At 68.1% G+C, this 54,607-nt stretch carries 61 protein-coding genes (1 of these 61 cut by a window edge); 47 read left to right on the top strand and 14 right to left on the bottom strand.

Going from position 1 to position 54,607, the window contains the following annotated elements:
- The 8 genes from sufB to V7Q42_RS07780 all read left to right on the top strand — a co-directional run.
- Window positions 1-770, top strand: partial view of a Fe-S cluster assembly protein SufB gene (gene sufB / locus V7Q42_RS07815; protein ID WP_333823377.1) — the 3' portion only. 700 nt of this gene lie to the left of the window's left edge; the window shows 770 of its 1,470 coding nt (coding positions 701-1,470); the start codon falls outside the window, past its left edge; the stop codon is at window positions 768-770.
- Between the two features lie 288 nt (window positions 771-1,058).
- Window positions 1,059-1,817, top strand: coding sequence for a Fe-S cluster assembly ATPase SufC (gene sufC, locus V7Q42_RS07810; protein ID WP_333823376.1), 759 nt, complete (start codon window positions 1,059-1,061; stop codon window positions 1,815-1,817).
- Between the two features lie 10 nt (window positions 1,818-1,827).
- On the top strand, window positions 1,828-3,159 hold the full coding sequence (gene sufD, locus V7Q42_RS07805) for a Fe-S cluster assembly protein SufD (RefSeq protein WP_333823375.1): 1,332 nt from the start codon (window positions 1,828-1,830) through the stop codon (window positions 3,157-3,159).
- A complete protein-coding gene (locus V7Q42_RS07800; protein ID WP_333823374.1) occupies window positions 3,156-4,397 on the top strand; it encodes a cysteine desulfurase in 1,242 nt (413 codons plus the stop codon). Before sufD ends, V7Q42_RS07800 begins: the two co-directional genes overlap by 4 nt.
- Before the next feature lie 23 nt (window positions 4,398-4,420).
- Entirely contained in the window at window positions 4,421-4,807 is a 387-nt protein-coding gene (locus tag V7Q42_RS07795) for an SUF system Fe-S cluster assembly protein (RefSeq protein ID WP_333823373.1), read from the top strand.
- Window positions 4,808-4,819: 12 nt separating this feature from the next.
- The gene (locus V7Q42_RS07790; RefSeq protein WP_333823372.1) at window positions 4,820-5,182 is read left to right on the top strand and encodes a HesB/IscA family protein; all 363 of its coding nucleotides are present in this window, start codon (window positions 4,820-4,822) and stop codon (window positions 5,180-5,182) included.
- Between the two features lie 153 nt (window positions 5,183-5,335).
- Entirely contained in the window at window positions 5,336-5,671 is a 336-nt protein-coding gene (locus V7Q42_RS07785; protein ID WP_333823371.1) for a DUF4258 domain-containing protein, read from the top strand.
- 18 nt (window positions 5,672-5,689) lie between these two features.
- Window positions 5,690-6,139, top strand: coding sequence for a transcriptional regulator (locus tag V7Q42_RS07780; RefSeq protein WP_333823370.1), 450 nt, complete (start codon window positions 5,690-5,692; stop codon window positions 6,137-6,139).
- A gap of 143 nt (window positions 6,140-6,282) precedes the next feature.
- On the opposite strand, the gene V7Q42_RS07775 is transcribed toward V7Q42_RS07780, so the two are convergent.
- Window positions 6,283-7,458, bottom strand: a complete 1,176-nt coding sequence (locus tag V7Q42_RS07775) for a GNAT family N-acetyltransferase (protein ID WP_333823369.1) — start codon at window positions 7,456-7,458, stop codon at window positions 6,283-6,285.
- A 149-nt stretch (window positions 7,459-7,607) separates the two neighbouring features.
- Here V7Q42_RS07775 and V7Q42_RS07770 point away from each other — a divergent pair, with 149 nt between their 5' ends.
- The 9 genes from V7Q42_RS07770 (at window position 7,608) to V7Q42_RS07730 (ending at window position 14,344) form a co-directional block, all read left to right on the top strand.
- The gene (locus V7Q42_RS07770; RefSeq protein WP_333823367.1) at window positions 7,608-7,988 is read left to right on the top strand and encodes a TfoX/Sxy family protein; all 381 of its coding nucleotides are present in this window, start codon (window positions 7,608-7,610) and stop codon (window positions 7,986-7,988) included.
- A gap of 103 nt (window positions 7,989-8,091) precedes the next feature.
- The gene (locus V7Q42_RS07765) at window positions 8,092-8,568 is read left to right on the top strand and encodes a peptidylprolyl isomerase (RefSeq protein WP_333823366.1); all 477 of its coding nucleotides are present in this window, start codon (window positions 8,092-8,094) and stop codon (window positions 8,566-8,568) included.
- Window positions 8,569-8,954: 386 nt separating this feature from the next.
- Window positions 8,955-9,239, top strand: a complete 285-nt coding sequence (locus tag V7Q42_RS07760; RefSeq protein ID WP_333823365.1) for a BrnT family toxin — start codon at window positions 8,955-8,957, stop codon at window positions 9,237-9,239.
- Complete coding sequence (locus tag V7Q42_RS07755; protein WP_333823364.1) at window positions 9,181-9,462, top strand: BrnA antitoxin family protein; 282 nt, start codon at window positions 9,181-9,183, stop codon at window positions 9,460-9,462. The genes V7Q42_RS07760 and V7Q42_RS07755 overlap by 59 nt, the downstream gene beginning before the upstream one ends.
- A 573-nt stretch (window positions 9,463-10,035) precedes the next feature.
- A complete protein-coding gene (gene queA, locus V7Q42_RS07750; RefSeq protein ID WP_333823363.1) occupies window positions 10,036-11,118 on the top strand; it encodes a tRNA preQ1(34) S-adenosylmethionine ribosyltransferase-isomerase QueA in 1,083 nt (360 codons plus the stop codon).
- Complete coding sequence (gene tgt, locus V7Q42_RS07745; protein WP_333823362.1) at window positions 11,115-12,263, top strand: tRNA guanosine(34) transglycosylase Tgt; 1,149 nt, start codon at window positions 11,115-11,117, stop codon at window positions 12,261-12,263. The genes queA and tgt overlap by 4 nt, the downstream gene beginning before the upstream one ends.
- 319 nt (window positions 12,264-12,582) lie before the next feature.
- The gene (locus V7Q42_RS07740; RefSeq protein ID WP_333823360.1) at window positions 12,583-12,969 is read left to right on the top strand and encodes a VOC family protein; all 387 of its coding nucleotides are present in this window, start codon (window positions 12,583-12,585) and stop codon (window positions 12,967-12,969) included.
- A gap of 218 nt (window positions 12,970-13,187) precedes the next feature.
- Window positions 13,188-13,988 (top strand): AzlC family ABC transporter permease, encoded by an 801-nt coding sequence (locus V7Q42_RS07735; protein WP_333823359.1) that lies wholly within the window; start codon window positions 13,188-13,190, stop codon window positions 13,986-13,988.
- Window positions 13,985-14,344, top strand: a complete 360-nt coding sequence (locus V7Q42_RS07730) for an AzlD domain-containing protein (protein ID WP_333823357.1) — start codon at window positions 13,985-13,987, stop codon at window positions 14,342-14,344. Before V7Q42_RS07735 ends, V7Q42_RS07730 begins: the two co-directional genes overlap by 4 nt.
- 20 nt (window positions 14,345-14,364) lie before the next feature.
- On the opposite strand, the gene V7Q42_RS07725 is transcribed toward V7Q42_RS07730, so the two are convergent.
- From V7Q42_RS07725 to V7Q42_RS07700, 6 genes are all read right to left on the bottom strand, one after another.
- Complete coding sequence (locus V7Q42_RS07725) at window positions 14,365-14,616, bottom strand: GlsB/YeaQ/YmgE family stress response membrane protein (protein ID WP_333823418.1); 252 nt, start codon at window positions 14,614-14,616, stop codon at window positions 14,365-14,367.
- Window positions 14,617-14,650: 34 nt separating this feature from the next.
- The gene (locus V7Q42_RS07720; RefSeq protein WP_333823356.1) at window positions 14,651-15,076 is read right to left on the bottom strand and encodes an HIT family protein; all 426 of its coding nucleotides are present in this window, start codon (window positions 15,074-15,076) and stop codon (window positions 14,651-14,653) included.
- Between the two features lie 89 nt (window positions 15,077-15,165).
- The gene (locus V7Q42_RS07715) at window positions 15,166-16,359 is read right to left on the bottom strand and encodes a GNAT family N-acetyltransferase (protein WP_333823355.1); all 1,194 of its coding nucleotides are present in this window, start codon (window positions 16,357-16,359) and stop codon (window positions 15,166-15,168) included.
- Window positions 16,360-16,522: 163 nt separating this feature from the next.
- Window positions 16,523-16,831 carry a hypothetical protein gene (locus tag V7Q42_RS07710; RefSeq protein WP_333823354.1) on the bottom strand — a complete coding sequence of 103 codons (309 nt, stop codon included), beginning with the start codon at window positions 16,829-16,831 and terminating at the stop codon, window positions 16,523-16,525.
- Between the two features lie 225 nt (window positions 16,832-17,056).
- On the bottom strand, window positions 17,057-17,827 hold the full coding sequence (locus V7Q42_RS07705) for a glycerophosphodiester phosphodiesterase family protein (RefSeq protein WP_333823353.1): 771 nt from the start codon (window positions 17,825-17,827) through the stop codon (window positions 17,057-17,059).
- 15 nt (window positions 17,828-17,842) lie between these two features.
- Entirely contained in the window at window positions 17,843-18,304 is a 462-nt protein-coding gene (locus V7Q42_RS07700; protein WP_333823352.1) for a RidA family protein, read from the bottom strand.
- Window positions 18,305-18,534: 230 nt separating this feature from the next.
- On the opposite strand from V7Q42_RS07700, the gene V7Q42_RS07695 reads away from it, so the two are divergent.
- A complete protein-coding gene (locus V7Q42_RS07695) occupies window positions 18,535-19,440 on the top strand; it encodes a cell envelope integrity EipB family protein (protein ID WP_333823351.1) in 906 nt (301 codons plus the stop codon).
- Between the two features lie 85 nt (window positions 19,441-19,525).
- Entirely contained in the window at window positions 19,526-19,843 is a 318-nt protein-coding gene (locus tag V7Q42_RS07690) for a hypothetical protein (protein WP_333823350.1), read from the top strand.
- Window positions 19,844-19,853: 10 nt separating this feature from the next.
- Here the strand turns inward: V7Q42_RS07690 and V7Q42_RS07685 are convergent, their stop codons facing one another.
- On the bottom strand, window positions 19,854-20,123 hold the full coding sequence (locus V7Q42_RS07685) for a 4a-hydroxytetrahydrobiopterin dehydratase (protein WP_333823349.1): 270 nt from the start codon (window positions 20,121-20,123) through the stop codon (window positions 19,854-19,856).
- Between the two features lie 38 nt (window positions 20,124-20,161).
- On the bottom strand, window positions 20,162-21,043 hold the full coding sequence (gene panC / locus V7Q42_RS07680; protein ID WP_333823348.1) for a pantoate--beta-alanine ligase: 882 nt from the start codon (window positions 21,041-21,043) through the stop codon (window positions 20,162-20,164).
- A 252-nt stretch (window positions 21,044-21,295) separates the two neighbouring features.
- Here panC and V7Q42_RS07675 point away from each other — a divergent pair, with 252 nt between their 5' ends.
- Together V7Q42_RS07675 and V7Q42_RS07670 are read left to right on the top strand one after the other, a co-directional pair.
- Window positions 21,296-22,036 (top strand): VWA domain-containing protein, encoded by a 741-nt coding sequence (locus tag V7Q42_RS07675; RefSeq protein ID WP_333823347.1) that lies wholly within the window; start codon window positions 21,296-21,298, stop codon window positions 22,034-22,036.
- Window positions 22,037-22,046: 10 nt separating this feature from the next.
- Window positions 22,047-22,817 (top strand): DnaJ domain-containing protein, encoded by a 771-nt coding sequence (locus V7Q42_RS07670; RefSeq protein ID WP_333823346.1) that lies wholly within the window; start codon window positions 22,047-22,049, stop codon window positions 22,815-22,817.
- Here the strand turns inward: V7Q42_RS07670 and V7Q42_RS07665 are convergent.
- Window positions 22,811-24,553: a D-alanyl-D-alanine carboxypeptidase gene (locus V7Q42_RS07665; protein WP_333823345.1), complete on the bottom strand. Its 1,743-nt coding sequence runs from the start codon at window positions 24,551-24,553 to the stop codon at window positions 22,811-22,813. The genes V7Q42_RS07670 and V7Q42_RS07665 overlap by 7 nt on opposite strands.
- A 353-nt stretch (window positions 24,554-24,906) precedes the next feature.
- On the opposite strand from V7Q42_RS07665, the gene V7Q42_RS07660 reads away from it, so the two are divergent.
- The 3 genes from V7Q42_RS07660 (at window position 24,907) to clpA (ending at window position 28,359) form a co-directional block, all read left to right on the top strand.
- A complete protein-coding gene (locus V7Q42_RS07660; protein WP_333823344.1) occupies window positions 24,907-25,236 on the top strand; it encodes a phasin family protein in 330 nt (109 codons plus the stop codon).
- A 344-nt stretch (window positions 25,237-25,580) separates the two neighbouring features.
- Entirely contained in the window at window positions 25,581-25,910 is a 330-nt protein-coding gene (gene clpS, locus V7Q42_RS07655; protein WP_333823417.1) for an ATP-dependent Clp protease adapter ClpS, read from the top strand.
- 10 nt (window positions 25,911-25,920) lie between these two features.
- Window positions 25,921-28,359, top strand: coding sequence for an ATP-dependent Clp protease ATP-binding subunit ClpA (gene clpA / locus V7Q42_RS07650; protein ID WP_333823343.1), 2,439 nt, complete (start codon window positions 25,921-25,923; stop codon window positions 28,357-28,359).
- A 626-nt stretch (window positions 28,360-28,985) separates the two neighbouring features.
- Here the strand turns inward: clpA and ruvX are convergent.
- Complete coding sequence (gene ruvX / locus V7Q42_RS07645; protein WP_333823342.1) at window positions 28,986-29,516, bottom strand: Holliday junction resolvase RuvX; 531 nt, start codon at window positions 29,514-29,516, stop codon at window positions 28,986-28,988.
- A gap of 201 nt (window positions 29,517-29,717) precedes the next feature.
- Between ruvX and V7Q42_RS07640 the strand changes: the two genes are divergently transcribed.
- From V7Q42_RS07640 to V7Q42_RS07620, 5 genes are all read left to right on the top strand, one after another.
- Window positions 29,718-30,464 (top strand): SAM-dependent methyltransferase, encoded by a 747-nt coding sequence (locus V7Q42_RS07640; RefSeq protein ID WP_333823341.1) that lies wholly within the window; start codon window positions 29,718-29,720, stop codon window positions 30,462-30,464.
- 247 nt (window positions 30,465-30,711) lie between these two features.
- Entirely contained in the window at window positions 30,712-30,999 is a 288-nt protein-coding gene (gene gatC, locus V7Q42_RS07635; RefSeq protein WP_333823340.1) for an Asp-tRNA(Asn)/Glu-tRNA(Gln) amidotransferase subunit GatC, read from the top strand.
- A 55-nt stretch (window positions 31,000-31,054) separates the two neighbouring features.
- Window positions 31,055-32,545 (top strand): Asp-tRNA(Asn)/Glu-tRNA(Gln) amidotransferase subunit GatA, encoded by a 1,491-nt coding sequence (gene gatA / locus V7Q42_RS07630; protein WP_333823339.1) that lies wholly within the window; start codon window positions 31,055-31,057, stop codon window positions 32,543-32,545.
- 122 nt (window positions 32,546-32,667) lie between these two features.
- The gene (locus tag V7Q42_RS07625) at window positions 32,668-33,636 is read left to right on the top strand and encodes a hypothetical protein (RefSeq protein WP_333823337.1); all 969 of its coding nucleotides are present in this window, start codon (window positions 32,668-32,670) and stop codon (window positions 33,634-33,636) included.
- Window positions 33,637-34,074: 438 nt separating this feature from the next.
- Window positions 34,075-35,280 carry an MFS transporter gene (locus V7Q42_RS07620; RefSeq protein WP_333823336.1) on the top strand — a complete coding sequence of 402 codons (1,206 nt, stop codon included), beginning with the start codon at window positions 34,075-34,077 and terminating at the stop codon, window positions 35,278-35,280.
- Between the two features lie 133 nt (window positions 35,281-35,413).
- Here the strand turns inward: V7Q42_RS07620 and V7Q42_RS07615 are convergent, their stop codons facing one another.
- On the bottom strand, window positions 35,414-36,976 hold the full coding sequence (locus V7Q42_RS07615) for a hypothetical protein (RefSeq protein WP_333823334.1): 1,563 nt from the start codon (window positions 36,974-36,976) through the stop codon (window positions 35,414-35,416).
- A gap of 340 nt (window positions 36,977-37,316) precedes the next feature.
- On the opposite strand from V7Q42_RS07615, the gene gatB reads away from it, so the two are divergent.
- The 12 genes from gatB (at window position 37,317) to V7Q42_RS07555 (ending at window position 47,664) form a co-directional block, all read left to right on the top strand.
- Window positions 37,317-38,798 carry an Asp-tRNA(Asn)/Glu-tRNA(Gln) amidotransferase subunit GatB gene (gene gatB, locus V7Q42_RS07610; RefSeq protein WP_333823333.1) on the top strand — a complete coding sequence of 494 codons (1,482 nt, stop codon included), beginning with the start codon at window positions 37,317-37,319 and terminating at the stop codon, window positions 38,796-38,798.
- Window positions 38,799-38,849: 51 nt separating this feature from the next.
- Entirely contained in the window at window positions 38,850-39,287 is a 438-nt protein-coding gene (locus V7Q42_RS07605) for an antitoxin Xre/MbcA/ParS toxin-binding domain-containing protein (RefSeq protein ID WP_333823332.1), read from the top strand.
- 334 nt (window positions 39,288-39,621) lie between these two features.
- On the top strand, window positions 39,622-40,074 hold the full coding sequence (locus V7Q42_RS07600; RefSeq protein ID WP_333823331.1) for an RES family NAD+ phosphorylase: 453 nt from the start codon (window positions 39,622-39,624) through the stop codon (window positions 40,072-40,074).
- 154 nt (window positions 40,075-40,228) lie between these two features.
- Window positions 40,229-40,999 carry a motility protein A gene (locus V7Q42_RS07595; RefSeq protein WP_333823330.1) on the top strand — a complete coding sequence of 257 codons (771 nt, stop codon included), beginning with the start codon at window positions 40,229-40,231 and terminating at the stop codon, window positions 40,997-40,999.
- Window positions 41,000-41,017: 18 nt separating this feature from the next.
- Window positions 41,018-41,878 (top strand): OmpA/MotB family protein, encoded by an 861-nt coding sequence (locus V7Q42_RS07590; protein ID WP_333823329.1) that lies wholly within the window; start codon window positions 41,018-41,020, stop codon window positions 41,876-41,878.
- 16 nt (window positions 41,879-41,894) lie between these two features.
- Window positions 41,895-42,368: a GNAT family N-acetyltransferase gene (locus tag V7Q42_RS07585; RefSeq protein ID WP_333823327.1), complete on the top strand. Its 474-nt coding sequence runs from the start codon at window positions 41,895-41,897 to the stop codon at window positions 42,366-42,368.
- A 136-nt stretch (window positions 42,369-42,504) separates the two neighbouring features.
- Window positions 42,505-43,197 carry a glutathione S-transferase N-terminal domain-containing protein gene (locus V7Q42_RS07580; RefSeq protein WP_333823325.1) on the top strand — a complete coding sequence of 231 codons (693 nt, stop codon included), beginning with the start codon at window positions 42,505-42,507 and terminating at the stop codon, window positions 43,195-43,197.
- Window positions 43,198-43,489: 292 nt separating this feature from the next.
- A complete protein-coding gene (locus V7Q42_RS07575; protein ID WP_333823324.1) occupies window positions 43,490-43,759 on the top strand; it encodes a hypothetical protein in 270 nt (89 codons plus the stop codon).
- A gap of 78 nt (window positions 43,760-43,837) precedes the next feature.
- Window positions 43,838-44,104, top strand: a complete 267-nt coding sequence (locus V7Q42_RS07570; protein ID WP_333823322.1) for a hypothetical protein — start codon at window positions 43,838-43,840, stop codon at window positions 44,102-44,104.
- Window positions 44,105-44,180: 76 nt separating this feature from the next.
- Complete coding sequence (gene surE, locus V7Q42_RS07565) at window positions 44,181-44,939, top strand: 5'/3'-nucleotidase SurE (protein WP_333823320.1); 759 nt, start codon at window positions 44,181-44,183, stop codon at window positions 44,937-44,939.
- A gap of 142 nt (window positions 44,940-45,081) precedes the next feature.
- The gene (locus tag V7Q42_RS07560; protein ID WP_333823318.1) at window positions 45,082-45,774 is read left to right on the top strand and encodes a protein-L-isoaspartate(D-aspartate) O-methyltransferase; all 693 of its coding nucleotides are present in this window, start codon (window positions 45,082-45,084) and stop codon (window positions 45,772-45,774) included.
- Window positions 45,775-46,122: 348 nt separating this feature from the next.
- Window positions 46,123-47,664 (top strand): LysM peptidoglycan-binding domain-containing M23 family metallopeptidase, encoded by a 1,542-nt coding sequence (locus V7Q42_RS07555; RefSeq protein ID WP_333823317.1) that lies wholly within the window; start codon window positions 46,123-46,125, stop codon window positions 47,662-47,664.
- Between the two features lie 124 nt (window positions 47,665-47,788).
- Here V7Q42_RS07555 and V7Q42_RS07550 read toward each other — a convergent pair whose 3' ends face one another.
- Window positions 47,789-48,322: a DinB family protein gene (locus V7Q42_RS07550; RefSeq protein WP_333823315.1), complete on the bottom strand. Its 534-nt coding sequence runs from the start codon at window positions 48,320-48,322 to the stop codon at window positions 47,789-47,791.
- A gap of 48 nt (window positions 48,323-48,370) precedes the next feature.
- Entirely contained in the window at window positions 48,371-49,258 is an 888-nt protein-coding gene (locus V7Q42_RS07545; protein WP_333823314.1) for an ATP-binding protein, read from the bottom strand.
- A gap of 80 nt (window positions 49,259-49,338) precedes the next feature.
- Here V7Q42_RS07545 and arsN2 point away from each other — a divergent pair, with 80 nt between their 5' ends.
- The 6 genes from arsN2 to V7Q42_RS07515 all read left to right on the top strand — a co-directional run bounded on the left by arsN2 (window position 49,339) and on the right by V7Q42_RS07515 (window position 54,536).
- Window positions 49,339-49,770, top strand: a complete 432-nt coding sequence (arsN2, locus tag V7Q42_RS07540; RefSeq protein WP_333823313.1) for an arsenic resistance N-acetyltransferase ArsN2 — start codon at window positions 49,339-49,341, stop codon at window positions 49,768-49,770.
- A 200-nt stretch (window positions 49,771-49,970) separates the two neighbouring features.
- Window positions 49,971-50,327: a preprotein translocase subunit YajC gene (gene yajC / locus V7Q42_RS07535; RefSeq protein WP_333823312.1), complete on the top strand. Its 357-nt coding sequence runs from the start codon at window positions 49,971-49,973 to the stop codon at window positions 50,325-50,327.
- Between the two features lie 168 nt (window positions 50,328-50,495).
- Window positions 50,496-52,100 carry a protein translocase subunit SecD gene (gene secD / locus V7Q42_RS07530; RefSeq protein ID WP_333823311.1) on the top strand — a complete coding sequence of 535 codons (1,605 nt, stop codon included), beginning with the start codon at window positions 50,496-50,498 and terminating at the stop codon, window positions 52,098-52,100.
- A gap of 65 nt (window positions 52,101-52,165) precedes the next feature.
- Window positions 52,166-53,107: a protein translocase subunit SecF gene (gene secF, locus V7Q42_RS07525; protein WP_333823310.1), complete on the top strand. Its 942-nt coding sequence runs from the start codon at window positions 52,166-52,168 to the stop codon at window positions 53,105-53,107.
- A gap of 17 nt (window positions 53,108-53,124) precedes the next feature.
- Complete coding sequence (locus V7Q42_RS07520; RefSeq protein ID WP_333823309.1) at window positions 53,125-53,517, top strand: Mth938-like domain-containing protein; 393 nt, start codon at window positions 53,125-53,127, stop codon at window positions 53,515-53,517.
- A 101-nt stretch (window positions 53,518-53,618) separates the two neighbouring features.
- Complete coding sequence (locus V7Q42_RS07515; protein ID WP_333823308.1) at window positions 53,619-54,536, top strand: phytoene/squalene synthase family protein; 918 nt, start codon at window positions 53,619-53,621, stop codon at window positions 54,534-54,536.
- Window positions 54,537-54,607 lie beyond the last annotated feature (71 nt).

The following is a 54,607-nucleotide window of genomic DNA, read 5'->3' as shown; positions in this document are numbered from 1 at the left end:
TCGCCGAGAAGGGCTCCTACGTGAGCTATCTCGAGGGCTGCACCGCGCCGCAGCGCGACGAGAACCAGCTCCATGCCGCGGTGGTCGAACTCGTCGCCATGGAAGACGCCGAGATCAAGTACTCGACCGTCCAGAACTGGTATCCCGGCGACAAGGACGGCAAGGGCGGCATCTACAACTTCGTCACCAAGCGTGGCGATTGCCGGGGTGATCGCTCGAAGATCTCGTGGACGCAGGTGGAGACCGGCTCGGCCATCACCTGGAAGTACCCGAGCTGCATCCTGCGCGGCGACGACTCGAAGGGCGAGTTCTACTCGATCGCGGTGTCGAACGGCCGTCAGCAGGTCGACAGCGGCACCAAGATGATCCACCTCGGCAAGCGCACCTCGAGCCGGATCATCTCCAAGGGCATCTCGGCCGGCCACTCGCAGAACACCTACCGCGGTCAGGTGAAGGTCAATCGCAAGGCCGACGGGGCGCGCTCCTTCACCAACTGCGACAGCCTGCTCATCGGCCACGACTGCGGCGCCCACACGGTGCCCTATCTCGAGAGCGGCAATCCCCGCGCCAAGGTCGAGCACGAGGCGACCACGTCGAAGATCTCCGACGACCAGCTGTTCTACTGCATCTCCCGCGGGCTCGACCCGGAGGAGGCGGTGGCGCTGATCGTCAACGGCTTCGTCCGCGACGTGCTGCAGCAGCTGCCGATGGAATTCGCGGTGGAAGCGCAGAAGCTGATCGGCGTGAGCCTCGAAGGCTCGGTGGGGTAGGAGCCCGGGGAGGGATGCCTCTCCGGCGACCGGCGCCTCCCTTCTCCCCGCGCGGGAGAAGGTGCCCCGAAGGGGCGGATGAGGGGGCGCCGCGAAGCGGCAGGAAGCGTTTCCCGGATGCCGAGGTTCGCGGAGAGGTCCAGACCCCTCATCCGGCCTTCGGCCACCTTCTCCCGCAAGGGGAGAAGGATTTGCAGTTCGCGGCCCGCTCGATCCGCCACATCGGCGTGAGCGCGGGCGATGAAGTGAGATCGAAGGCCGAAAGGCCGTACGAAACGGAACGATACGATGCTCGAGATCAAGAACCTGCATGCCGAGATCGAGAATGAAGGGCGCGAGATCCTGCGCGGGCTCGACCTCGTGGTGAAGTCCGGCGAGGTCCACGCCATCATGGGGCCGAACGGGGCGGGCAAGTCGACCCTCTCCCACGTGCTCGCCGGCAAGCCCGGCTACCGCGTCACCGACGGCGCGGCGATGCTCGACGGCGTCGACATCCTCGACATGGATCCGTCGCTGCGTGCGGCCAACGGCGTCTTCCTCGCCTTCCAGTATCCGGTGGAGATCCCCGGCGTCGCCAACATGACCTTCCTCAAGGCGGCGCTCAACGCCCAGCGCAAGGCGCGTGGGCAAGACGAGATCTCGACCCCGGACTTCATGCGTCTCGTCCGCACCGAGGCCGGCAAGCTCAAGATCACCCAGGACATGCTCAAGCGCCCGGTCAACGTCGGCTTCTCCGGCGGTGAGAAGAAGCGCAACGAGATCCTGCAGATGGCGATCCTGCAGCCGAAGCTGTGCATCCTCGACGAGACCGACTCGGGCCTCGACATCGACGCGCTGAAGGTCGTCTCCGACGGCGTCAACGCGCTCAGGGCGCCGAACCGCTCGTTCATCGTCATCACCCATTATCAGCGCCTCCTCGACCACATCCGCCCGGACGTCGTCCACGTCCTCTCCAAGGGGCGGATCGTGAAGACCGGCGGGCCGGAACTGGCGCTCGAACTCGAGGCGAAGGGCTATGCCGACTACGCTTCGGAAGAAGCGGCGTGAGGGGGCGGCGATGAACCTGGTACTCGCTCCCGATCGACGGCGGACGAAGGCCGAGGAGGCGCTGGAAGCGGCCTTCCGGCGGATCGACGCCGAATTGCCGGATCTCGACCGCGAGACGGCCTTCGCACGGTTCGCCGCGCAGGGCCTGCCGCATCGTCGCGTCGAGGCCTATCACTTCACCGACCTGCGCTCGATGTTGGCGAGCGCCCCGGAGCCGGCCGCTCGGCCGTCGCTCGACGCGGCTCGGGCAGCGCTCGGCGCCGACGTCTTCGCCGCCGTGAAACCGGCGCGGGCGGTGTTCGTCGACGGCTGGTTCGTCGCCGATCTCTCCGATCTCGCCGGGCTGGGTGACGGCGTGAGCGTTGCGACGCTCGCCGCGACGATGGCGTCGGACGGGGCGGTCCGCGGTCTCGGGGCCCGGGTGGCGCCGGGGACGGCGGCGGAGACCGATCCGCTTGTCAGCCTCGTCTCAGCCTTCTTCTCCGACGGTCTGGTGCTGCGCGTCGCCGACGGGGCGACGATGGCGCGGCCGCTGGAGATCCGTCACGTGTCGACCGGGGTCTCGGCCTCGGCCTTCGTGCGTCATCTCGTCGAGGTGGGCGAGGGGGCGTCGGCGACGGTGCTCGAGAGCCACGAGAGCCCGGAAGGCTCGGTCGTTCACGCCCATACGCTGGTCGAGATGACCGTCGCCGCGAAGGCGAAGGTCACCTGGGTCGATCGGCAGCGCGAGAGCCACGACGGCGCGCGCTTCTCGACCCTGGCGGTGGCGATCGGCGATCACGCCGCGCTCGATCACACGGTGGCGACTCTCGGGGCGAAGATCGCCCGTACCCAGGTCTTCGCGACGCTCGGCGCCCACGCCGACTTGCAGACGCGCGGTGCGACGCTCGCCAAGGGTCGGACCCATGCCGATGCGACGCTGGTGGTCGAACACGTCGGTCCCGGTGCGACCAGCCGCGAACTCTACAAGTCGGCGGTCGACGACGAGGCGACCTCGGTCTTCCAGGGCCGCATCACCGTGCAGCCGGCGGCGCAGCAGACCGACGGACGGATGGGGGCGCACGCGGTGCTGCTCTCCGACCGGGCCGAGGCCAAGGCCAAGCCGGAGCTCGAGATCTTCGCCGACGACGTCGCCTGCGCCCACGGTGCGACGGTGGCCGAGATCGACGAGACGCTGAAGTTCTATCTGATGAGCCGCGGCATCCCGGCCGACGAGACCGAGCGGCTGCTCATCCACGCCTTCCTCGGCGAGGTCACCGACGCCATCTCGGACGAGGGCGTGCGCACCGCGATCGAGGGCGAGATCGACGGCTGGATCGACGCGCGGGGGAATCGGCCATGAACGCTCCGACCACCGACCTCGGCACCTACGATGTCGAGAAGATCCGGGCGGATTTCCCGATCCTTTCGACCACGGTCCACGGCAAGCCGCTCGTCTACCTCGACAACGGCGCTTCGGCCCAGAAGCCGCGAGCCGTCATCGACGAGATGGTCGACGTGATGGAGCACCGCTACGCCAACGTCCATCGCGGCCTGCACCATCTCGCCAATGCGGCGACCGAGGCCTACGAGGGGGCGCGCGAGATCGTCCGCCGCTTCCTCGGCGCGGCGTCGTCCGACGAGATCATCTTCACCAAGTCGACCACCGAAGGCATCAACCTCGTCGCCAATTCGCTGGGTCAGTCGATCCAGCCGGGCGACGAGATCGTGCTGTCGATCCTCGAGCACCACTCCAACATCGTGCCCTGGCATTTCCTCAGGGAACGGCGCGGCGCGGTGATCAAGTGGGCGCCGGTGGCCGAGGACGGCTCCTTCCTGATGGAGGAGTTCGAGAAGCTGCTCGGGCCCAGGACCAAGATCGTGGCGATGACGCAGATGTCGAACGTCACCGGCACGGTCGTGCCGGTGAAGGCGGTCTGCGAGAAGGCCCACGCCGTCGGCGCCAAGGTGCTGATCGACGGCTCCCAGGCCGCCGTCCATCTGCCGGTCGACGTCAAGGACATCGGCTGCGATTTCTACGTCATCACCGGCCACAAGCTCTACGGGCCGACCGGCATCGGCGCGGTCTATGGGCGTTACGATCTCCTCGCCTCGATGCCGCCGTTCCTCGGTGGCGGCGAGATGATCAAGGACGTGACCGAGGAGATGGTGACCTACGGCGAACCGCCGCATCGTTTCGAGGCCGGTACGCCGCCGATCATCGAGGCGGCCGGGCTCGGCGCGGCGCTCGCCTACATGGAGAGCGTCGGGCGCGAGCGGATCGCGGCGCACGAGGCGAAGCTCGCGGCCTATGCCCACGAGCGGCTCGGCTCGCTCAACTCGGTCAAGATCTTCGGTACCGCGCCGGGCAAGGGGGCGATCGTCGCCTTCGAAATGGCCGGAGCGCACGCCCATGATGTCGCGACGATCCTCGATCGCTACGGAATCGCGGTGCGCGCCGGCACGCATTGCGCCCAGCCGCTCCTGAAGCGCTATGGCGTCAGTTCGACGTGCCGGGCGTCCTTCGCCATGTACAACCGCCTCGACGAGGTCGACCGTCTGGTCGAAGGCCTCGCCAAGGCCCAGGACTTCTTCGCCTGACCCGCTCCCCGAGGATCGAACCCATGGAAGCCTACGATACTCATTTCACCGAAGGTCCGGCGAAGGTGGCGACGTCCGGCGGCTCGGCGATCCCGCCGGAGGAGCTGGAGCGGCTGACCCAGGACATCGTCGGGGCGCTGAAGACGGTCTACGACCCGGAGATCCCGGCCGACATCTACGAGCTCGGCCTGATCTACAAGGTCGACATCGACGACGATCGCAACGTCGCGGTGGAGATGACGCTGACGGCGCCGGGTTGTCCGGTCGCCGGCGAGATGCCCGACTGGGTGCAGAACGCCATTCGCGCGGTCCACGGCATCAACGAAGTGACGGTGAACCTCGTCTTCGATCCGCCGTGGACGCAGGATCGTATGTCCGACGAAGCGCGCATCGCGCTCGACATGTACTGAGAGGAGAGTGCCATGGGTCTCTTCGGTGGAATGCCGGTGGTGAAGCTCACCGACGCGGCGGTCGCCCGTCTGAGGTCGATCGTCGCCGGCTCGGCGACGCCGATCGCCGGTCTGCGCCTCGGCCTCGACAAGGGCGGCTGCGCCGGCATGACCTACAAGATCGAGATGGTGACCGACCCCGACCCGAAGGACGACGTGGTCGAGCAGGACGGCGTCAAGGTCTACATCGCACCGGAGGCGACGCTCTATCTCCTCGGCACCACGGTCGATTTCAAGACCGACAAGATGCAGTCCACCTTCACCTTCGAGAACCCCAACCAGGTCTCCGCCTGCGGCTGCGGTGAATCGGTGTCGCTGGAAGCGGCGAAAGTGTGAGGGTAGGGGATAATCGCCAACGCAATCTGCGCGGGCATATTCCGTATATAAAATCTGTGGCAATATCGCCGCATCGAACCTTGATTTCACCATGTTCGACTCCGATATCTGGTGTCGGACTTATCATGGTGATAAGTTCATGCGGACGGAATGATGCCGAACCCGACGAAACAGCCATGGAGCCGAGCCGAGGCGACACGCAACATCCAAGTTTTGGCTCGTTCGCCGGAACTGCGTCTCGCCTATACGGATCATGCGAAGATGCGCATGGCCGATAGAGACATGGTGATCGGCGACGTGCTTTGGGTCCTGAAAGAAGGATTCGTCCACCGAGATCCCGAACCTTCGACGCAGCCCGGGTTGTTCAAGTACCACCCGGAAAACAGGTCGCCGAATTCGGGAAATCGAATGGTTCGTGTCGTCGTGATCCCTGATCCGGCGAAGTCGTGGATGAAAATCGTCACGGTGATGTGGGTCGACGAGACCTGACATCATTGGGAGAAGGGAATGAGCGTTTACCGTTACACGGAATCCGGCCTCGACAACGTGTTCATCGAGGGCGTCAGCTTCGTCACCGACGATGCGGGAGAAACCTGCATCACCGTGCCGAACATCAACGGCCTGCACAAGGCGATCGCTACCGGAATCGTCCGCCAGAAGGCGGGTATGACCGGTCGCGAAATGCGATTCCTGCGCACCGAGATCGGCCTGACCCAGGCCGAACTGGCGGTCATCGTACATCGTGAAGCCCTCGCGATCAGTCGTTGGGAACGTGGAGAGTTCCCGATCGACAGCAACGCGGAGGCGCTGATCCGGCTGTTCGCTGCCCAGAGGCTCGAACTCGAATCGATCGATGTGAAGGATGTGACCGGCTGGTGTATTCCGAGCGCCGAAACGCCGCCGATCGTCATCGACGGTTCCGACCCGAGCAATTACGTGCTGAAGGCGGCTGCCTGAAGCGACCATCGAATGGTCGGATCGGAAGATCCATATCTGAAACGCTGGCTTCGAGACTTGCGGGCGCAAGCCCCCCCTCGTCGTCCCATGCACGGCAACAGGCTCGTCGGCAACGACGGGCCTGTTCCTTTTCGCGACCCGCCTCACCCCCGCCCGAGCAGGCGATAGAGGCGGGCTCGAAATTCGGGGTGGCGGCGCAGCCGGGCGCGGAGGGCGCGGCGGGTGGCGCGGTCGATGACTGCGGCGAGGCCGAAGGGGGTGGCGGCGCGGTCGTATTCGTAGAGCGGCGAGGGCTCGCCGCCGAAGCGACGCTTGTAGGGATGTTCGCCGGGCCCGAGGTCGAAGAGGCCGCTGCGGCTGGCGACGTGATCCTCGAGCACCGAGGCGACGGCGATCATGCCGGGCGAGTAGGCTTGGAGACCGGTGCCGTCGTCGCTCGCCATCAAGGTGCCGTGGAAGTGTCCGGCGCGGGCGAGGCCGTGGACCATGGCGACGGTGCGCTCGCCGAGGACCACCTCCCAGACCACCGCGCTGCCGTCCGCCAGACCGCCGGCGACGATCGTCCGGTAGAAGGCGCGCACGTCGGGCTGGTCCAGACTCTCGCGGCGACCGTCGCGACCGGCCTTGGCCGCCCTCAGCGTGAAGGCGAAATCGAGCAGATCCGCGGCGCGGACCGGATCGTCGACGCGACGGATGGCGCCGCCCTCGCGGTCGAGTTTGCGGCGTTTGCGGCCGCTCTCCTTCATCGCCGGGAGATCGGTCGCCGGCCGCCTCGCCGGGTCGTAGACCATGGTGACGACGTTCATCTCCCTCACGCCCGGCCAATCGGCGAGGGGATTGGGGTGGCCCTCGACCGTCTTCGGCATCTTGGCGAGGAGGAGGGCGTCGTGGCCGGGCAGGGCGGCGAGGATCGCCCGGCGCAACGCTTCGGCGCGTCCGCCCGAGAGATCGAGCTCGCGATGCCAGATCGGGGCGTTGTGGTCGATCAGGCCGAAGTCGGGGAAACCGACGCGGCGGGCCAGGAGCGAGCGGGTGCGGGTGAGCCCGAGCGACAGCACGTGGCGGCCGTCGGCGGCGTAGACCTCGACGACGAAGGGGCGGGCGCCGAAGGCCGGAGCGAGATCGCACAGGAGCGGGCGGGCGACCGTCGCCGCCTGGAAGGCGGTGGCGATACCGTCTCGCTCCAGGGTTCGCCAGCGGCTCCACAGCGCCGCGTCGGCTACGTTGAAGGTGGCGACGGCGCGGAAGGCACCATCGGCGACATTCGCGGGGCCGTTCTCTTTCGGAGCGGGACGATCGCTCGTCGAAGTCATGGGCATCGGGTGTCGTCGGTGATTCTGGAGCCTCAGTTTCGCCTCTCGGAGCGCGGGAGACAAATCGGCCCCGTGACGGTTGCCGGCGCGAGCCGGTCGGATCACCATGGCGGTGCGCAGCGGTGGGGGCCCGTGCCGATCGCGCCGGAGGGGACATGGCCGACATCGAATTCCTGAAGGAGCTGTGCGCGCCGCTCGGCCCCGTCGTCTTCAAGAAGATGTTCGGCGGTTGGGGGGTGATGTACGAGGACCGAATGTTCGGCCTCGTCGCCTACGACACCCTCTATTTCAAAGTGGACGACGAGACCTCGCCGCGCTTCGAGGAACGGGGGCTCGAGCGCTTCACCTACGTCACCAAGGACGGGCGGCGCACGGTGATGAGCTACGCGCGGGCGCCGGAGGAGGTGTTCGACGACCCGGATGCCTTCGTCGACTGGGGGCGGGCGGCGATCGGCGCGGCGATGCGCTCGGCGGTGGCGGCGAAAGCGCCGAAGCGGCGGGCGGCGAAAGGGCGGAAGCCGCCGGAGGCGACGTGATCGGCGGTTGCCCTCGCGGCGGTTTCGGTCGATAAGGGGCGACTTTCCGGGGTCGACGGCCCCGGGTTTTCGACCACGATCTCATTCCCAAGGACACGCGCCGATGGCCGATCTCGATCCGGAAAACACCCTCGTCATCGAAACCACCCAGGGCAAGGTGGTCATCGCCATGCGCCCCGATCTGGCGCCGGGCCACGTCGCCCACATCAAGAAGCTGGCGCGCGAGGGGTTCTACGACGGCATCGTCTTCCATCGCGTCATCGAGGGCTTCATGGCACAGACCGGCTGCCCGCGCGGCACCGGCACCGGCGGCTCGAAGTATCCGGACCTGAAGGCGGAGTTCAACGCCGAGCCGCACGTCCGCGGCACCGCCTCGATGGCCCGCGCCCAGAACCCCAACTCGGCCAACTCGCAGTTCTTCATCTGCTTCGACGACGCCCGCTTCCTCGACCGCCAGTACACGGTGTGGGGCAAGGTCGTGGAAGGCATGGAGAACGTCGACAAGATCAAGCGCGGCGAGCCGGTGATGAACCCCGACAAGATGCTGTCGGTGAAGGTCATGGCCGACATCCAGGGCTGATCCACCCATCCACGACGATGTTCCACGGCCGGGCCTCGCGCCCGGCCGTTTTCGTTCGTCCGTCCGATTGTACCAGAAGCCGGAGGTGTCGAAGCACCCGGCCTTCGACGACACGCGAATTACTCATCTGTATCAGCGGCATGAGAAATTCGCGTCAGGAATACCATCGGTCATTTTCGATGGCCGACGGTATGACGCTTCGACCGAGGGATGCGGCGCGGAGCGGTTGTTGCTACCGACGTGCCCAAAAATAGCGGTGGTTGCAAACTGCAATCTTGCGGTGAATTGTTCCGCACGAGTCACGGGGCGTTCGCAGGCGGGCGGACGATCGGTCTCGACGCTCGGTCGCCGCGGCGGCGCCGAGGCTCGTGAGCGGGGCAGGGGAGATGCGGTTCGAATGGGACGAGGCCAAGCGCGGGCGGGTGCTGGCGGAGCGAGGGATCGACTTCGCCGCGGCGGGAGAGGTCTTCGACGGGCTCCACTTCGATCTCGCCGGAGAGGGCAGGCAGGCGGAGCGCATGACGACTTTCGGCTTCCTCGGCGATCGGCTGGTGGCGCTCACCTGGGTGGCGCGACCCGGTATCCGCCGGATTCTCGCGATGAGATACGCCCATGAACGTGAACCGCGACGCTTCGAAGACGCCTTCCGGCGCATGGACCGACCCCGATGATCCGCCGGAATGGTCGGACGAGATGTTCGAGCGGGCCGAACTCTACATCGGCTCGACGCTGATCCGCCGGGGGCGAGGGGACGCGTCGCCAACCAAGGTGACGGTGGGACTGCGCCTGTCGGCCGACGTGGTGGCGCGGTTCCGGGCGACGGGTCGCGGCTGGCACGCCCGCATCGACCGGGCGCTGCGAGACTGGCTCGCGGATCACCCCGACGCCGTCTGATACCGAACCGACGAAATCCCGTCTCGTACCGACGTGGACTCTGCGAAGGCGCTCGCATCCGGTCCTCTCCCCCCTTGTGGGGGAGAGACGGAGAGAGGGGTCACGAAGTCTCCTCGGATGCCGAGTCGGCGGATCGGCTGCGCACCCCTCTCCCTGTCCCTCCCCCACAAGGAGGGAGGGGACGGCGGAGCACCGACCTTCGAAACAGAAACGCCTCCCAGAGGGGCGGAACTTCGTACGACGGGTATGGCGCGCGACCGCAGGGGTTCCCGGTCGGTTCGACGGACGTCGGGACGCTCCGCCGCGGTTCGTCGATCTTTCGTGCGAGACCTTCAGACCCGGTTCGGTTGTTTCCGTGCGCGATGCTTCGAGACGACGCCCTTCGGGAGTCTCCTCGGCATGAGGCGCCGTATTTCTCCATGGCAATCTCGGACGTCTCGTCCCGAGGAGCGCCGAAGGCGCGTCTCGAAGCATCGCGCAGGGTGGGCCGCGAAAGTTCCGTTTCGTGCTTCGGGTCGGTTCTTTTCGCGCCGACCGGTTCAGTCCGGCCTGAACTTGCTCTATGAGACGCGCATGCGCGTCGACCTCTTCGATTTCGATCTTCCCCCCGAACGTATCGCCCTGCGCCCCGCGAGCCCGCGTGAGAGCGCCCGGCTGCTCGTGGTGCGGCCGGGGGGGGCGCCGGAGCTGACGGATGCCACCGTCGGCGATCTGCCGAGCTTGCTGCGGCCCGGCGATGCGCTGGTGTTCAACGACACGCGCGTCATCCCGGCCGAACTCGCCGGCACCCGCATCCGCGGCGAGAACCGCGTCGCCGTCGCCTTCAATCTGGTCGAACGCGCCGGCGCGAACCGGTGGCGGGCCTTCGCCCGGCCGGGCAAGCGGCTGAAGGCCGGCGACCGGGTGCTGTTCGGCGAAGAGGGCCGCGCCTGCCTCCTCGGCGAGGTGTGGGCGACGGTCACGGCGAAGGGGGAGGACGGCGTCGTCGATCTCGCCTTCGATCTCTCCGGCCCCGATCTCGATTCCGCGATCCATGACGTCGGCCACATGCCGCTGCCGCCCTACATCTCGGCCAAGCGGGCGGCGGACGCGCGCGACGACACCGACTATCAGACGATCTTCGCCCGCGAGGAGGGCGCGGTGGCGGCGCCGACGGCGGGACTGCACTTCACGCCGGAGATGATGGCGCGGCTCGACGCGATGGGCATCGAACGCCATTTCGTGACGCTGCACGTCGGGGCGGGGACGTTCCTGCCGGTGAAGGTCGACGACACGGCCGACCACGTCATGCACTACGAGAGCGGCCATCTCTCGGCCGAGACGGCCGAGCGACTGAACGCGGTGCGCGCCCGCGGCGGGCGGATCGTCGCGGTCGGCACCACGTCGCTCCGCATCCTCGAGAGTGCCTGCGACGAGGCCGGGCGGCTCGCCGCCTTCGCCGGGGCGACGAACATCTTCATCACGCCGGGCCGCCGCGTCCGCTCGATCGATGCCTTGATGACCAACTTCCATCTGCCGCGATCGACGCTGTTCATGCTGGTCGCCGCCTTCTCCGGGCTCGAGCGGATGAAACGGGCCTATGCCCATGCGATCGAGACCGGCTATCGCTTCTATTCCTACGGCGACGCGTCGCTCATCTTCCCCGAGGCGCCATGAGCGAGACCCCCACCGACACCCCCGAATTCGGCTTCACCCTGCACACCACCGACGGGGTGGCCCGGCGCGGCACGGTGACGACGGCGCACGGCGAGATCCGCACCCCGGCCTTCATGCCGGTCGGCACCCAGGCGACGGTCAAGTGCATGTATCCCGCCCAGGTGCGCGAGCTCGGGGCGGACATCATCCTCGGCAACACCTATCACCTGATGCTGCGCCCCGGCGCGGAGCGGGTGGCGAAGCTCGGCGGGCTCCACCGCTTCATGAACTGGCCGCATCCGATCCTGACCGATTCCGGCGGCTTCCAGGTGATGTCGCTGGCGCAGCTGAGGAAGATCACCGAAAAGGGCGTCACCTTCCGCTCCCACATCGACGGCTCGAAACACGAGCTGACGCCGGAGCGCTCGATCGAGATCCAGGGCCTGCTCGGCTCGAACATCCAGATGCAGCTCGACGAATGCGTCGCGCTTCCCGCTCCCGCCAAGGAAATGGAGCGGGCGATGGAGCTGTCGCTGCGTTGGGCCGAGCGCTCCAGGTCGGCGTTCTTCGGCAAGCGTGGCCACGGCATCTTCGGCATCGTCCAGGGGGGCGACGACGAGGGCCTGCGGCTCAGGTCGGCGAAGGGCCTCGTCGACATCGGCTTCCACGGCTACGCCCTCGGCGGCCTCGCCGTCGGCGAGCCGCAGGAGGTGATGCTCCGGGTGATCCGGGCGACCACCCCGGCGTTGCCTGCGGACAAGCCACGCTACCTCATGGGGGTCGGCACGCCGCACGACATCCTCGAGGCGGTGGCGCGCGGCATCGACATGTTCGACTGCGTCATGCCGACCCGCGCCGGACGTCACGGTCAGGTCTTCACCCGCCATGGCCGGGTGAACCTCAAGAACGCCCGCCACGCCGACGATCCGCGTCCGCTCGATGAACTCTCCGACTGCCCGGCGGCGCGCGACTGGTCGCGGGCCTATCTGCATCACCTCGTCCGCACCGGCGAGGCGCTCGGCGCCATGCTGCTGACCTGGGTGAACCTCGCCTACTACCAGTCGCTGATGGCCGGCGCCCGGGCGGCGATCGAGGCGGGGCGCTACACCGACTACAAGGCCGAGGTCGAAGAGGGCTGGGCGAAGGGCGACATCGAGGCGGTTTGAGGGGTGCGGTTCGGTCGTCGGCAGGTGGTGCGCGATGGTTCGAGGCCCCGCTCGCGCGGGGCACCTCACCATGAAGCGCCTCGATCGTCGTGCAATTCGGGAGGCGCTTCATGGTGAGGTGCGAGCGTAGCGAGCCTCGAACCATCGCGCACCGACCTCGTCGACGCGCCGCCGTCGCTCCGCGATCGGCCGCCCCCGGGACATGGACCGAGAGGCGGCGTCTCGTGCCGCGACGGTGCTCTGCGTCGGCGGCGCTGGTGGGCGCGGGCGACCGTGCTAGGCTCGCCGCTTCCGTTCCCGTCCTGCGGAGGATGTCCTCGTGCTCGACCACATCGGCGTTCCGGTTCGCGATCTCGCCCGTTCGAAGGCCTTCTACGAGACGGTGCTCGCATCGCTCGGCTACGGCCCCGTCATGGAACTCGATCCGTCGGTGACCGGCGGCGCCGGTTTCGTCGGCTTCGGCCGGCCGGGCAAGCCGCAGTTCTGGATCTCCAACGGTGAGCCGCTCACCGGCGTCCTCCACGTCGCCTTCATGGCCGAGAACCGCGCCGCGGTCGCCGCCTTCCATGCGGCGGCGCTCGCCGCAGGCGCGCGCGACAACGGCGGACCGGGGCTGCGCCCGCACTATCATCCGAACTACTACGGCGCCTTCGTCTTCGATCCCGACGGTCACAACATCGAGGCGGTCTGCCACCGGCCCGAATGACGGGCGACGTCATGCCGTCGGCCGCGGACGCCGACGCATCCGGCCGACGAAGATGTGCGAATTTCTCATATGCATCGGCGGTATGAGAAATTCGCGCCAGGAATGCCATCGGATCGATTCCGGTGGCCGATGATCTCGCGCCGCGCTCCGGCGACGCTCCGGCATCCTCGAGGGGGAGGGTGAGGGGGCGGCTCTCTTCCCGTCCCCGCGCGCTCGTCATGACCGCTTCGCCGGCCACTCCTCCCGAACGCTCCGCCGCCCGCTGGTTCGCCGCCGGCATGGCCGATTTCGTGTCGCTGCCGGCCTTCATCCTGATGGCGGCCTTCACCGGCTTCGGCGGCCTCGCCCATGCGAGCGGCGTGACGCTCGCTCAGGCGGTGGCGATGTCGGGGCTGATCTGGGCGCTACCGTCGATGGTGGTGCTGGTCGGGGCGATCAAGGCGGGGACGCCGATCCTGGCGACGGCGATCGCGGTGTCGCTCTCGGCGGTGCGGCTGATGCCGATGGCGATGTCGTTGATGCCGATCGTGCGCGACGAGAAGACGCCGAAGTGGCTGCTCTACTGGATCTCGCATTTCATCGCGGTGACCGCCTGGGTCTTCGGCATGACCAAGCTGCCGGGCCTGCCGCGGCCGGCGCGGGCGCCCTATTTCCTCGGCTTCTGCATGACGCTGACCGGCGTCAACATGGGGGTGACGGCGGTCTCCTGGCTCGCCGCCGCGTCGCTGCCGCCGGTGGCCGCCGCAGCACTGGTGCTGCTGACGCCGCTCTACTTCATCCTGTCCTTGTGGCGGGCGGCGGAGCGGGCGCCGACCGACCGGATGGCGCTGGTGATCGGCATGGCGGTGACGCCGGTCGCCCATCACCTGTCGCCGGAATTCACCCTGCTGATCACCGGTCTCGTCGGCGGAACGATCGCCTTCTTCCTCGGACGCGCCCTCGAGCGGCGGCGCGCGCCGAGCCGGGAGGCGACCGCGGCGAGCGACCTTCCCGCCGATCTCGGAGGCGACGAACGATGAGCGGCCTCTCTTTCGACGCCCTGGACAGCTGGTGGTGGCCGTGGGTGTTCATCCTCGCCGCCGGCTGGCTCGCCAACGACATGTGGCGCTTCCTCGGCGTCGCCTTCTCGGGCCGGCTCACCGAGGAGAGCCCGGTCTTCGCCTATGTGCGGGCGGTGGCGACGGCGCTTGTCGCCGGGGTGATCGGCACGCTGGTGCTGTTCCCGACCGGCGATCTGGCGGCGACCGGCGTCGGGCTGCGGGTCGCGGCGGTGGCGATCGGTTTCGCCGCCTTCAAGATGGCGCGGCAGCACATCTTCGTCGGCGTCGCCGCCGGCGAGATGGCTTTCGCGGTGGGATGGTGGGCCGGGTTCTAGGGGCGCGACGCGCCGCCGGATCAGCGCTGCAGCTTGGGAATCAGCGACAGCACCACCAGGACGATGATCGCACCGATGGCGGCGCGGATGACCTCGCCGACGAGGCCGTGGCCGAGGATGAAGCCGAGGCGGGGCAGCACGTAGCCGGCGACCGCAGCGCCGACGATGCCGAGCACCGCGTTGGCGACGAAACCGAAGCCGCCGCCGCGCACCAGCAGGCCGGCGAGCCAGCCGGCGACGGCGCCGACCAGGATCCAGACGACGAAACCCATCAACATGGCGAAGCTCCTCTCGACGCGGGCGCCCTCAGGCGAGGACGGCGCGGATCTTCTCGGCGTGGGCGGCGAGCACCTTCTGGTCGGCGAAGGGCCGCGGCAGGCGGCGGACCGAATCGGCCATCTGACGCGGCATGACATGGACGTGGAGGTGGAAGACCTCCTGGCCGCCGGCCTTCTCGTTGAACTGCTGGATGGTGACGCCGTCGGCGAGGAAGGCGGTGGTCACGGCGACCGCCATCTTCTGCACCGTGGCCGCCACCGCGGCGAGATCGGCGGGGCGAACATCGAGGATGTTGCGCGCCTTGGCCTTGGGGATCACCAACACGTGGCCGTCGACCGCGGGCATGACGTCCATGAAGGCGAGCGTCGCCTCGTCCTCGTAGACCACGTGGGCGGGGATCTCGCCGCGCAGGATCTTGGCGAAGACGTTCGAGTCGTCGTAGGCGATGGTCATCGATGGGCCTCTCGTCGGTTCTGCCGATGCGCGACTGTGGGTCGGAGGCGACGGCGGGTCAAGCGGTGCGGGTCGCGGGGGAGCGATGCTCAGAATTTCGGTCGGTCGCCGTAGGGCGAACCGGCGAGGAGTTCGGCGTCGGCCTCGGCGACGGCCTCGCGTTCCTGGCCCAGATAGCGGTCGACGGCGGTGCGGAAGCCGGGATCGCGGACGAGATGGGCCGAGCGCGTCTCGACCGGGAGATAGCCGCGGGCGAGCTTGTGTTCGCCCTGGGCGCCGGCCTCGACACGGGAGAGGCCGTGGGCGATCGCCCAGTCGATGGCGCGGTGGTAGCAGACCTCGAAATGCAGGAAGGGGCGGTCCTCGACCGTGCCCCACCAGCGGCCGTAGAGGGCGTCCGCGCCGATGAAGTTGAGCGCTCCGCCGATGCGGCGGCCGTCGGCCTTGGCCATCACCAGCAGGATGCGGTCGGCCATGGTCGAGCCGATGTGGTCGAAGAAGTCGCGGGTGAGGTAGGGTCGGCCCCATTTGCGGCCGCCGGTGTCCTGGTAGAAGGCGAAGAAGGCGTCCCAGTCCGCGTCGGTGATGTCGGAGCCGGTGAGCAGGTCGATCTCGACGCCGCCGGCCATCGCCTCGCGACGCTCGCGGACGAGCTGCTTGCGTTTGCGGCCGAGCAGGGTCGAGAGGAAGTCGTCGTAGTCGCGATAGCCGCGGTTCGGCCAGTGGTACTGGCGATCGACGCGGGCCGACCAGCCGACGGCGGCGAAGGCGGTCGCGTCCGCCTCGCCGAGAAAGGTGGCGTGGGCGGAGGAGAAGCCGGCATTCTCGGTCAGCGCTTCCAGCCCGGCGATCAACATGCGGCGGCGGCCGGCGAGGGCGTCTGCCTCGCCGCGGCCGACGAGCAGGCGCGGGCCGGTCACCGGGTTGAACGGCACGGAGACCTGGAGCTTCGGATAATAGCGCCCACCGGCGTGTTCGTAGGCGCGCGCCCAGGCGTGGTCGAAGACGTATTCGCCCTGGCTGTGGGTCTTCACATAGGCCGGGACGACGGCGATCGGCCGCCCGTCGGCGCCGTCGATCGCCAGATGGCGCGGATGCCAGCCGGTCTCGGGTGCGGCGGAGCCGGAAGCTTCCAGCGCGGTGAAGAAGTCGTGGGAGAGAAGCGGATCGGGTCGGTCGGCATCGCCGGCGGCGCAGCGGTCCCAGTCGGTGCGATCGATCTCGTCGGCACCGGCGACGACGCGGATCGCCACCTCTTCGCCGTCCCCGCGCCGATCGTCCATGCCGCGTCTCTCCGTCGTTTCGTAGGGGAGGATAGGGGAGCGGGCGGTGTTCGCCAGCCCCGATGCCGCCGGCGGGCGGCGATCGGACGTGCCGGAGACGAGAAGACCGGCCGCTCGGGGGAGGGCCGGTCTCATGGGGCGATGCGAAAGGTGGTCGAGCCGCTCAGCGGCAGATACGGCGCGTGTGGCGATCGCCCCAGCTGTCGTACCAGACCTCGCGCCAGCAGCGACGCGGCACGACGACTTCTTCCTCCTCGTAGACGCGCACCGGGCGGCGGCGGACGACATAGGTCTCCTCCGGCTGCGGCTGGCTCAGCGCGTTGCCGAGGATGAGGCCCCCGACGAGGCCGGCGGCGCCGGCCGCGAATGCCGCACCCGGATCGCCGGCGCGCGCCGGAGCGGTCGTGGCGACGGTGGAGGCGGCGAGGACGGCGACCGTGGCGGCCGCGAGGGCGAACTTCCTGACGAACATGATCTTCTCACCTCTAGGTCCGGGCGCGACGCCCGGGAGCGACCCGTAGGGGAACTCGAACCGGCGATTCCTCGCCGAACATCGAGACGTCAGTTCACCCGCCGTTCGAGACGAAAACATGGCGAGCCGAACGACGTCTCCGATCGGGGTTCACGATCCCCCCGTCAGGGTGAAGAAAGAGTGACCTTTTCCGCCGCGCGACGCGGATCGCCGGGGGCGGGGCGGTCAGTTCGTGGCGCCGGTCGTGTCGGGGTCGAAGCCTTCGAAGACGATCTGATCGGCATGGGCGAGGACCCGGCGGCGGGCCTCTTCGCTCTTCACCGTCCAGCTGATGACCGGCAGGCCGAAGAGCTTGCGCGCCACCCAGGGGCCGGGGGCGGGGAGGTCCCTGACGCAATAGGAAACGAACTTCGGCCGGGTGCGCGGGGCGTGCAGCAGGTGGCGCAGGGCGAAGCGCTCGATGCGGGTGAAGCGGGCGTAGTATTCGAGATTGGTGGCGCTGTCGGCGACGATGCCGTGGGCGATCCCGGGCATGATCCGGTTCGCCGCCGCCACCACCTCCGGGTCGAAGGACTTGGTGACGACCGGGCCGCGATAGGCGGCGAGCTTCTCGGCGACGCGGGCGACCAGCCGGTCGTCGGGGCGGCGGGGGAACTCGCTCTTCAGTTCGAGGCAGAGGCCGACCCGGCCGTCGACGGTCCGCAGGAGATCGTCGAGGGTCGGGATGCGGTCGGAGGTGCCCTTGATGGGGATGTCGCGCAGCTCCGCCATGGTGCGGCGGTCGACCCTGCCGGTCGCGGTGGTCAGCCGGTCGAGGGTGTCGTCGTGGAAGACGACGATCTCCTCGTCGGCGGAGAGCAGCAGGTCGACCTCGATGTTGTAGCGCTTCTCCACCGCGCGGCTCGCCGCGCCGAGAGTGTTCTCGATGACGCCGGCGGCGGCGTCGTGCAGGCCGCGATGGGCGATCGGGCGGGCGGTGAGCCAGGAGATGTCCACGGTCGACCTCGTCCGTCAGGCGACTTCGAAGATGCCTTCGACCTCGGCGGCGACGCCGAAGGGCAGGCCGGCGGCGCCGAGCGCGGAGCGCGAATGGCGGCCGCGGTCGCCGAAGACCTCGACCATCAGATCGGAGGCGCCGTTGATCACCTTCGGGTGGTCGGTGAAGTCGCCGGTGGCGTTGACGAAGCCGGTGAGCTTGACCACCCGGACGAGCTTCTCGAGGTCGCCGATCGCCGCCTTGACCTGGGCGATCAGATTGATGGCGCAGAGGCGGGCGGCGGCGCGGCCGGTGTCGAGATCGGCATCGAGCCCGAGCTTGCCGACGTACTCGATGCCGTTCGGGCCGACCGGGATCTGGCCGGAGACGAAGACGAGGTTGCCGGAGCGGACGAAGGGGACGTAGTTGGCGAGCGGGGCGGTCGGCGTCGGCAGGGTGATGCCGAGTTCGGCGAGGCGGGCTTCGATGGTGCTCATGGGGTCGGCTCCGAAGGCGAGGTCGCCGAGCGGCGAAACGGCGCGGCGGGGTGCCCCTTCATGTCCGAAATCCGCGACGGCGGCAATCGATCGCGTCGCGGAGCAGGGCGTCGCGGGCGCGTCGTCGATTGAAATCGCCGACGAACCGGTCCAAGAGTGGGCGTGTTCGGAAGGCGTGCGGAGAAGGCGCGGTGCGCTCCCCGCGAACGAGGTTGCGAATGACGGATCGGATGTCCCTGCGGTTCCTGTTCTCGTCGACGACACCTGCCGCCCCCTTCGGGACGGCCGTGACGCAGGTCGCGCCGGTCGGCGCGGCGCTGGCGCTCGCCGCGATCCTCGCCGCAGCGGCGCCGGCCGTCGCCGGTCCGGGCGACACGCTTCGCGGCTTCGCGGCTCATCGGGCCGTCTACGAGATGACGCTCGCCCGGCGCAACGACCGAGCCGATGTGCTCGAGGTGTCGGGCCGGCTGGTCTACGAATTCTCCGGCAACACCTGCGACGGTTTCTCGTCGCGGTTCCGGCTGGTGACGCGGCTGACCAACAACGACGGGCGGGCGCGGGTCACCGACATGCGCACCACCTCCTTCGAGGACGGCGCCGGCAAGAGCTTCGACTTCGTCAATCAGAACCTCGTCGACGGCCGGACCATCGAGGACACCAAAGGGATCGCGCGTCACGACGGCGCGGCGACGCGGGTGACGCTCGCCGGCGGCGACGGCAAGCCGATCGATCTGCCGGCCGAGGTGCGGTTCCCGACCGAGCACATGGTCGACCTCCTGGAGGCGGCGAAGGCCGGGCGGTCGCTCGCCGAGATCGATCTCTTCGACGGTTCCGACGGCGGCCGCAAGGTGTTCCGCACCACGGTGGTGATCGGCCGCGAACAGAGCGGCGCCGACGACACGGCGGGCGAACCGGCGGCCGATGCGGCGCTGACCGAGGGCAAGCGGCGCTGGCCGGTCGAGATCTCCTATTTCGATCGCAGCAAGCCGCAAGGCGACGTCCTGCCGGACTATCAGCTCGGCTTCCTGCTCTACGAGAACGGCGTGTCGCGGCAGCTGCGCCTCGACTACGGCGATTTCGCCATCGGCGGACGCCTGTCGAGCCTCGAGGCGCTGCCGGCGGGCGAGTGCAAGTGAGGCGCGCGGACGTCGGGCGGCGTCCTCGAAATCGCCGGGTTCGGAGTGCAAGGGTGTCCGGTTCCATCCGGATCGGGAGAGGTCGATGAAGGTCGTATCGTTCGTCGTCGCCGGTGCCGCCGCGGCGCTCTTCGCCGCCTCGGCCCTGCCGTCGGCCGCGGCGGAGCCGTGTCCGGCGAAGCTCTCCGCCAACAATCCGGCCTTCGGCGCACCGCGCGCCTGCGCCGCCGCTCCGGCGAAGCCGGTGAAGTCGACGAAGAACGCGCCGACCAACGATCGCAAGGCGGACGAGGTGACGAGCGCCGACGGCAGGAAACTCTATCGCTACGGCGACACCACCATCGCCGTCGGCGGCTACGTCGCCGCCGACGTGACGACGGGAAAAGGCAAGATGCGCCCCTGAGGCGGGTGCCTCAGCCGTCCGCCGCGATCCGCGCGAAGACGGCGTTCATGTGGGCGGCGAGGTCGAGATCCTTCGCCGTCACGCCGCCGGCACCGTGGGTGGTGAGGTCCACCTCGACCCGGCCGTGGACGTTCTTCCATTCGGGATGATGGTTCGTCGCCTCGCAGCGGAAGGCCACCTCGACCATGAAGGCGATGGCCGCCGGGAACGAGGCGAAGCGATAGGTCCGGCGGATGCGGCTCGCGTCGCCGCTCCAGCCTTCCGGCAACGGGTCGGTCATGCGTGGACCTCCGGACGGCGGCGGCAGGACCGGAGCGATCACACCGCGATGTTGTCGATCAGCCGCGTCTTGCCGAGCCACAGGGCGGCGAGGAGGCGCAAGGGTTCGCCCGGCTCGCTCGGCGTGGCGAGCGTCACGGCGTTGCGGATCTCGAGATAGTCGACCTGACGGAAACCGGCGGCGAGGAGCGTGTCCTTCGCGGCGGCGAGTGCGGCGGCGGCGTCGCCCCCGGCGCGGACCGTGGCGGCGACCTTGCGCATCTCCTCGGCGAGACGCGGCGCGACGGCGCGCTCCTCGGGCGAGAGGTAGGCGTTGCGCGACGACATGGCGAGGCCGTCCGCCTCGCGCACCGTGGCGCCGCCGACGATCTCCACCGGGATCATCAGGTCACGCACCATCTGCCGCACCACGGCGAGCTGCTGGTAGTCCTTCTCGCCGAAGATCGCCACGTCGGGGCCGCAGGCGATCAAAAGCTTGGCGACGACGGTGGCGACGCCGGCGAAGAAATGGGGGCGGAAGTCGGTCTCGAGCCCGAGGGCGGGACCGGCGACCTCGACCCGGGTGACCGAGCCGAGCGGATACATCTCGAGCGCGTTGGGAGCGAAGACGAGATCGGTGCCGAGACCGGTGAGTTTCTCCACGTCGGAGACTTCGGTGCGCGGATAGGTCTGGAAGTCCTCGTGCGGGGCGAACTGGGTCGGATTGACGAAGATCGACACCACCACGTGGGTGGCGCGGCGGAAGCCTTCTTCGACCAGCGACAGGTGGCCGGCGTGCAGGGCGCCCATGGTCGGCACCATGGCGACGGTCTCGCCGGCCTGCCGCCATGCGGAGATGCGGGCGCGAAGATCGGCGACGGTGCGCACGATCACCGGCCGACGCCCGACTTGCGAACCGACACCACGCATCGCCTCGATCATGCCGATCTCCCGTCGTCGCGACATCACGAGATCCACAGCCCGCGTCGCGATCCATGTTGCGGTGCGGGACAATGCCAGAAACGGCCCTTCCGCGCCAGTCCATTCTGATCGATTTAGAGCCATGAGAAAGGCGAAGCGAGGGCGAACCGGGACCGGCAGCGTCGCCGTCGCGGGCGAGGGATGGGCGGGCCCGCGACGAAATGCTATCGGGAGACGGGGGCGTCACGGGCGCTCCGAACGGACGGAAGGGCCATGATCGCGGACGAACCGAAGGACCGAGGCGAACTCGATCGCGCCGGCGCGACGGCGCCGGCCGACCGGTCGAGCGGCGACGAGATCGCGCGGTTTCTCGCCGAGACGAAGCGCAAGGCGCGGCGGACCGCCGGCGGCCGGCTGATCTTCGCCCTCGACGCCACCATGAGCCGCCGGCCGACCTGGGAGCGGGCGGCGGTGTTGCAGGCGGCGATGTTCGACGAGGCGGCGCGGATCGGCGGGCTCGAGGTGCAACTCGTCTATTATCGCGGGCACGACGAATGCCGCGCCAGCCGCTGGTTCGCCGACGCCGCCGATCTCTCCCGCGTCATGGGCGGTATCGACTGCCGGGCCGGGTCGACGCAGATCGGCCGGGTGCTCGCCCACGTCGCGGCGGAGGCGCGCGAGCGGCCGGTCGCGGCGCTCGCCTTCGTCGGCGACGCCTGCGAGGAGGAGGCCGGCGATCTCGCCGACCTCGCGGCGCGTGCCGCCATGACCGGCATCGCCTGTTTCATGTTCCAGGAGGGGCACGATCACCGGGTGGCCCCGGTCTTCGCCGAGATTGCCAGATTGACCAAGGGCGCCCATGTTCCCTTCGACGAGGGCTCGGCCGACCGGCTCGGCGATCTGCTGAGGGCGGTCGCGGCCTATGCCGCGGGCGGGCGCGATGCGCTGTTGCGCCTCTCGGAGCGGCCGGACGGCGAGGGCGCGCGCCTGCTCCTCGGGCGCATGGGAGGGTGAGAGGCGAGCGATGAATTCGGTGTTTCTCGGCATCGCCGTGATGGTCGGCGTGCTGGTCCTGATGCAGGGCTTCGTCTCGGCCAATCCGGCGAAACTGGCGGTGACGGTGAAGCGGGCCGGGGCGGCGGCGCTGATGGCGCTGGCGGTCGCCATGGCGGCGACCGGGCGATTCGTCGTGGCGGCGCCGCTCTTCGTCTTCGCGCTGATGCTCGCCGGTCCGACCGCCGGTAACTACGCCCGTCTCGTCAAGCCGTTCCTCGGGCCCTGGGGCGCGATCCTCTCCGCCTTCGGCGGGTCGGGCGCCTCGGCCAAGGGGCGGCGCTCGACGGTGCGTTCGGCGGCGCTCGAAATGGAACTCGATCACGATACCGGAACGCTCTCCGGCCGCGTCCTGGCCGGGCGGTACGAGGGTCACGATCTGGCGCGATTGTCGGTGGACGACCTCTTGGCGCTGTGGCGGGAGATCGGAGCGGATCCGGAGAGCCGCTCACTGCTGGAGGCGTACCTCGACCGCCGGGCGCCCGTCTGGCGCCAGCACGCTCAGGAAGACCCTGCAGCGCGGCAACGCGGCGCGGCGCGCCCGGGCGCGATGACCGACGAGGAGGCCTACCAGATTCTCGGCCTTCGCCCAGGCGCGTCCGAGGCCGACGTCCGAGAAGCGCATCGACGACTCGTGAAGGCGGTGCATCCCGACATGGGGGGCTCGACCTTCCTCACCGCGAAGATCAACGAAGCCAAGGACAGACTCGTCGGCAAACATGGGACGCGCTCCAATCACTGACGCAGAGCCAAACAGGCGAAGTCTTTGCGCTTGAGGGCCTTGCAGGCGGTCTCGGCGCGCTTCTGGTCGGCGAAACCGGCGAACCGGGCACGCCACACTCGTCCCGAGCCCGTATGGGTCGGCTCGGTGAAGGCTTCGGTGCGGGCGAGGGCGGATCCACCCTTGCCTCTGGCCTTGTCGAGGGCGGCGCGGGCCGCCTTCTCGTTGTCGTAGGCGCCGATCTGGACCACCCAACCCTGATGCTGGGCGATCTTCGGTGACGGCACCGGGGCCGGCTCCGCCTTGTGGCGCGGCAGGGCGCCGGTGGTCGCCGCCGCGATGTCGCGCGACGAGATCGTCGCCGCGGCGAGAGACGGTGGCGGAGGCGGGGGTGGCGCCGGCTCGGCGACCGGGGTCGACCGCGGCGCGGCGGCGGCGACGACGACCGGACGGGGCGGCGGCGTGACCGCCTCGGGGATCGGCTGGCCGGTCCTCGGCAGGAGAATGGCGCGCGCCATCGCCACGGCGGCGCCGTGATCGGCCGAAGTGCGGCCGACGTGTTCGGGCTGGGCGATCGGCACGATGTCGGAGGAGGCGATGCGCGGGCGATGTGGCGCGACGGGCGCCGGGGCGGGGGCCGGAGCCGGCGTCACGGCCATCAGCGCCATCGGAGCGGCGGTCTCTTCGGCGCTTCCCTCGTCCGACGAGTCGGTGGCGCGAGACGGAGCGGAGACGGGCAGGGCGGCGACGCGGGACGGCGCCGGCGTCGGCAGCGCCGCTTCGTCGTCATCGTCGTCGGCGGCGGAGGCGGTACGGATGCCGTTCTCGGCGAAGACCGAGGAGACCTTTCCGCCGGTCGAGGCGCGGGGCAGATAGCCGGCGAGCAGCGACGCCATGTGGTCGTCGCGCGCCCGGCCGGACGAGCCGCCCATGACGGCGGCGACGAGATGGCGACCGTCGCGGCGGATCGACGAGACGAGATTGAAGCCGGAGGCGTTGGTGTAGCCGGTCTTGATGCCGTCGATACCGTCGAGGCGATAAAGCAGCTTGTTGTGGTTGCCGTGGACCGAGCTGCCCCAGGTGAAGCTGCGGGTGGCGAAATAGCGATACTGGACCGGGAAGCGCTCCTGGAGGGCGCGGCCGAGGATCACCATGTCGCGGGCGGTGGTGTACTGGGCGTCGTTGGGCAGGCCCGAGGCGTTGTAGAAGGTGGTGCCGCGCATGCCGATGCGGCGCGCCGTGGCGGTCATGCGGCGGGCGAAGGCCTGTTCGGTGCCGCCGAGGTTCTCGGCGACGGTGACGGCGACGTCGTTGGCCGACTTGGTGACCAGCGCGCGGATGGCGTCTTCCACGGCGATCGTCTGGCCGGGGCGCAGGCCGAGCTTGGACGGCGCCTGGGCGGAGGCCTTGGCCGAGGCGGTGAAACGGGTGGACAGGCTCACCTTGCGCTTCTGCATGTCCTCGAACAGCAGGTAGAGCGTCATCATCTTGGTGAGCGAAGCGGGATGGCGCGGCGCGTCGGCGTTCTTGGCGTAGAGGATCCGGCCGGTCTTGTCGTCGATGACGATGGCGGCATAGCGCGACGAGCCGGTGAGGTCCTCGGAGCGGACGACCCGATGCACCTTCACGCGGTTGTGGACACCGCGCTTCTTGCGCTTGCCGGCCTCGGCGCTCGTCACACCGACGACGCAGACGACCAGAGCCACCAGAACCGACCAGATCAGGCGGCCCCGACCAGAGGTACGCGAATACTGCACTGTCACATCCTCGACGCCGCCGTTCGCCATCATGGGCGAACAACTCGATGTCCCGACGGCTCGCCACTGCCCCTCGAGGCGCTTCTCCCTCCGTTTCCGCCACCTCGGGTGGCGGGAGGCGGAAAGAGGGAGTGTGGCGTGCCGTCCACAACGATCAGAATGCGACCGACGAGGTTGAGGATCGGTAAATCCCGAGGGATGAATCGTGATGATGTTGCACTGCAAAAAAATTCTTGACGGCAGTGCGGGAGATTGACATATTGCAGCGCAGCATCAGCCGGACACGCAATCCGGCGCGAGATCCACAGCCGGCGTTCGGCGGCGAACGCCACGACAACGAGGATGGCCCCGAGATGATCGCTTCCGTCGAAGACTTCCAGAAGTTCGCCAAGGACAACGCCGACAACGCTCAGAAGGTGTTCGGCACCCTGTCGAAGGGTCTGCAGACCATCGCCGCGGAGATCGGCGACTATTCCAAGAAGTCCTTCGAGGAAGGCTCGGCCGCGCTCGAGCAGCTCGCCGGCGCCAAGTCGCTCGACAAGGTCGTCGAGATCCAGTCCGACTACGCCAAGAAGTCCTACGAGGGCTTCGTCGCTCAGTCGACCAAGGTCGGCGAGCTCTACGTCGACCTCGCCAAGGAGATGGCCAAGCCGTTCGAGGCTCTGGTTCCCAAGGCGAAGTGATCCGACGACGGGTGCGGGGTCCTCGACCCCGGCGCCCGTGACGTCCGTTTCTGCGAAGGCCCGGTCGGCGACGACCGGGCCTTTCGTCGTTCACGATCCGGCGAGACGGGCGAGCAGGGGAACGACGGACGGCCGTGATCGGCGGGGGGACGCCGTTGCGGGCGGCCGGCGATGCCCTACAATGTTCGGCGAAGCACCCCATATGCTTCGGGTGTGGGCGACGGTCGAAGCGCGAGCTGCGGCCTCGTCGGACCCGCCGTCGGCTCTCGGGCCGGAACGTCAACGAGCCGTGCGCCTCGTGCGGCTGGATCCAGCGAAGCGAAATGCGCGTATTCGTCACGACCATGAGCCAGGAACCGCCGAAGAACGGCGACGACGATCTCGATCACGGGGTGGTCACCAAGGTTCGCCCCAAGGTCAAGCGCCCGAGCATGTATCGGGTCCTGCTGCTCAACGACGACTACACGCCGATGGAATTCGTCGTCCACGTGCTCGAGCGCTTCTTCAACAAGGGGCGCGACGAGGCCACGCGGATCATGCTGCACGTCCACCACCACGGCGTGGGAGAATGCGGCATCTTCACCTACGAGGTGGCGGAGACCAAGGTCACCCAGGTGATGGATTTCGCCCGCCGCAACCAGCATCCGTTGCAATGCGTCATGGAAAAGAAGTGAGGTCCGACCCGTGCCGTCCTTCTCCCGCAGCCTCGAGAAGGCGCTCCATCAGGCTCTGCATCTGGCCAACGAGCGCCGCCAGGAATACGCCACCCTCGAACACCTGCTGCTGGCGCTGATCGACGATCAGGACGCCGCCGCGGTGATGCGGGCCTGCAACGTCGACATGGACGTGCTGAAGCGCAACCTGATCGAATACGTCGACACCGAACTCGAGAACCTCGTCTCCGACGACGAGGACGACGCCAAGCCCACCGCCGGCTTCCAGCGGGTGATCCAGCGCGCCGTCATCCATGTCCAATCCTCGGGACGCGAGGAGGTGACCGGCGCCAACGTGCTCGTCGCCATCTTCGCCGAGCGCGAGAGCCATGCGGCCTATTTCCTGCAAGAGCAGGACATGACCCGCTACGACGCGGTCAACTACATCAGCCACGGCATCGCCAAACGGGCGGGGATGACCGAGGCGCGGCCCCCTCGCGGTGCGGAGGAAGAGATGTCGACGACCGAGACCTCCGCCGAGACCAAGAAGAAGACCGAGGCCCTCGAGGCCTATTGCGTCAACCTCAACGACAAAGCGGAGAAGGGCAAGATCGATCCGCTGATCGGCCGCGAGGCCGAGATCGCCCGCACCATCCAGGTTCTCTGCCGCCGCTCGAAGAACAATCCGCTCTACGTCGGTGATCCCGGCGTCGGCAAGACGGCGATCGCCGAGGGCCTCGCCCGCCGCATCGTCAAGGGCGAGGTGCCCGAGGTGCTCCTCGGTTCGACCGTCTTCGCCCTCGACATGGGGGCGCTGCTCGCGGGAACGCGCTATCGCGGCGACTTCGAGGAGCGGCTGAAGCAGGTGGTCAAGGAGATCGAGGAATATCCCAAGGCGATCATGTTCATCGACGAGATCCACACCGTGATCGGTGCGGGGGCGACGTCGGGCGGCGCCATGGATGCCTCGAATCTGCTCAAGCCTGCCCTCGCATCGGGCAACGTCCGCTGCATCGGCTCGACCACCTACAAGGAATATCGCCAGTTCTTCGAGAAGGACCGGGCGCTGGTGCGTCGCTTCCAGAAGATCGACGTCAACGAGCCGTCGGTGCCCGACGCGATCGAGATCCTCAAGGGGCTGAAGCCCTATTTCGAGGAGCATCACAAGGTTCGCTACACCCACGACGCCATCAAGGCCGCGGTGGAACTGGCGGCGCGTTACATCAACGACCGCAAGCTGCCGGACAAGGCGATCGACGTGATCGACGAGTCCGGTGCGGCACAGATGCTGGTGGTCGAGTCGAAGCGGCGCAAGGTGATCGGCGTCAAGGAGATCGAAGAGACGATCGCCACCATGGCGCGGATCCCGCCGAAGTCGGTCTCCAAGAACGACGCCGAGGTGCTCGAGCATCTCGACACCAACCTGAAGCGCGTCGTCTACGGTCAGGACAAGGCGATCGAGACGCTGGCCGCGGCGATCAAGCTGGCGCGTGCCGGCCTGCGCGAACCGGAGAAGCCGATCGGCTCCTACCTCTTCGCGGGCCCGACCGGCGTCGGCAAAACCGAAGTCGCGAAGCAGCTCGCCAAACTCCTCGGCGTCGAGATGCTGCGCTTCGACATGTCGGAGTACATGGAGCGGCACACCGTCTCCCGCCTCATCGGTGCGCCTCCGGGTTACGTCGGCTTCGACCAGGGGGGCCTGCTCACCGACGGCGTCGACCAGCATCCGCACTGCGTGCTGCTGCTCGACGAGATCGAGAAGGCCCATCCGGACCTGTTCAACATCCTGCTGCAGGTCATGGACCACGGCAGCCTCACCGATCACAACGGCAAGAAGGTCGACTTCCGCAACGTCATCCTGATCATGACGACCAATGCCGGCGCCGCCGATCTCGCCAAGGCGCCGATCGGATTCAACCGGGTCAAGCGCGAGGGCGACGATACGGAAGCGATCAACCGGCTGTTCACGCCGGAGTTCCGCAACCGCCTCGACGCGGTGGTGGCGTTCCAGAACCTGCCGCTCGAGGTGATCCGTCAGGTCGTCACCAAATTCGTGATGCAGCTCGAGGCGCAACTCGCCGACCGCAACGTCACCTTCGAACTCGACGAGGCGGCGACCGACTGGCTCGCCACCAACGGCTACGATCGCCAGATGGGCGCTCGGCCGCTCGGCCGGGTGATCCAGGAGCACATCAAGAAGCCGCTCGCCGACGAGGTTCTGTTCGGCAAGCTGAAGCGCGGTGGCGTGGTCAAGGTGACGGTCGGCAAGACCGAAGACGGCGAGGGGCTGGTGCTCGAGAGCATCCCGGCGGTGACCGCCGTCGCCGCGCCGGCGCCGGAGCCCGAGGTCAAGGCGAAGGCCAAGGCGCGGGCCAAGAAGCCGGTCAAGGCGAAGAAGCCGCCGAAGTCCGGCGTCCCGGCCATCTCCCGCCCCCGGGCGATCGTGCCGCATCAGCCGGGCGAGGAGTGATCGGCTCGCCGAAGTCTTCGATGAACAAAGAGGCCCCCGGACCGCGAGGTTAGGGGGCTTTCTCGTCACGACGGGCGGAGTTGATCGGAGATGCCCCCGACACCGTCATCGCCGGGCTCGACCCGGCGACCCGGCGGCATCGCCTCGAGGGGGAGAGTCCCGATGGGTCCCCAGGTCGAGCCCACGGCTGTCCGGTCCGGGTCGCGTGCGGATGCGCGCCCTCCCTTCTCCCCTTGCGGGAGAAGGTGGCCGAAGGCCGGATGAGGGGTCTGGACCTCTCGAAACGGCAGAAGCTCGCGGGATCGTCCGGTTGCGTGCTGACGCGCGCGCCCTCTCATCCGCCCCTGCGGGGCACCTTCTCCCGCGAGGGGAGAAGGGAACTCCGTGCCGTGTCCCACTCGCTGAAGACCGGGTCGAGCCTCTGTTCGATCAATGGCTCGACACCGCCCGTCGCCGCCCGAACCGGACAGCCGCGGATCAAGCCCGGGGATGACGGGGAGGGGAGGTCGTGGGGTCCAAAGAGCGCGGCGAATTGCACCGACGGCTCGTGCGGCTGGTGGCGCGGCGGCTCGTGTCGCCGCCGCCGAGAATGGACACGGTGCAAATCGCCTTCGGCTCTTTGCACTCTACGGATCATTCCCCCGCGCCGCACGCTCCTCGGCTTCCTCGCGCGCTGCCCGCGCCAACGCCTGCATACGGTCCAGCGCCCCTTGGAGAATGAAGCTCGCGGCCATCTTGTCGACGACCTCGGCACGTTTGGCGCGCGAGGTGTCGGCCTCCAGCAGGGTGCGGGTGACGGCGGTCGTCGACAGGCGCTCGTCCCACCAGGTGATGGGGATCGTCGTCAGCGGCACGAGATTGCGGACGAAGGCGCGGGTCGCCTGGGCGCGCGGGCCTTCGGAACCGTCCATGTTGAGCGGTAGGCCGATGACCATGCCGGCCACCTGCTGCTTGTCGCAGACGGCGAGCAATTCGGCGACGTCGAGCGAGAATTTCTTGCGGCGGATCGTCTCCATCGGCGTGGCGATGCGCCGGCCGAGGTCGGAGAGGGCGAGACCGATGGTCTTGGTGCCGAGATCGAGGCCGATCAGCCGGGCGGAGGCCGGCAGACGGGTGGCGAGGTCGAGGAGGGGCAGGGTCGGATCGGGTGCGGCCATGGCCGCGAGCCGTAGCACGGCGTGGCGGCGAAGGGGAGGGGGCGGGCCCCGTGCCTCCGCGCCTCTGCCCGGGCGTTCGGGGTGGACCTCGACGGCGGCTGCACTCCCGGGTCGGCGCAGATGCCGGTCCACCGGGCCGACGGATCTCGTATACTGACGTAGATCGACCCACTCCATTCCGATCCGAAGGGCGCCTCCGCCGTGGACATCCCCCGCATCTTCACCATCACCGAAAGTGCGCACCGCATCCACAACCCGTTCACGGACGAGAAGCTCGCGACGCTCGGCGCGGCCTTGCGCCTGGAACCGGAGACCCGTGTGCTGGACCTCGGCAGCGGATCGGGCGAGATGCTGTGCACCTGGGCCCGCGATCACGGGATCCGCGGCACCGGCATCGACTTGAGCCCGTTGTTCACCGAACAGGCGAAGGCGCGCGCCGTGGAACTCGGGGTCGCCGATCGCGTCGCGTTCGTCCATGGTGACGCCGCCGGCCACGTGGCCGAGGAGAAGGTCGGCGTGGCGGCCTGTCTCGGTGCCACATGGATCGGCGGGGGCGTCGCCGGCACCGTCGCACTCTTGGCCGAGAGCCTCCGCCCCGGCGGGATCGTCCTCGTCGGCGAGCCCTATTGGCGGCGGCTGCCGCCGACCGAAGAAGTCGCCGTGGGATGCCTCGCCGGTTCGATCTCCGACTTCCTCCTGCTTCCGGGGCTTCTCGCTTCCTTCGGCGAGCTCGGCTACGACGTCGTGGAGATGGTTCTGGCGGACCAGGACGGATGGGACCGATACGAGGCGGCCAAATGGCTCACCATGCGCCGGTGGCTGGAAGCCAATCCCGACGACGATTTCGCGAAGGAGGTTCGGGCCCGGTTGACGTCGGACCCCGTACGCCACGCCAGCCATACCCGTGAATATCTGGGCTGGGGGGTGTTCGCGCTGATGGCGCGATGAGGTCGCCGGCGGGCGCGGTCGGCGGCGTCGGGCGCGGGCTTCGATCGGAGCTCGGCCGACCGGGGAGTTCGTGTCGCCGCCGAGGCCCGGTACGGGCCGGACGGTGGGCGGGACCGCGGCGGGGCCGCGCCGTGTCCGAGAACGCTGCCGGCGCCGATTGCTTCGGCTTCTTTCGGGGTGTTAGAACGGTTCCGGCGCTTCGCCTTTCGCGGCGCAACACGTCCGTTCGTCCCGTCCCGAGGTACTCATGTCCGTCGATCGTTCCACCGTCGTCCGTGTCGCCCATCTGGCGCGCATCCGCGTCGCCGAGGAGGAGGTGGACAAGCTCCAGGGCGAACTCAATTCGATCCTCGGTTTCGTCGAACAACTGGCCGAACTCGACGTCTCGAACGTCGAGCCGCTGACTTCGGTCGTGCCCATCGCCATGAAGAAGCGGGTCGACGTCGTCACCGACGGCGGCATCCCCGACAAGGTGACGCGGAACGCGCCGCAGGCCGAAGACGACTTCTTCGTGGTTCCCAAGGTGGTCGAGTGAGCCCGCGCCTCTTCCCGCGCCCGTTCCTCCCCCGTTTCTCGATGGATTGCCGCCCGTGACCGATCTGACCGCACTCTCCCTCGCCGAAGCCCGCGACGCGCTGAAGGCCAAGACCTTCACCGCCACCGAGCTGACCGACGCCTATCTCGCCGCCATGGAGAAGGCGCGGGTGCTCAACGCCTATGTGCTGGAGACGCCGGAGAAGGCGCGCGAGATGGCGAAAGCCTCCGACGCGCGGATCGCCGCCGGCACCGCCGGGGCTCTCGAGGGGCTGCCGCTCGGCATCAAGGACCTCTACTGCACCGAGGGCGTGCGCACGACCGCCTGCTCGAAGATCCTCGACGGTTTCGTCCCGCCCTACGAATCGACGGTGACGACGAACCTGTGGGCCGACGGCGCGGTGCTGCTCGGCAAGCTCAACAACGACGAGTTCGCCATGGGCTCGTCGAACGAGACCTCGTGCTTCGGCGACGTCGTCAATCCGTGGCGGCGCAAGAGCCCCGACGGCTCGATCGACCCGACGCCGCTCGTCCCCGGCGGCTCCTCCGGCGGTTCGTCGGCCGCGGTCGCGGCGCGGCTGTGCGTCGGCGCCACCGGCACCGACACCGGCGGCTCGATCCGCCAGCCGGCGGCCTTCACCGGCACCGTCGGCATCAAGCCGACCTACGGCCGTTGCTCGCGCTGGGGCATCGTCGCCTTCGCCTCGTCGCTCGATCAGGCCGGTCCCTTCGCCCGCACGGTGCGCGACACGGCGATCCTCTTGAAGTCGATGGCCTCGGTCGACCCGAAGGACACGACTTCGGTCGATCTGCCGGTGCCGGACTACGAGGCGGCGGTCGGCCGCTCGATCAAGGGCAAGGTCATCGGCATCCCGAAGGAATATCGCGTCGACGGCATGCCGGCGGAGATCGAGGCGCTGTGGCAACAGGGCATCGCCTGGCTGCGCGAGGCCGGCGCGGAGATCCGCGAGATCTCGCTGCCGCACACCAAGTACGCCCTGCCGGCCTATTACATCGTCGCGCCGGCGGAGGCCTCGTCGAACCTCGCCCGTTACGACGGCATCCGCTACGGCCTGCGCGTGCCGGGCGACGACATCACCGACACCTACGAGCTGACTCGCGCCGCCGGCTTCGGCTCGGAGGTGCGCCGGCGCATCATGATCGGCACCTACGTGCTCTCCGCCGGCTACTACGACGCCTATTACGTCCGCGCCCAGAAGGTGCGCACCCTGATCAAGCGCGACTTCGACATCGCCTTCCAGGCCGGCGTCGACGCGGTGCTGACCCCGGCGACGCCGTCGTCGGCCTTCGGCATCGGCGAGAAGTCGGGCGGCGATCCGGTCGAGATGTACCTCAACGACATCTTCACCGTGACGGTGAACATGGCCGGCCTGCCGGGCATGGTCGTGCCGGGCGGCCTCGACGCCAAGGGCCTGCCGCTCGGGCTGCAGCTGATCGGCCGTCCCTTCGAGGAGGAGACGCTGTTCCAGGTCGGCGAAGTCATCGAACGCGCCGCCGGCCGCTTCACCCCCGAGGCGTGGTGGTGACGACGCCGAGCCGAGCGGCGACCGCCCCTTCGACCGGAGATCGTTCCACGAGGACGCTCTCCTCCGGTTCTCTCCCCCCTCGAGGGGGAGGGAACGATGGGGCGTCGGCTTTCTCCGAAACGTTGCGCCGAGTTCTCGGCGTCGCCGCCGCCGCCTTCGCTTTCCTGGTCACCGTCCAAGCCATGGCTCAGGGCCTTCCCGCTGGCGTGAAGACGTTTTCCGCCAAGGATGTGATCGAGGGAACGAAAGTTTCGCGTGAACAATGCGCGAAGCTGCCGAAGGCCGTCTTCGTCGAAGCTTTCGGCGACGGCATCTGCGTCCGGTACTACCTCCACGGTTCGGCGAAGGGCAGGGCGGCGGTCGTCTTCTTCACCGGCGACGTGCTCGGTCTGTCGAAGACCGGCCAGCGCGAGGTCGAGCCGGGCTATCTCACCCAGGCGCCGGAATTCATCGACATCGCCTCGCGGGTGTGGGGCGAGCGGCTGGGTACGCCGGTCATCTATTTCGGCCGCATGGGCATGACCGGGTCGTCGGGTTGGCACGGCGATCGGCGCACGGCGCTGGAGGCCGAGGTGACCAAGAAGGCCCTCGACGCCATCAAAGCACGAGAAGGGGCGATCGGCTTCCATCTCGCCGGCCAGTCGGGTGGGGCGATGTTGGTGCCGGCGCTGGTCGCCGCCCGCGACGACATCGGCTGCGCGGTGATCGCCTCCGGTCCGCTCGACTTCCGCCGCTTCACCGCCGCCTACGGCATCTCGTTCCGCACGGTCGGCAAGCGCGCCCATCTCGACCCGATGGCGCAGGTGCCGCAGGTGGCGGCGCGGACCGCGGGCGCCGATCCGACGCGGCTCTTCCTTCTCACCGACCCGGCCGACACGGCGGTGCCGGCGAAGTTCCAGACCCCTTGGGTCGGGGCGATCGAGGCCGCGGGCGGCCACGTCACGCAGATCCTCACCGGCGGGCGCGGGGTGGAGCACCATGCGCTGATCGAGAAGTCGTTGTTCGTCGCCCGCGACTGCATCGCCGGCAAGAGCGACGCGGCGATCGAGAAGGTCTGGAAGGGCCGGGGCGGCGACGACCTGCCGCGGTGAGGGGGTGATCCTCGAGGTCTTTCTCGCACTTCGTCAGATTTCCGATTTGTCGATACCGTTGCCCCGAATTCAGCCGTCATCCCCGGCGAGCGCGACGCGCGAGGGAAGGGGATCCATGGGCCCATCAGCTTTCTGAGAGGTCGATGGATCCCCTTCCCCTCCGCTTCGCTCCGGCCGGGGATGATGGGCTTTGCTTCGACATCTCTCGAGGCAATCGTGAAGCTGCGACCGCATATGTTCGATGCATGGAAACCTCCCACGCGGGGGAGGACCGTCCGATCGAGCGCCCTCCCTCCCGCGTTTTCCGCCGATCTCCCCTGCATTCCACGTAGCTTTACGTAGCCGCCGTCCGACATCACAGTGTGCGGCCCGCTTTTCCCCGGAAACTGCGGGATTCGATCGCCGTTCGGCCCCTCGGGGCCGGCCAGGAGCCCCCGCATGACCGCCGCCGCCGATGTTTCGCCGATGACCCGGGCCGCCGAGGAGGGGACGACCTGGTCGATCCTCGTCATGCTGTCGGTGGCGCACATGCTCAACGACACGATGCAGTCGGTCATCGCGGCGTCCTATCCGATCCTCAAAGAGAGCTTCGCGCTCGACTACGGCCAGATCGGCCTCGTCACCCTGTGTTTCCAGGTGACCGCCTCGGTGTTGCAGCCGCTCGTCGGCATCTTCACCGATCGCCATCCGATGCCGTTCAGCCTCGCCTTCGGCATGGGCTCGACGCTGATCGGGCTGCTGCTCCTGTCGGTGGCGCCGAGCTTCGCGATTCTGCTCGTCGCCGTCGGGCTGATCGGCACGGGATCGGCGGTGTTCCACCCCGAGTCGTCGCGCATGGCGCGGCTCGCCTCGGGCGGGCGGCACGGGCTCGCCCAGTCGCTGTTCCAGGTCGGCGGCAATTCCGGGTCGGCGCTCGGGCCGCTGCTCGCCACCTTCGTGGTGCTGCCGTTCGGGCGGGCGTCGGTGGCGTGGTTCGCCGGGCTGGCGCTGATCGGCATCACGCTGCTCACCCGCGTCGGCGTGTGGGGGCGGGAGAGGCGCAAGGCGCGGCCGGTGGGCGCGGCGCGGCCGACGAGCGGGTTGCCGCGGGCCGTGGTGGTGCGCTCGATCGTGGTGCTGATGGCGCTCGTCTTCTCGAAGAACGTCTATCTCGCCTCGATCTCCAGCTTCTACACCTTCTACCTGATCGACACGTTCCATGTGAGCGTGCGCGAGGCGCAGCTCTATCTCTTCCTCTTCCTCTTCGCCGCGGCGCTCGGCACGCTGGTCGGCGGTCCGGTCGGCGACCGCATCGGGCGCAAGGCGGTGATCTGGGTGTCGATCCTCGGCGTCCTGCCGTTCTCGCTCGCCCTGCCGCACGTCGGGCTCTTCATGACGGCGGTTCTGTCGGTGGCGATCGGGCTGATCATGTCGTCGGCCTTCTCGGCCATCCTGGTCTTCGCCCAGGAACTGGTGCCGGGACGCGTCGGTCTCATTGCCGGCCTGTTCTTCGGCATGGCCTTCGGCTTCGGCGGTCTGGGCGCGGCGGCGCTCGGCGAGATCGGTGATCGCACCTCGATCACCACCGTCTACCAGATCGCCGCCTGGCTCCCGGCGATCGGCATCCTCACGGTGTTCCTGCCGAACCTGAAGTCGGCGCGGTGAAGCTGTTCTCAGCCGCACCGCGCCGAGGTTCTCGAACGGGCCGTCGATCGATGCCGAGTCCGGCCGATTCATCGGCTCGCGGCAGCGCACCGTGCCCGGCGGACGAGCAGATCCTGCGCCGCGAAGTTCTCGGTCATGCCGGAGGAACCCGGATCACGACGTTGATGTTCGCGAGCTTGGAGATATCGTCTTCGGAGCGTTTCTGCAGGAACGCCGTCGCCGCGACCGTGAGGTCGGCGACGGCTGTGGCCGCACCGCCGGCACTCCCGGGCCCGACGTCGACGAGTGGAAGGCGAGCGAGCCGGCGGGTCTTGGGGTAGTAGACTTCGACGAGCGTCGTCAGGCCTCGCTCGGTCGCCTTCAGTATACCGTCGACATCCTTGGCCAACCCTTCGGCGATCAACCTCTCGCGGCGAAGTGAAACGCCGAAGACACTGCTGTTGGTCTGAACGAGTTTGAATGCCGGAGTTCCGGTTCCCTCGTCCATGTCGTCACCCTTCCCGAAATACGTCGCTTTTCCGGAGAACACGCCGTTGCCCTCCTGCGGCTCATCCCGATCTTCGAGGAGTTCGGCATCGGGGAGCGAGCGATCTCTCCAGCAGTAACCTTCCTGTGATACGGACGTGCTGCCGCCCCTGCGAGACCGCGCCTGTCTGGCGATGCGAGGATCGCCGAGAGATTTGCCGTCCCGTCGCGCCGACAGGGTCTCTTCGGCAACGATGTCGGAACCGTCTGCGGTCTCGGTGATCGTTCCGGTGAGTCCGGTCGTGCTCGAACCTCCCGTCCCGTCTTTGGTCTGCGACTTGGCGGGGGCGGTGCGGAACGGTTTCGTCGCCGCGTCGGTCACGTGGGCGATGAACGACAGAGGTTGCACTTCGACGACGGGCATCGAAAGCGCGACCAGATCGACGCCGAACGTCGAGAGGATTTCCTCGATCTTCGCTCCCCAGCTTTCCAGATCGAAATGCTGGGGGTCGTCGTGATCGCCGAAACCGATATCCAGAACACAATGGAAAGCCGGGATGAGCCAACTGCCTCGCCTCACCGAGGCGACGACGTAGAGGAGCGCGAGAGTTCGGTATTGCGCATCCGTGAAACCGGGGACGGGCGAGTCGATGTCGGAACTTCCCGGTCCCATACGCGGTTGGACGAGCTCATGGTGCAGGAAAAGTCCTCTGAAGAGCTTATGATTCGGCTTCGTCTCGAATTTGGTCGCCCGCCAAGGTGTCGTGTACAATCTGTCGGTCCGAGTTCCACCCAGTCGATTTATGTAGATATGGGTCAATTTGTCAGGGAAGGATGAGAGATCGTTTCCCTTCCACCCCTCGCCGTCGATGTCGACATTGTCGAAGTTCTTTCCCGGGCCGAGCTTCCAACTCGTATCGTGGATGACGAAGTAGAGCGCTTGACGGGCCGCCGGATTGTTGGTGTCGGCGCGGGACACCGGATCGAACACCGAACCTCCGACGTCGGCTTGGTCGACACTTTCGGTTTCCAGGTAAGTCGCCAATTGCTCGCGCGTCGGGAGGCCCGGCGCGGATGGGGACATGAGCCGTTCGAGAACCGTGGGCAACACGGCGGGAGCGTCATCGACATCGCCGCCGCGACGAACCGTTCTCAGGAGGCCACGGGCCTGCTCGAGCGGTGTTCCCACGAACGACAGGTTCGGTAGATCGAATGCGGTCGGCTTGTTCATGGAATTGGTCCTCCCGACATCTTTTGTATGAACAGGTCCCTCGGGACGAACGACACTCTGCACGCGAGAAATCGGGTTGCACAATCAATTTCATGTTTTCAAAGGATGTGGCTCGCGGGCCTGTCGACTCGGGCGACGGCCCCGGAGCCCGGGGAGCGGAACGGGCCTCGGACGCCACCGCGATTTCGAAGTCGGGCAGCCGTCGTCACTCGTCCACGGCATGACGAGTGCTCGACACGGGTGCATCTCAACGCGGTGGAGACGTCCGTTCCGGCTTGAACGAGCCGGCGATCCGCTCTACCCAAGGAGCAGCGTTCCGTACGTCCGTTCGAGGGAAGTCATGACCATCGCAGCTCGCACCGCCAAGCCGTCGCAGTTCGTCAAGGGCGCGACCGGCGACTGGGAAGTCGTCATCGGCATGGAGGTTCACGCCCAGGTCGCCTCGAACGCCAAGCTGTTCTCCGGCGCCTCGACCGCCTTCGGCGGCGCGCCGAACGACCACGTCTCCCTCGTCGACGCGGCGATGCCGGGCATGCTGCCGGTGATCAACGAGGAATGCGTCAAACAGGCGATCCGCACCGGCCTCGGCCTCGAGGCGCAGATCAACTTGAAGTCCGTGTTCGATCGGAAGAACTATTTCTATCCCGATCTGCCGCAGGGCTATCAGATCTCGCAGTTCAAGAGCCCGATCGTCGGCGAGGGCACCGTGCACCTCGACATGGAGGGCGGCGAGACCGTCGAGGTCGGGGTCGAGCGTCTGCACCTCGAACAGGACGCCGGCAAGTCGATCCACGACCTGTCGCCCACCTCCACTTTCGTCGACCTGAACCGCTCCGGCGTGGCGCTGATGGAGATCGTGTCGAAGCCCGACATGCGCTCGGCCGACGAGGCCAAGGCCTATCTCGGCAAGCTCCGCACCATCCTGCGCTATCTCGGCACCTGCGACGGCGACATGGACAAGGGCAACATGCGCGCCGACGTCAACGTCTCGGTGCGCAAGCCCGGCGGCGCGCTCGGCACCCGCTGCGAGATCAAGAACGTCAACTCGATCCGCTTCGTCGGTCAGGCGATCGACTACGAGGCGCGCCGCCAGATCGGCATCATCGAGGACGGCGGCTCCATCAAGCAGGAAACCCGCCTCTTCGATCCCGGCAAGGGCGAGACCCGCTCGATGCGGTCGAAGGAGGAGGCGCACGACTATCGCTATTTCCCCGATCCGGACCTGCTGCCGCTGGAGTTCGATCAGGCCTACGTCGACGCGCTGAAGTCCGGCCTGCCGGAGCTTCCCGACGCCAAGAAGGCGCGCTTCGTCGCCGACTACGGTGTCACGCCCTACGACGCCATGGTGCTGACGCTGGAGCGCGCTTCGGCCGACTTCTTCGAGGAGGTGGCCAAGGGCCGCAACGCCAAGACGGCGGCGAACTGGGTGATCAACGAGCTCTTCGGCCGCCTGAACAAGGAAGGCAAGGGCATCGATGCGAGCCCGGTCTCGGCGGCGCAGCTGGGCGCCATCATCGACCTGATCGAGGACGGCACCATCTCCGGCAAGATCGCCAAGGATCTGTTCGAGATCGTCTGGACCGAGGGCGGCGATCCCAAGCAACTCGTCGAGAGCCGCGGCCTCGAGCAGGTCACCGACACCGGCGCCATAGAAAAAGCGATCGACGCGGTGATCGCCGCGAACCCCGACAAGGTCGAGCAGGCCAAGGCCAAGCCGACGCTCGCCGGCTGGTTCGTCGGTCAGGTGATGAAGCAGACCGGCGGCAAGGCCAACCCGCAGGCGGTCAACGAGATCCTCAAGGCGAAGCTCGGGCTGGAGTGAGCTTGCGTTCACCGAGATCGTGCCGGATGATCCTGGTCGGAGGTGCGTGAGATGCTCGTCAGACCGAAAGAGATCGCCGACGTGCTCGGTGGGCCGGCCGTACTCGGGCGAACCGTGCGCGATCTCGGTGATCTAGACGACGTCGTGCGGGCCGGGTTGCCCTTCGGGGCACTCGACGCCCTCGAGACTCGCCTGCCGCCGACCGGAGGACGCAAGGCATCTCCTGTCCGTTCGGTGGTGCGCCGTCGCGCGCGGGCCGCGGGCCTCGACGTGCTGACTCCGACCGAAGGCGAAAGGGCAGGGCGTGTCGCCCGGCTCGTCGCCATGGCGACCAAGGTCTTCGGTTCACCGCAAAGGGCGACCGAGTTTCTCACCAAGGCTCACGCTCGTCTCCACGACCGTACGCCGCTCGAATGCCTCGTCACCGACATCGGTGGGCGCGAGGTCGAGGAGATCCTCAACGCGATCGCCTATGGGCTGCCGGCTTGAAATAAACATGGCGAGCCTACTCGGTGGCAAGAAAGATGCCGGGGAGTGTTCCGTAAATTGCCGGCGCTCAGAGATCGAATAGGAAACCGTTATGCGGGCGCTTAGTTATGCGGCTTGGCCGAGTGTCGTAGATGCGCTCATCTTTTAATTAAAACAAAGGCTTGTTGGGTGCGGAAAGACCTGGGTTGACGATCTTTGCTGTTGAGCGACGATAATGCCCCTCTATGGGATTCGCAGCGCCTATTCAGCTAGGATAATTGGCCATGTGCAAAGCAGTTGTTTTCGTTACTTCCAAGAGATGAGTGATCTCGCTCTTGGTTGGAGGGGAAGCTACATGCGCCTCTACCGGATCGGCTCGTCTCTCTATCCCCTGTTCGACGGCACCGGTGCCATGCTGCACGGTGGTCGGTGGAACAGCGCTGGATCTCGAGCTATCTATTGTGCCTCTTCCCTCGCAGCTGCCCAACTCGAGACGTTGGTTCACGTCGGACGTGCTTCGCCTCCGACCAACCATACCCGGATCTCGATCGAAGTTCCCGACGATATCGCCGTCACCACCATCGAGAGACACGCATTGCCGCCGGGATGGGATCATCCGACGGCCACAGACGTCTCCCAATCGATCGGTGATGATTGGTTCTCGTCCGGTCGAACCGCGATTCTCCGCGTTCCCTCAGTCGCAGCCGCCGAGGACCACGTTTGGGTGATCAACCAGGATCATCCCGATTTCGCCCGAATGACGGCCTCGCCGCCACAGCCACTCGTCTGGGACCCCCGCCTCTTCTGAGCGGTCTCCACCCGCGTCGACCGCACCGCCTCCTCGTCGAACATGGTCAACGTCGACCGCCTCGCGGTAACCCTTCCTTACCTTTGTTCGTCGACACTTCGCTGCGAGGCAGGCCCCGGTCCGTGGGGACCGGCCGTCTGTGAGCGAGTGACCCATGGACATCGCGACGTTTCTCGGCATCGGTGGCGGCTTCGGCGTTCTGGTCGTCGCCATCTTCCTGGAGGGCTCCAAGCTCTCCATGTTCATGGACCTTCTGGCCACCAACGTCGTCATCGTCGGTGCGCTCGTCACCACCATGGCGCGCTTCACCATGGGTGGCTTTCTCGCCGCCATGGGCACCGGCCTCAAGGCGGTGGCCTTCAATCACCACGTCTCGGCGCGCGACATGATCGAGAAGATCGCCGAGCTCGCCGACATCGTCCGCAAACAGGGGCCGCTCGGTCTCGAGGCGGTGGAGATCGAGGACGAGTTTCTCGCCAAGGGCATGCGGATGATCGCCGACGGCTTCGATCTCCACATCATCCGCGAGACATTGGAACGCGAGCGCGATCTGCACATCGAACGCCTGGAGGACGCCAACAAGCTCTTCAACTTCATGGGCAATGCGGCGCCGGGCATGGGCATGGTCGGCACCATCATCGGTCTCATCTCGATGTTCGCCCACATGGACGATCCCAAGAAGATCGGACCGGGTATGGCGGTGGCGCTGCTCACCACGCTCTACGGCGCGGTCATGGCCAACGTCGTCGCCCTGCCGATCGCCGACAAGCTGCAGATCAAGGCGCTGGAGGAGAACGTCAACTTCACCCTCGTCATCGACGGTGTGTTGATGATCCGGGAGAACAAGAGCCCGGCGGTGATCCGCGACATGCTGATCTCGTACCTGCCCAACAAGCATCGCGCCGCGATGGAAGAGGCCGCCTGAGGCGGGGGACCCTGAGCGATGGCGAAGAAGAAGGGACACGGCGGCGGCGGCGGACACGGTGGCGCCTGGGTCATCACCTTCGCCGACCTGATGGCGCTGCTGATGGCCTTCTTCGTCATGCTGCTCGCCTCGGCCAGTCAGGACAAGCAGAAGCTCGCCGACGCCTCCGGTTCGCTCAAGGACGCCTTCGGCGTGCAACCGATCCCGCGCACCGCCGGCATGATCGAGCGTGACGGCTTGCCGGTGCGCCGGTTCATCAAGGCCTCCGGTCCTGTCGACAAGAAGCTCGACGCCGAGACCTCGGCGACCCGGAACGACAGCCACTCCAAGCAGGGGCCCGAGGCCAACACCCACGATTTCGAGCAGGCGAACCAGGAGAAGCCGAGGCAGTTCCTCACCGCCGCCGCCTCGCTCAGGCAGGCGCTGCAGGACATGCCGGAGATCTCGGAAGTCTCCAAGCACGTGATGTTCGAGGAGACGGAAGAGGGGCTCAACGTCCGCATCGTCGACCAGGACGGTCGCTCGATGTTCCCGGAGAGCTCCAAGCAACCCTACGAGTTCACCCGAGCCATCCTGGCCAAACTCGCACCGGCGCTGGCGCGGCTGCCGCATCGGCTGCGAGTCACCGGCCACACCGCCGGCGGTACGCGCTGGGCGGGGCGGGGGCCGTCGCCCTGGGATCTGTCGTCGGGGCGTGCGGTGGCGGTCGAGGAGATCCTGGCGGGGTACGGCGTGTCGTCGGACCGGTTCGACGGGGTGGTCGGCAAGGCCGACGTCGAGCCGCTCTTCCCCAACGAGCCGATGCTCGCCGCCAACCGGCGGGTCGACATCCTGCTCGTTCACGAGGCGCCGCCGATGCCGCCCGGCGGCATCGAGTGAGGGTGCGCGACGGGTGATGGAGACGAGCGATCCGATCTTTCGCCGGGCCCGCCGCGACGATCTCGACGCGCTGATCGTCCTCTTCGCCGCCGATGCGCTCGGCGGGCACGGCGACACCACCGACCCCGACGCGCGACCGGCTTATGCGGCGGCGATGGAGACGATCCTCGCCTCGCCGTCGGATCGCCTCTTCGTCGGCGAGACCGACGGGCGGGTGGTGGCGACGGCGCAGCTCACCTTCGTCACGGCCCTGCCGCATCGCGGACGGCGGCGGGCGATCGTCGAGGCGGTGCAGGTCGTCGCCGATCGGCGCGGGCTCGGCATCGGGGCGAAGCTCATCGCCTTCCTCGTCGAAGAGGCGCGCGCCGGCGGCGCCGGTGTCGTCGAACTCACCTCGAACGCGGCGCGGCTCGATGCGCACCGCTTCTACGAACGCGTCGGCTTCACGAAAAGTCACGTCGGCTTCAAACTGCCGCTCGATCGCGGCTGACGGCGACCGGACCTCTGGACCGGGATGAGCGTCGGCCCCATCTTCGAGGAACGCTCGATGCCGCCCGCGACGGACGGCGGTTCTCGGCTTCGCCGGGAGACCGAGCGATCGCCCAGACGTCCGCGGAGACCCACCCATGCCCGCTCCCATTCGCCTCTACTACTGGCCGACCCCCAACGGCTGGAAGATCTCGATCATGCTCGAGGAACTGGGGGTGCCCTACGAGGTGATCCCGATCGACATCCGCAAGGGCGACCAGTTCGACCCGGCCTTCCTGGAGATCTCGCCCAACAACAAGATGCCGGCGATCGTCGATCCGGACGGACCGGGGGGCGAGCCGATCTCGGTGTTCGAGTCCGGCGCCATCCTGCTCTATCTCGGCCGCAAGTACGGAAAGTTCTATCCGCAGGAGGAACGCGCCCGAGTGCAGGTCGAGGAATGGCTGATGTGGCAGATGGGCGGGTTCGGGCCGATGCTCGGACAGAACCACCACTTCGCCCTCTACGCGCCGGAGAAGATCCCCTACGCCATCGACCGCTACCGCAACGAGACACATCGCCTCTACGGTGTGTTGAACAAGCGCCTCGAGGGCCGCGACTTCATCGCCGGCGACTATTCGATCGCCGACATCGCCACCATCGGCTGGTCGACCGGCTGGGAGAAGCAGGGCATCGATCGCGCCGAATTCCCGAATTTCGGCGCCTGGTTCGATCGCATGCTGGCTCGCCCGGCGGTGGCGCGGGGCTTGGCGCTGGCGGGTGAGATGCGGACCGATCTCTCCAACGACGAGGCGGCTAAGAAAGTGCTGTTCGGCCAACGGGCGCGCTGAGATCTCGTCGAGACGAATCGGCGCTTCGAAAGAGAGCCTCGGGATTCGCGGTGAATCGTTTCTTGCCGCGCATTCCGGGGCTCCCTTGCGTCATCCTTGATTTCATTGCCGGAATCGGACTGGAAAGGTGAATCGAAGATTGAATACACCATTCGTTTTCGATTCGGAGACCGTTGGTTAAGCATCATATTTTACTCGAGTTTTAATGATCGGCGGCAGTATTTCCACATGGAGGCCGGACGAATACGCTGATCCGGCGGGACGAAAAGTCTACAGGATGTGGGAGAGTTCGATGGCCCGTTTCGAGATCAACAGCGCCGAAGTCGCCGCGATGGGCCATCAGGCCATCACCGCCGACGTGTTCTTCCGGATGGGGGTGGATCATTCGATCGGCCGCGGCGTCGCCGCCGACATGATCGCCGCGCACAAGTGGTTCAACCTCGCCGCCGCGCAGGGCAACGCCGAAGCGGCGCGCTGGCGTCAGGAGATCTCGCAGGAGATGTCCGCCGCCGAGATCGCCGAGGCGCAGCGCCAGGCGCGCGAATGGATGACCCGCCACTGAGCCGATCCGCACCGGAGCCGCGTCGCGCCGCCGCGTCGCCGATCCGAGCGCCCGGCTCCCGCCCGGGAGGAGCGCATCATGGGATCATCTTCCGAACGAATCGCCGCGATGGTGACGTTGATCGTCTCCGGCCTCCTCGCCGTCGCCGCCACCGGTGGTCTCGTCGCCGACGCCTGGCGTGCGGTCGCCGCCGAGATCCAGGGTTTCGAGAGCCGGGGCGGGTTCGCCACCTGGTTCTGGCTGGTCGTCGCGGTGAGCGCGACCGCGGCGGCGCTCGGCGCCGCCCGCCGACTGCGCGATCTGCGCGCCGGCGTCGGCGAAGACGAGCCGATCCTCTGGATCTGAGGGCGCGCGACGCCCCGTCCGCTTGCCCCGCTTTCCGCCGCCATGCTACCCCGGACGCATTCCCCGGGAGGCGGCGATGCGGATTCTCATCACCAACGACGACGGTATCCACGCGCACGGCCTGCGGGTGCTCGAACGCATCGCCCGAGAGCTCACCGACGACGTCTGGGTGGTGGCGCCGGAGACCGACCAGTCGGGCAAGGCACATTCCCTGTCGCTCTCCGATCCGCTGCGGCTCCGCAAGATCTCCGATCGCCACTTCGCGGTGCGCGGCACGCCGACCGATTGCGTCATCATGGGCGTGCGCCACATCCTCGACATGAAGCCCGACCTCGTGCTCTCCGGCGTCAATCGCGGCGCCAACGTCGCCGACGACGTCACCTATTCGGGCACCATCGCCGCGGCGATGGAAGGGACGCTGCTCGGCGTGCCGTCGGTGGCGCTGTCGCAGGCCTACGGCTGGGCGGAGGGGGCGGAAGTGCCCTGGGCGACGGCCGAGGAGCACGGTCCGGCGGTGATCTCGCGCCTGCTCGAGGTGGGGATGCCGGTCGGGACGCTCGCCAACGTCAACTTCCCGGCGCGTGCCGCCAAGGCGGTCGCCGGCATCGCGGTGACCACCCAAGGGGCGCGCAACGACGCCACCATCGGGGTCGAGCCGCGCGTCGACGGCCGCGGCAACCCCTACTACTGGATCTCCTATCGGCCGCAGGCGACGCAGCCGGCGGGCGGTACCGATCTGGCGGCGCTGGCGGAGGGCTTCGTCTCGGTGACGCCGCTGCGCCTCGACCTGACCGACCACGGCACGCGCCAGTCCTTCACCCACGCCTTCCGCTGATCGATCGCGGAGCGTCGGTGGCCCTGCGCCGCGGCGGACGCATGGCGGCGATGCGTCGCGGGGCGGCGAGCGGTAACCGAACGCCAACCATTGGCGGGCTAGTCGTCGGCTTTCCGCGTCGCCGTGTGTCGGAGGTTCCTCGATGGCTGGTCGTTTCGCCGCGCCGCTGCGCCGCGCCGAGATCTCGCTGGCCGAAACCGACCGCATCGCGCTCGCCCGTCTCGTCCTGGCGCTGTCGCAGAAGGGGGTGCACGATCGCCGTATCCTGGCGGCGGTCGAGCAGATTCCGCGCTCGCTTTTCGTCTCGGCGGAGTGGCAGGCCAAGGCGCTGGAAGACCGGCCGGTGGCGATCGAGTGCGGCCAGACCATCGACGCGCCTTCGGCGCTCGCCTTCATGTATCAGGCCGCCGGCATCGCCCCCGACCATCGCGTCCTCGAGATCGGCACCGGGTCGGGCTACGGCACGGCGCTCATCGCGTCGCTCGCCGCCAAGGTCTACACGGTGGAGCGCTTCCGCACCCTCGGTGAACTGGCGGCCGAGCGTTTCGCCACGCTGCATCTCGACAATGTCGTCGCCTCGGTCCACGACGGTTTCGAGGGCTTCGCCCGCAACGCGCCGTTCCATCGCATCGTCGTCGACGGGGCGATCGAGGTGCCGCCGCGGGCGCTGCTCGATCAACTAGCGCCGCAGGGCGTGTTGATCGCCGCGGTCGGCGTCGCCGGACGACCCCAGGTGCTGACGCGCTATGTGCGTCGCGACAAGGGGCTCGACATCGAGCCGGTCGGCGAGGTGCGCCGCATCGCGCTGGTCGCCGGACGCGCCGCCGCGCTCTGACCACGTTCCTTCGGCATGCTCGCCTCGCGGTTCGGTGGTCGTCCACCGAGATCGAGGTGTTTCGTCGCCGGCTTCGAGGCCGTCCTCCGTTCACCAGTTTCGCCGCGCCGGCCGCCCGACGGATGCGCCGTCGTCAACCATGTCGATCCGCCGCCGGCGATCGGCGAAGGCGGCATCCACGGCGGAAAACCGCCGCCGCGTCGAACGTTCACGACGGTCCTCGACATCGTCTGCGACAGGAAATTCACCGATCCGGCGCGTCGCTTAAGCGTTTGTCAACGTTACGAGCGCTTCAATGGGAGGCAAGTGAATGGGCGAGTTGTCGCCTCGAACGGCGTGAGTGTTGCGATGCGTGTTCCGAACCTCGATCTGCGGTCTCGCAATGTGTCCCGAGTGGCGTTGATCGTCTTCGCGGCGGCCGCCGTGGGCGGGTGTTCCAACGATACGGGACGCTTCGGCGGTGATCCGGTCTACACCGGTTCGACGCCGAACCAGCGCGCCATCCTCGGGCAGGGGCAGCCGCAACCGGCCTACGGTCAGCCCGCCTATGGCCAGCCCGCCTATGGCCAGCCGAGCCGGGCGCCGGCCGGTGGCTGGCGCAACGTCGAGACGACCGGTTCGATCGCGCCGACGGCGCAGCCGGTCGCCCGCCAGGATCTCGCTCCGCCGCCGGTTCAGTCCTATGCCGTCCAGACTCCCGCGCCGCAGGCGCCGCGCGTCGCCGCGGCCGGCGGATGGACGGCGGTCGGCGGAACCTATGTCACCGCCCAGCACGGCGACACGGTCGACAGCCTGTCGCGCCGTTACGGCGTGCCGGCCAATGCCATCGCCCAGACCAACGGCTTCTCGGGTCCGGGAATGCTCCAGCCGGGCCAGCGCGTGCTGTTGCCGGTCTATTCGGCGAGCCAGCCGACGCCGGCGCCGATCGCCGCCGGTCCGGTCCAGGCGTCCGCTCCCGCCCCCGCCCCGGTGGCCGCGCCGGCTCCGGCGCAGCAGGTGCGCCAGATCCCGACGTCGAAGCCGATGACCACCGCGTCGGTGCCGGCGGCGCCCAAGGCGCCGACCCCGGCGCCGCTGCCGACCCCGAAGTCCGCCGCCGCGCCCGCCCAGGACCATGGCGGCGTCAAGCTGGTCGGCGACTACACGGTGAAGAAGGGCGACACGCTCGCCTCCGTCGCCAAGACCTACGGCGTTAGCGAGAAGTCACTGAAGGAGCGCAACAATCTGAAGTCGTCGAGCCTGCAGCCGGGCCAGCATCTGCTCCTGCCGGCGGGCACCAGGCTGATGCTCAAGACGTCGCAGGCTCCGGCCAAGGCGACCCAGCCGGAAGCTCCCGCCGCCGCGCCGGTCAAGGAGGTGGCCCAGGCGCCGGCCGCGCCGGTGAAGACCGCGACGATCAAGCCTTCGGCGCCGACGCCGTCCTCCACCGCCAAGATCGATCAGAGGGCGGCCGAGACCATCGCGGTCGCCCGTGAGCCGGCGGTCGAGGAACCGTCGGGTTCGGCGACGCCGGGCTCGTTCCGCTGGCCGGTGCGCGGTCGCGTCATCTCCGAATACGGCTCCAAGGCCAACGGCGAGAAGAACGAGGGCATCAATCTGGCGGTGCCGGAGGGAACCTCGGTCAAGGCCGCCGACGACGGCGAGGTCATCTATTCGGGCAACGAGCTCAAAGGTTACGGCAACCTCGTGCTGGTCCGCCACAAGAACGGCTACGTCACCGCCTACGCCCATGCCTCGGAACTGCTGGTCAACCGCGGCGAGAAGATCTCGCGCGGCCAGATCATCGCCCGCGCCGGCGCCACCGGCTCGGTGAGCCAGCCGCAGCTCCACTTCGAACTGCGCAAGGGCCAGAAGGCGATCGATCCGAAACCCTATCTCGCCTCCAACTGAGGCGACCCGAGCTCCCGACACCCGAGGAGGCCACTCGGGTGTCGGGGGATCAGAACGAGACGACCCCGGATCGCAAGCGGTCCGGGGTCGTCTTCGTTTCGGGGCGTGGGTGCACGCGAAGCGCTCAGCCGACTTCCGGGACCAGCATCAGGAGGTCGGTGACGCCGACGTCGATGCCGGCCTGCGAGAACAAGGTCGTCGCCTGACCGCGGTGGTGGGTCTGGTGATTGAAGAAGTGGGTGAGCACCAGCCCGAAGGACTTCACGAAAGGCTGCCCCTTGGTGCTGCGATAGGCGAGGGGAAGGTCGAGGCCGGCATCGTCGAGATCGGCGACGAAGGCCTCGATCGAGCGGTCGAGCAGGTCGCGGCGCTCGCGCAGGGGCGCGAGCTCGCCGAACTGGATCGCGTCGAGCGAGGCGGGCGTCGGCAGGTCGAGGACGGGTGCGAGGGCGGCGGCGGCCGGATGGGCGGCGAATCGCTTCAGCCACAGGGTGTCGCCGACCACCAGATGCTCGAAGGTGCCGAGGATCGAGCCGAAGAAGGCGCCTCGGTTCTCCGTCAACGCCTCGCGGGACAGGCCGGCGGCGGCGTCGTAGAGGCGGGTGTTCATCCAGGTGTTGTAACGCGCCAGCAGGCGGAACTGGTCGATCCACGACATCGGAGTCTCCTTCACCGGGGCGGCGCGATCACCGAGGGAGCGCTCGCCTCAGAGCGTCTTCCCCAGGCGTCCCGCCAGATCCTGCACGTATTGCCAGGCGGTGCGGCCGGAGCGCGCGCCGCGGGTGGTCGCCCATTCGAGACTGTCGCGCACCAGTTCGGCGTCGTCGATCGTGAGCCCGAAGTGGGCGGCGTAGCCGCGCACCATGGCGAGATAGTCGTCCTGGGAACACTTGTGGAAGCCGAGCCACAGACCGAAGCGGTCGGAGAGGGAGACCTTCTCCTCGGTCGCCTCGCTCGGGTTGATGGCGGTCGAGCGCTCGTTGTCGATCATGTCGCGCGGCATGAGATGGCGGCGGTTCGAGGTGGCGTAGAAGACGACGTTGTCCGGCCGCCCCTCGATGCCGCCCTCGAGCACCGCCTTCAGCGACTTGTAGGCGGTGTCGCCGGCGTCGAAGGAGAGGTCGTCGCAGAAGACGACGAAGCGCAGGGACGTGCCGGAGAGAAGCCCGAGCAGCACCGGCAGGCTCTCGATGTCCTCGCGATGGATCTCGATCAGCTTCATCGGCGGCCGACCCTCGGCGACGAGCGTCCGATTGACGGTGGCGTGCGCCGCTTTGACCAGCGACGACTTGCCCATGCCGCGGGCGCCCCACAGCAGGGCGTTGTTGGCCGGCAGGCCGCGGGCGAAGCGCTCGGTGTTGCCGACGAGCTGGTCGCGGGCGAGGTCGATGCCCTGCAGGAGCGTCATCTCGACCCGGTTGACCCGTGCGACCGGGGCGAGCCTCAGGTCCTTGGCCGACCAGACGAAGGCGTCGGCGGCGTCGAAGTCGGGGGCGACCGGCGCCGGCGGCACGGCACGGGCGATGAGAGCGACAAGCGCGTCGAGCTTGGCGGCGAGGATCGCGAGATCGGAAGGAGAAGTGGTGTCCGCCACGTCGTAGGCTCCGCTGTTCGGCCGGGATGTCGCGATGTAGCATGTCGCGGTGTCGCCGAGAACGCCCGCCGGAGGCCGCCATGCTGCGTGAGATCCCCGCATCCGATTCCCGCTTCCGTGCCGCGCTCGTCGCCGAGAAACTCGTCGTCGCCGATCTCGGCGGGGCGAACCAACGATTCTTCGCCTGGGAGGACGACGACGGCCGCGTCGTCGCCCATTGCGGACTGGAAGGCACCGGGCCGGACCGCTTGTTGCGATCACTGGTGGTGATCCCGAGCGAACGCGGCAAGGGGCTCGCCATCCGCATCGTCGCGGCGCTCGAGCATCTGGCGCGTACCGCGGGCGCCCGCCGCCTCTGGCTGCTGACCGAAAACGCCGGACCGGTGTTCGATCGACTCGGGTGGTATCGCGCCGAGCGCGACAGCGCACCGGTGGAGATCGCCCGATCGGCGCAGTTCGCGGCGCTCTGTGCCGCCTCGGCGGTCTGTATGGTGCGCGATCTCGGGGGGTGAAGCGGCGGTTCGCGGCCGGCTCGGCGGCGGCGACGAGCGCTCACCACGCGTGTTTGCAAAGCGGCGGTCACTCGATATAGTCCGCCCGCGCCGCGACGGGACCCCGTTGCGGTATCGGATTCCGACGCCCACATGAGACCGACCGCCGTGTTCCGGGCCGCCGTGTTTCGGGCGAACCCGCCGCTCCCGAGGAGACCTCGATGTTCGTGACCCCCGCCTTCGCTCAAGGTGCCGCCGCCGCTCCGGGCGGAACCGGCGACATTCTGATGTCGCTGGTGCCCTTCGTCTTCATCCTGGTGATCATGTGGGTGATGATCATCCGCCCGCAGCGCCAGCGTCAGAAGGCGCACGAGGAGATGGTGAAGAACCTGCGCCGCGGCGACATCGTCGTCACCTCCGGCGGCATCATCGCCAAGGTGACCAAGGTCGTCTCCGACGCCGAGGTCGAGATCGAGATCGCCGAGGGCGTCAAGGCGCGGATCGTGCGTGCCACGGTGGGCGAGGTGCGCTCCAAGGGCGAGCCGGCCAAGGCCGGAACCGCCGCCGCCAACGACTGACGCCGCCCCGCGGCGTCGGCCGGATATCTCCGACGCCGCGAAGCGGCGTGTGCCGGAAATCTCCGACGCCGCGAGGCGGCGTCTGCCGGCGTCCTTCCGCCACGCCTTCCCGCAGCCCGGATCCGGGCAGCGCCCCTCGGGGGATCCGAGGACCGAGGACGAGTTCCGATGCTCCATTTCCCGCGCTGGAAGATCATGCTCATCGTCGCCTCCATGGTGGCGTCGGTGGTCTTCGTGATCCCCAACTTCATCTCCCGCGAGACGCTGTCGGGCCTGCCGAGCTGGCTGCCGCATCGCCAGCTCACCCTCGGCCTCGATCTCCAGGGCGGTGCGCATCTGCTGCTCGAGGTGGACACCGCCGCGATGGTGAAGGAACGGGTGGAGGTGCTGCGCGACGACATGCGTCGGGTGCTGCGCGAGGACAAGATCGGCTATTCCGGCCTCGGCGTGCAGGGCGGCACCACCGTCCAGGTGCGCATCACCGATGCGGCGCAGGTCGAAAAGGCCGAGAAGAAGCTGCAGACCATTCCTCAGAAACTGTCCGACGCCCTGTTCGGTGGCGCCAACGTCGTCGACGTCGAGATCGCCAAGGAGGAGGGCGGCGTCTTCCGCCTGAGCCTGACCAAGGCCGGTCTCGAGTATCGCGGTCGCCGCGTCGTCGAGCAGTCGATGGAAGTGGTGCGCCGCCGCGTCGACCAGCTCGGCACCACCGAACCGATCATCGCGCGTCAGGGCGACAACCGCCTGCTCGTCCAGGTGCCGGGCCTCCAGGACATCGACCGGTTGAAGGACATCCTGCGCCAGACGGCGCGGCTGACCTTCCACATGGTCGAGGCGAGCGGGCCGCAGGTGCTGGAGGGGACGCGTCCGGCCGACACCGACGTGCTCTACAGCCACGAGGACCCGCCGGTTCCGGTGCTGGTGCAGCGTCGCGCCATGCTGACGGGCGAGGAACTGGTCGACGCCCAGGCCGGCTTCGACAGCCGCACCTCGGAGCCGATCGTCACCTTCCGCTTCAACACGTCGGGCGCCCAGAAGTTCGCGTTGATCAGTCAGCAGAACGTCGGTCGCCCCTTCGCCATCGTGCTCGACAAGGACGTGATCTCCTATCCGGTGATCCGTGAACCGATCCTCGGCGGGTCGGGGCAGATCTCGGGCAATTTCACCGTCCGCGCCGCCAACGACCTGGCGCTGCTCCTGCGCGCCGGCGCGCTGCCGGCCGATCTGACGATCGTCGAGGAACGCACCGTCGGCCCCGGCCTCGGCGCCGACTCGATCGCCGCCGGCAAGCTCTCCGTCGCCATCGGCACGGGGTTGGTGGTGCTCTACATGATCGGCAACTACGGGCTCTTCGGCATCTTCGCCGACATCGCCGTGGTGCTGAACGTGGTGATGATCATGGCGATCCTGTCGGTGCTGCAGGCGACGCTGACGTTGCCCGGCATCGGTGGCATCGTGCTCACCATCGGCATGGCTGTCGACGCCAACGTGCTGATCTACGAGCGCATTCGCGAGGAACAGAAGCTCGGGCGGTCGGCGATCTCGGCGATCGACGCGGGCTTCTCGCGCGCGCTGGGCACCATCGTCGACTCCAACCTGACGACGCTGATCGCGGCGATCGTCATGTTCTTCCTCGGCACGGGCCCGATCAAGGGCTTCGCGGTGACCCTCGGCATCGGCATCCTGACGACGCTGTTCACCGCGGTCACGGTGACCCGCCTCATCGTGGCGCTGTGGGTGAAGAAGGTGCGACCGACGCGCATTCCGATCTGACGTAGACGCTCCGCCGCGCCCCGCTCGACGGGACGCGTCCGCAGACACAGGCAAGAAGGTGAGAGATGAAGCTCATCAGTTTCATCCCCGAGAACACCAAGATCCCCTTCATGGGGGCTCGGTTCATCACGTTCCCGCTGTCGATGGCGCTGGTGGCGCTGTCGCTCCTGTCGGTGGCGATCATCGGTCTCAACTACGGCATCGACTTCGTCGGCGGCACGGTGATCGAGGTTCGTTCGAAGGCGGGTCCGGCGGATCTCGGCAAGATCCGCACCGAGCTTTCCGAACTGCAGATCGGTGAGGTGCAGGTGCAGGGGATCGGGGCGCCCGAGGACGTGCTGATCCGCGTCGGTCAGCTGGAGGGCGGCGATCTCGCCCAGCAGGCGAGCGTCGACAAGATCAAGGCGGTGATGGGCGACGGCTACGACTACCGCAAGGTCGAGACCGTCGGCCCACGCGTCTCGGCCGACCTGCGCCGCGACGGCTTCATCGCGGTGGTGGTGTCGCTGGGCCTGGTTCTGGTCTATCTGTGGTTCCGCTTCGAATGGCAGTTCGCCGTCGGTGCCGTCGTCACCACCATCCACGACGTGGTACTGACGCTCGGCCTGTTGTCGATCGTCGGGATCGGCTTCGATCTCGCGGTCATCGCGGCGATCCTGACCATCGTCGGCTTCTCGCTCAACGACACCGTCGTCATCTATGACCGCATCCGCGAGAACCTGCGCAAGTACAAGAAGATGGCGCTCCCCGAGTTGATCGACGCGTCGATCAATCAGACCCTGGCGCGCACCATCCGGACCTCGACCACGGTGTTCCTGGCGGTGTCGGCGCTGCTCATCTTCGGTGGCGAGGCGCTGCGCGGCTTCAACTTCACCATGCTGATCGGCGTGGTGATCGGCACCTATTCCTCGATCGTGGTCTCGGCGCCGGCGCTCATCTTCCTCAACCTGCGCGCCGGCGGTGGCAAGGGCGAGGACAAGGCCGAAGCGGCGCCGGCCGGCGCCTGATCGCCGGGAGCGGTGCCATGACCTCGGATCGCCCGGACGCCCACCTGCCGCGGCCGGTGGAGATCGAGAGCTACGGCCGGGGCGGCTTCCGCTTCGTCGGACTCGACGGTCTCGCCCATCGCGGCTCGCTCCTGGCGTTGCCGTCGGGCATGTGGGCCTGGGGCGCGGTGACGGCGGCCGATCTCGTGCCCGAGATGTTCGAGCGGGTGGTGGCGGAGGCCGCGGCCTTCGACATGCTGCTCGTCGGCACCGGGCGCGAACTGCTGCCGCTGCCGGCCGCGCTTCGCGAGCATCTGCGCGCCGCCGGGGTCAGAGCCGATCCGATGGCCACCGGCGCGGCGGTGCGGACCTGGAACATCCTGCTCGGTGAACGGCGGCGCGTGGCGGCGGCGCTGTTGGCGGTCGAGTGAGCGAGGAACCGGGCCTCGGCGATGCGGGTTCTTCCCGGCTATCGTGCGACGGGGAAACCGGCGAAAGTCCGCCGCCGCTGGAAGAAGTCCGTCGCCGCCCCATGTATGCCGCCATGTCCTCCGCCGACGTCCCCGCCGGGAGCCGCCTCGAGACCGCCTACGACCTCGTCGAAGCTCACGTGCGCCGGCTCGACAAGGACCGCTGGCTCGCCGGTCTCTATGCACCGGAGGAGCGGCGGTGCCATCTCTATGCGCTCTATGCCTTCTCCGCCGAGATCGGCCGGATCCGCGACCTCGTCTCCGACCCGCTGCCGGGCGAGATTCGCGCCCGATGGTGGATCGACATGTTGACGGGCGAGCGGCGCGAAGAGGGCGCGGCCCATCCGATCGCCGCGGCGCTTCTCGACACCATCGATCGCTTCTCGCTGCCGGTCGAGGACTTCGAGCGCTTGATCGAGGCGCGGATCTTCGATCTCTACGACGAGGCGATGCCGGATCTCGCGGCGCTCGAAGACTATTGCCGCGACACTACGGCGACGCTCATCCGCCTCGCCGCACGCGTCCTCGCCGACGGGCGGGATCTCGGCGTCGACGAGGTGGCCGGCCATGCCGGCGTCGCCTACGGCCTGACCATGACGATGCGCGGTCTCGCGCAGCAGGCGGCGCGTGGACAGGTGTTCCTGCCGCTCGACGTGCTGGCGCGCCACGGCCTCTCCCGCGACGACGTCCTGGCCGGCAAGTGCGGTCCGGCGCTCGTCGCCGTGCTCGCCGAACTGCGCGTCCGCGCGCGCGAGGAACTCGAGGCGACGCGCCGGTTGATCCGCACCATTCCGCCGGAGGTGGCGCCGGCCTTCCTGCCGGTGTCGCTGGTCGACCTGTGCCTCTGCCACATGGAGCGACCGGGCTTCGATCCCTACCGCAGCCCGGGGGAGAGCCCGCAGTGGCGCCGGCAGTGGCGGCTGTGGCGGGCGGCGCGCCGGGCGCGCAAGGCGGCGAAGCGCTTCTGGCGTCAGATGTGAAGCAGCGCCGAACGATGTGATGAGACCTGTGCGCGGTTGGACCATCATGTTGATTTGATGCGTTTAATGTG

Origin of the sequence: Pinisolibacter sp. (assembly GCF_036782435.1) — a bacterium.
Taxonomy (GTDB): domain Bacteria; phylum Pseudomonadota; class Alphaproteobacteria; order Rhizobiales; family Ancalomicrobiaceae; genus CALBKH01.
The sequence above is the reverse complement of the archived record's forward strand: the minus strand, read 5'-3'. Positions and strand labels throughout refer to the sequence as shown.

Bases quoted from the DNA above. Each gene is read 5' to 3' on its own strand.
- V7Q42_RS07585 (WP_333823327.1), top strand. From the start codon at position 41,895: ATGGAGACGAGCGATCCGATCTTTCGCCGGGCCCGCCGCGACGATCTC.
- V7Q42_RS07590 (WP_333823329.1), top strand. From the start codon at position 41,018: ATGGCGAAGAAGAAGGGACACGGCGGCGGCGGCGGACACGGTGGCGCC.
- V7Q42_RS07700 (WP_333823352.1), bottom strand. From the start codon at position 18,304: ATGAGCACCATCGAAGCCCGCCTCGCCGAACTCGGCATCACCCTGCCG.
- surE (WP_333823320.1), top strand. From the start codon at position 44,181: ATGCGGATTCTCATCACCAACGACGACGGTATCCACGCGCACGGCCTG.
- V7Q42_RS07795 (WP_333823373.1), top strand. From the start codon at position 4,421: ATGGAAGCCTACGATACTCATTTCACCGAAGGTCCGGCGAAGGTGGCG.
- V7Q42_RS07560 (WP_333823318.1), top strand. From the start codon at position 45,082: ATGGCTGGTCGTTTCGCCGCGCCGCTGCGCCGCGCCGAGATCTCGCTG.
- V7Q42_RS07570 (WP_333823322.1), top strand. From the start codon at position 43,838: ATGGGATCATCTTCCGAACGAATCGCCGCGATGGTGACGTTGATCGTC.
- V7Q42_RS07785 (WP_333823371.1), top strand. From the start codon at position 5,336: ATGCCGAACCCGACGAAACAGCCATGGAGCCGAGCCGAGGCGACACGC.
- yajC (WP_333823312.1), top strand. From the start codon at position 49,971: ATGTTCGTGACCCCCGCCTTCGCTCAAGGTGCCGCCGCCGCTCCGGGC.
- V7Q42_RS07555 (WP_333823317.1), top strand. From the start codon at position 46,123: ATGCGTGTTCCGAACCTCGATCTGCGGTCTCGCAATGTGTCCCGAGTG.
- V7Q42_RS07660 (WP_333823344.1), top strand. From the start codon at position 24,907: ATGATCGCTTCCGTCGAAGACTTCCAGAAGTTCGCCAAGGACAACGCC.
- arsN2 (WP_333823313.1), top strand. From the start codon at position 49,339: ATGCTGCGTGAGATCCCCGCATCCGATTCCCGCTTCCGTGCCGCGCTC.
- tgt (WP_333823362.1), top strand. From the start codon at position 11,115: ATGAGCGAGACCCCCACCGACACCCCCGAATTCGGCTTCACCCTGCAC.
- V7Q42_RS07515 (WP_333823308.1), top strand. From the start codon at position 53,619: ATGTATGCCGCCATGTCCTCCGCCGACGTCCCCGCCGGGAGCCGCCTC.
- V7Q42_RS07620 (WP_333823336.1), top strand. From the start codon at position 34,075: ATGACCGCCGCCGCCGATGTTTCGCCGATGACCCGGGCCGCCGAGGAG.
- V7Q42_RS07595 (WP_333823330.1), top strand. From the start codon at position 40,229: ATGGACATCGCGACGTTTCTCGGCATCGGTGGCGGCTTCGGCGTTCTG.
- panC (WP_333823348.1), bottom strand. From the start codon at position 21,043: ATGATCGAGGCGATGCGTGGTGTCGGTTCGCAAGTCGGGCGTCGGCCG.
- V7Q42_RS07675 (WP_333823347.1), top strand. From the start codon at position 21,296: ATGATCGCGGACGAACCGAAGGACCGAGGCGAACTCGATCGCGCCGGC.
- V7Q42_RS07685 (WP_333823349.1), bottom strand. From the start codon at position 20,123: ATGACCGACCCGTTGCCGGAAGGCTGGAGCGGCGACGCGAGCCGCATC.
- secD (WP_333823311.1), top strand. From the start codon at position 50,496: ATGCTCCATTTCCCGCGCTGGAAGATCATGCTCATCGTCGCCTCCATG.
- gatC (WP_333823340.1), top strand. From the start codon at position 30,712: ATGTCCGTCGATCGTTCCACCGTCGTCCGTGTCGCCCATCTGGCGCGC.
- gatB (WP_333823333.1), top strand. From the start codon at position 37,317: ATGACCATCGCAGCTCGCACCGCCAAGCCGTCGCAGTTCGTCAAGGGC.
- V7Q42_RS07615 (WP_333823334.1), bottom strand. From the start codon at position 36,976: ATGAACAAGCCGACCGCATTCGATCTACCGAACCTGTCGTTCGTGGGA.
- V7Q42_RS07765 (WP_333823366.1), top strand. From the start codon at position 8,092: ATGGCCGATCTCGATCCGGAAAACACCCTCGTCATCGAAACCACCCAG.
- clpS (WP_333823417.1), top strand. From the start codon at position 25,581: ATGAGCCAGGAACCGCCGAAGAACGGCGACGACGATCTCGATCACGGG.
- V7Q42_RS07715 (WP_333823355.1), bottom strand. From the start codon at position 16,359: ATGGACGATCGGCGCGGGGACGGCGAAGAGGTGGCGATCCGCGTCGTC.
- V7Q42_RS07550 (WP_333823315.1), bottom strand. From the start codon at position 48,322: ATGTCGTGGATCGACCAGTTCCGCCTGCTGGCGCGTTACAACACCTGG.
- V7Q42_RS07780 (WP_333823370.1), top strand. From the start codon at position 5,690: ATGAGCGTTTACCGTTACACGGAATCCGGCCTCGACAACGTGTTCATC.
- V7Q42_RS07605 (WP_333823332.1), top strand. From the start codon at position 38,850: ATGCTCGTCAGACCGAAAGAGATCGCCGACGTGCTCGGTGGGCCGGCC.
- V7Q42_RS07690 (WP_333823350.1), top strand. From the start codon at position 19,526: ATGAAGGTCGTATCGTTCGTCGTCGCCGGTGCCGCCGCGGCGCTCTTC.
- V7Q42_RS07730 (WP_333823357.1), top strand. From the start codon at position 13,985: ATGAGCGGCCTCTCTTTCGACGCCCTGGACAGCTGGTGGTGGCCGTGG.
- sufD (WP_333823375.1), top strand. From the start codon at position 1,828: ATGAACCTGGTACTCGCTCCCGATCGACGGCGGACGAAGGCCGAGGAG.
- sufC (WP_333823376.1), top strand. From the start codon at position 1,059: ATGCTCGAGATCAAGAACCTGCATGCCGAGATCGAGAATGAAGGGCGC.
- V7Q42_RS07575 (WP_333823324.1), top strand. From the start codon at position 43,490: ATGGCCCGTTTCGAGATCAACAGCGCCGAAGTCGCCGCGATGGGCCAT.
- V7Q42_RS07580 (WP_333823325.1), top strand. From the start codon at position 42,505: ATGCCCGCTCCCATTCGCCTCTACTACTGGCCGACCCCCAACGGCTGG.
- V7Q42_RS07710 (WP_333823354.1), bottom strand. From the start codon at position 16,831: ATGTTCGTCAGGAAGTTCGCCCTCGCGGCCGCCACGGTCGCCGTCCTC.
- V7Q42_RS07695 (WP_333823351.1), top strand. From the start codon at position 18,535: ATGTCCCTGCGGTTCCTGTTCTCGTCGACGACACCTGCCGCCCCCTTC.
- V7Q42_RS07725 (WP_333823418.1), bottom strand. From the start codon at position 14,616: ATGGGTTTCGTCGTCTGGATCCTGGTCGGCGCCGTCGCCGGCTGGCTC.
- queA (WP_333823363.1), top strand. From the start codon at position 10,036: ATGCGCGTCGACCTCTTCGATTTCGATCTTCCCCCCGAACGTATCGCC.
- secF (WP_333823310.1), top strand. From the start codon at position 52,166: ATGAAGCTCATCAGTTTCATCCCCGAGAACACCAAGATCCCCTTCATG.
- V7Q42_RS07800 (WP_333823374.1), top strand. From the start codon at position 3,156: ATGAACGCTCCGACCACCGACCTCGGCACCTACGATGTCGAGAAGATC.
- V7Q42_RS07770 (WP_333823367.1), top strand. From the start codon at position 7,608: ATGGCCGACATCGAATTCCTGAAGGAGCTGTGCGCGCCGCTCGGCCCC.
- V7Q42_RS07760 (WP_333823365.1), top strand. From the start codon at position 8,955: ATGCGGTTCGAATGGGACGAGGCCAAGCGCGGGCGGGTGCTGGCGGAG.
- V7Q42_RS07720 (WP_333823356.1), bottom strand. From the start codon at position 15,076: ATGACCATCGCCTACGACGACTCGAACGTCTTCGCCAAGATCCTGCGC.
- V7Q42_RS07790 (WP_333823372.1), top strand. From the start codon at position 4,820: ATGGGTCTCTTCGGTGGAATGCCGGTGGTGAAGCTCACCGACGCGGCG.
- V7Q42_RS07755 (WP_333823364.1), top strand. From the start codon at position 9,181: ATGAACGTGAACCGCGACGCTTCGAAGACGCCTTCCGGCGCATGGACC.
- ruvX (WP_333823342.1), bottom strand. From the start codon at position 29,516: ATGGCCGCACCCGATCCGACCCTGCCCCTCCTCGACCTCGCCACCCGT.
- V7Q42_RS07670 (WP_333823346.1), top strand. From the start codon at position 22,047: ATGAATTCGGTGTTTCTCGGCATCGCCGTGATGGTCGGCGTGCTGGTC.
- V7Q42_RS07600 (WP_333823331.1), top strand. From the start codon at position 39,622: ATGCGCCTCTACCGGATCGGCTCGTCTCTCTATCCCCTGTTCGACGGC.
- V7Q42_RS07775 (WP_333823369.1), bottom strand. From the start codon at position 7,458: ATGCCCATGACTTCGACGAGCGATCGTCCCGCTCCGAAAGAGAACGGC.
- V7Q42_RS07735 (WP_333823359.1), top strand. From the start codon at position 13,188: ATGACCGCTTCGCCGGCCACTCCTCCCGAACGCTCCGCCGCCCGCTGG.
- V7Q42_RS07520 (WP_333823309.1), top strand. From the start codon at position 53,125: ATGACCTCGGATCGCCCGGACGCCCACCTGCCGCGGCCGGTGGAGATC.